Source organism: Rhodoferax sp. ZS1R8, assembly GCF_056521325.1.
In genome coordinates this window covers 1-57235 of the sequence record NZ_JBWMBA010000001.1, presented here as the reverse complement: position 1 = coordinate 57235, position 57235 = coordinate 1, and the positions used below count along the sequence as shown (strand labels likewise).

Annotated in this window: 51 protein-coding genes, 1 pseudogene, 1 riboswitch and 1 other annotated feature (1 of these 54 cut by a window edge); of the genes and pseudogenes, 43 read left to right on the top strand and 9 right to left on the bottom strand. The window is 61.3% G+C overall.

Features of this window, described 5'->3' with window-relative positions; all coding sequences use genetic code 11:
* On the top strand, positions 1-1187 hold the 3' portion of the coding sequence (locus AC097P_RS00260) for a DegQ family serine endoprotease (protein ID WP_479609439.1). Its footprint begins 277 nt before the window's first position; only the last 1187 of its 1464 coding nucleotides appear in the window; its start codon lies off the left edge, out of view; the stop codon is at positions 1185-1187.
* Positions 1188-1263: 76 nt separating this feature from the next.
* Complete coding sequence (locus tag AC097P_RS00255) at positions 1264-1773, top strand: hypothetical protein (protein WP_479608377.1); 510 nt, start codon at positions 1264-1266, stop codon at positions 1771-1773.
* Positions 1774-1790: 17 nt separating this feature from the next.
* Here AC097P_RS00255 and AC097P_RS00250 read toward each other — a convergent pair whose 3' ends face one another.
* Positions 1791-2855: an MBL fold metallo-hydrolase gene (locus tag AC097P_RS00250; protein WP_479608376.1), complete on the bottom strand. Its 1065-nt coding sequence runs from the start codon at positions 2853-2855 to the stop codon at positions 1791-1793.
* A gap of 110 nt (positions 2856-2965) precedes the next feature.
* Between AC097P_RS00250 and AC097P_RS00245 the strand changes: the two genes are divergently transcribed.
* From AC097P_RS00245 to AC097P_RS00165, 17 genes are all read left to right on the top strand, one after another.
* Complete coding sequence (locus AC097P_RS00245; RefSeq protein WP_479608375.1) at positions 2966-3391, top strand: MerR family transcriptional regulator; 426 nt, start codon at positions 2966-2968, stop codon at positions 3389-3391.
* A 46-nt stretch (positions 3392-3437) separates the two neighbouring features.
* On the top strand, positions 3438-4619 hold the full coding sequence (locus AC097P_RS00240; protein WP_479608374.1) for an isovaleryl-CoA dehydrogenase: 1182 nt from the start codon (positions 3438-3440) through the stop codon (positions 4617-4619).
* A gap of 76 nt (positions 4620-4695) precedes the next feature.
* Entirely contained in the window at positions 4696-6720 is a 2025-nt protein-coding gene (locus tag AC097P_RS00235; protein ID WP_479608373.1) for an LTA synthase family protein, read from the top strand.
* A gap of 5 nt (positions 6721-6725) precedes the next feature.
* Positions 6726-7388: a carbonate dehydratase gene (gene can / locus AC097P_RS00230; RefSeq protein WP_479608372.1), complete on the top strand. Its 663-nt coding sequence runs from the start codon at positions 6726-6728 to the stop codon at positions 7386-7388.
* 70 nt (positions 7389-7458) lie between these two features.
* A complete protein-coding gene (gene aceK / locus AC097P_RS00225) occupies positions 7459-9354 on the top strand; it encodes a bifunctional isocitrate dehydrogenase kinase/phosphatase (RefSeq protein WP_479608371.1) in 1896 nt (631 codons plus the stop codon).
* Positions 9351-9749 (top strand): DUF6713 family protein, encoded by a 399-nt coding sequence (locus AC097P_RS00220; protein ID WP_479608370.1) that lies wholly within the window; start codon positions 9351-9353, stop codon positions 9747-9749. The genes aceK and AC097P_RS00220 overlap by 4 nt, the downstream gene beginning before the upstream one ends.
* 49 nt (positions 9750-9798) lie before the next feature.
* A complete protein-coding gene (locus tag AC097P_RS00215) occupies positions 9799-10161 on the top strand; it encodes a hypothetical protein (RefSeq protein WP_479608369.1) in 363 nt (120 codons plus the stop codon).
* Positions 10162-10293: 132 nt separating this feature from the next.
* Positions 10294-10563 (top strand): type II toxin-antitoxin system Phd/YefM family antitoxin, encoded by a 270-nt coding sequence (locus AC097P_RS00210; RefSeq protein WP_479608368.1) that lies wholly within the window; start codon positions 10294-10296, stop codon positions 10561-10563.
* On the top strand, positions 10563-10877 hold the full coding sequence (locus AC097P_RS00205; RefSeq protein WP_479608367.1) for a CcdB family protein: 315 nt from the start codon (positions 10563-10565) through the stop codon (positions 10875-10877). The genes AC097P_RS00210 and AC097P_RS00205 overlap by 1 nt, the downstream gene beginning before the upstream one ends.
* On the top strand, positions 10877-11458 hold the full coding sequence (locus AC097P_RS00200) for a hypothetical protein (protein ID WP_479608366.1): 582 nt from the start codon (positions 10877-10879) through the stop codon (positions 11456-11458). The genes AC097P_RS00205 and AC097P_RS00200 overlap by 1 nt, the downstream gene beginning before the upstream one ends.
* Positions 11459-11489: 31 nt before the next feature.
* Positions 11490-11590: riboswitch (TPP riboswitch) on the top strand.
* Positions 11591-11679: 89 nt separating this feature from the next.
* Positions 11680-13554: a phosphomethylpyrimidine synthase ThiC gene (thiC, locus tag AC097P_RS00195; protein ID WP_479608365.1), complete on the top strand. Its 1875-nt coding sequence runs from the start codon at positions 11680-11682 to the stop codon at positions 13552-13554.
* A 30-nt stretch (positions 13555-13584) separates the two neighbouring features.
* Positions 13585-14646 carry an FAD-dependent oxidoreductase gene (locus tag AC097P_RS00190; RefSeq protein WP_479608364.1) on the top strand — a complete coding sequence of 354 codons (1062 nt, stop codon included), beginning with the start codon at positions 13585-13587 and terminating at the stop codon, positions 14644-14646.
* Positions 14643-14870, top strand: a complete 228-nt coding sequence (thiS, locus tag AC097P_RS00185; protein ID WP_479608363.1) for a sulfur carrier protein ThiS — start codon at positions 14643-14645, stop codon at positions 14868-14870. The genes AC097P_RS00190 and thiS overlap by 4 nt, the downstream gene beginning before the upstream one ends.
* A gap of 3 nt (positions 14871-14873) precedes the next feature.
* Positions 14874-15785, top strand: coding sequence for a thiazole synthase (locus tag AC097P_RS00180; protein WP_479608362.1), 912 nt, complete (start codon positions 14874-14876; stop codon positions 15783-15785).
* Between the two features lie 8 nt (positions 15786-15793).
* Entirely contained in the window at positions 15794-17374 is a 1581-nt protein-coding gene (locus tag AC097P_RS00175) for a bifunctional hydroxymethylpyrimidine kinase/phosphomethylpyrimidine kinase (RefSeq protein ID WP_479608361.1), read from the top strand.
* Positions 17375-17472: 98 nt separating this feature from the next.
* On the top strand, positions 17473-18237 hold the full coding sequence (locus tag AC097P_RS00170) for an SDR family oxidoreductase (protein ID WP_479608360.1): 765 nt from the start codon (positions 17473-17475) through the stop codon (positions 18235-18237).
* Positions 18238-18263: 26 nt separating this feature from the next.
* On the top strand, positions 18264-19214 hold the full coding sequence (locus AC097P_RS00165) for a LysR family transcriptional regulator (protein ID WP_479608359.1): 951 nt from the start codon (positions 18264-18266) through the stop codon (positions 19212-19214).
* A gap of 12 nt (positions 19215-19226) precedes the next feature.
* On the opposite strand, the gene AC097P_RS00160 is transcribed toward AC097P_RS00165, so the two are convergent.
* The 3 genes from AC097P_RS00160 to AC097P_RS00150 form a co-directional block, all read right to left on the bottom strand.
* Positions 19227-19685, bottom strand: a complete 459-nt coding sequence (locus AC097P_RS00160; RefSeq protein ID WP_479608358.1) for a DUF2214 family protein — start codon at positions 19683-19685, stop codon at positions 19227-19229.
* Between the two features lie 5 nt (positions 19686-19690).
* Positions 19691-20401 (bottom strand): hypothetical protein, encoded by a 711-nt coding sequence (locus AC097P_RS00155; protein ID WP_479608357.1) that lies wholly within the window; start codon positions 20399-20401, stop codon positions 19691-19693.
* Between the two features lie 214 nt (positions 20402-20615).
* On the bottom strand, positions 20616-21332 hold the full coding sequence (locus AC097P_RS00150; RefSeq protein WP_479608356.1) for a lysophospholipid acyltransferase family protein: 717 nt from the start codon (positions 21330-21332) through the stop codon (positions 20616-20618).
* 197 nt (positions 21333-21529) lie between these two features.
* Between AC097P_RS00150 and AC097P_RS00145 the strand changes: the two genes are divergently transcribed.
* The 3 genes from AC097P_RS00145 to AC097P_RS00135 are packed head-to-tail and all read left to right on the top strand — an operon-like array spanning position 21530 to position 24596.
* Positions 21530-22711 (top strand): acetyl-CoA C-acyltransferase, encoded by a 1182-nt coding sequence (locus AC097P_RS00145; RefSeq protein ID WP_479608355.1) that lies wholly within the window; start codon positions 21530-21532, stop codon positions 22709-22711.
* A gap of 52 nt (positions 22712-22763) precedes the next feature.
* On the top strand, positions 22764-23429 hold the full coding sequence (locus AC097P_RS00140) for an SDR family oxidoreductase (protein WP_479608354.1): 666 nt from the start codon (positions 22764-22766) through the stop codon (positions 23427-23429).
* Between the two features lie 33 nt (positions 23430-23462).
* Positions 23463-24596, top strand: coding sequence for an acyl-CoA dehydrogenase family protein (locus tag AC097P_RS00135; RefSeq protein WP_479608353.1), 1134 nt, complete (start codon positions 23463-23465; stop codon positions 24594-24596).
* Between the two features lie 5 nt (positions 24597-24601).
* Here the strand turns inward: AC097P_RS00135 and AC097P_RS00130 are convergent, their stop codons facing one another.
* On the bottom strand, positions 24602-25321 hold the full coding sequence (locus AC097P_RS00130; RefSeq protein ID WP_479608352.1) for an energy transducer TonB: 720 nt from the start codon (positions 25319-25321) through the stop codon (positions 24602-24604).
* A 121-nt stretch (positions 25322-25442) separates the two neighbouring features.
* Between AC097P_RS00130 and AC097P_RS00125 the strand changes: the two genes are divergently transcribed.
* Positions 25443-25865: a rhodanese-like domain-containing protein gene (locus AC097P_RS00125; protein ID WP_479608351.1), complete on the top strand. Its 423-nt coding sequence runs from the start codon at positions 25443-25445 to the stop codon at positions 25863-25865.
* On the opposite strand, the gene AC097P_RS00120 is transcribed toward AC097P_RS00125, so the two are convergent.
* Complete coding sequence (locus tag AC097P_RS00120) at positions 25855-26484, bottom strand: TetR/AcrR family transcriptional regulator (RefSeq protein ID WP_479608350.1); 630 nt, start codon at positions 26482-26484, stop codon at positions 25855-25857. The genes AC097P_RS00125 and AC097P_RS00120 overlap by 11 nt on opposite strands.
* A gap of 163 nt (positions 26485-26647) precedes the next feature.
* Here AC097P_RS00120 and AC097P_RS00115 point away from each other — a divergent pair, with 163 nt between their 5' ends.
* Positions 26648-28375: an acyl-CoA dehydrogenase family protein gene (locus tag AC097P_RS00115; RefSeq protein ID WP_479608349.1), complete on the top strand. Its 1728-nt coding sequence runs from the start codon at positions 26648-26650 to the stop codon at positions 28373-28375.
* Positions 28376-28432: 57 nt separating this feature from the next.
* On the opposite strand, the gene AC097P_RS00110 is transcribed toward AC097P_RS00115, so the two are convergent.
* The gene (locus tag AC097P_RS00110; RefSeq protein ID WP_479608348.1) at positions 28433-29101 is read right to left on the bottom strand and encodes a glutathione S-transferase family protein; all 669 of its coding nucleotides are present in this window, start codon (positions 29099-29101) and stop codon (positions 28433-28435) included.
* 199 nt (positions 29102-29300) lie between these two features.
* Here AC097P_RS00110 and AC097P_RS00105 point away from each other — a divergent pair, with 199 nt between their 5' ends.
* From AC097P_RS00105 to AC097P_RS00090, 4 genes are read left to right on the top strand one after another with little or no spacing between them, the layout of a single operon-like run.
* Positions 29301-30149: an ABC transporter ATP-binding protein gene (locus AC097P_RS00105; RefSeq protein WP_479608347.1), complete on the top strand. Its 849-nt coding sequence runs from the start codon at positions 29301-29303 to the stop codon at positions 30147-30149.
* Positions 30149-32572, top strand: coding sequence for an ABC transporter permease (locus AC097P_RS00100; protein WP_479608346.1), 2424 nt, complete (start codon positions 30149-30151; stop codon positions 32570-32572). Before AC097P_RS00105 ends, AC097P_RS00100 begins: the two co-directional genes overlap by 1 nt.
* Positions 32573-32590: 18 nt before the next feature.
* Positions 32591-33343 (top strand): response regulator, encoded by a 753-nt coding sequence (locus AC097P_RS00095; protein ID WP_479608345.1) that lies wholly within the window; start codon positions 32591-32593, stop codon positions 33341-33343.
* The gene (locus AC097P_RS00090; protein ID WP_479608344.1) at positions 33340-34686 is read left to right on the top strand and encodes a sensor histidine kinase; all 1347 of its coding nucleotides are present in this window, start codon (positions 33340-33342) and stop codon (positions 34684-34686) included. The genes AC097P_RS00095 and AC097P_RS00090 overlap by 4 nt, the downstream gene beginning before the upstream one ends.
* Positions 34687-34757: 71 nt before the next feature.
* Here AC097P_RS00090 and AC097P_RS00085 read toward each other — a convergent pair whose 3' ends face one another.
* Positions 34758-35888 (bottom strand): AraC family transcriptional regulator, encoded by a 1131-nt coding sequence (locus tag AC097P_RS00085; RefSeq protein WP_479608343.1) that lies wholly within the window; start codon positions 35886-35888, stop codon positions 34758-34760.
* A gap of 154 nt (positions 35889-36042) precedes the next feature.
* Here AC097P_RS00085 and AC097P_RS00080 point away from each other — a divergent pair, with 154 nt between their 5' ends.
* The 11 genes from AC097P_RS00080 (at position 36043) to AC097P_RS00030 (ending at position 46434) form a co-directional block, all read left to right on the top strand.
* Positions 36043-37665 carry a carboxyl transferase domain-containing protein gene (locus tag AC097P_RS00080; protein ID WP_479608342.1) on the top strand — a complete coding sequence of 541 codons (1623 nt, stop codon included), beginning with the start codon at positions 36043-36045 and terminating at the stop codon, positions 37663-37665.
* Positions 37666-37667: 2 nt separating this feature from the next.
* Positions 37668-38360: a DUF4126 domain-containing protein gene (locus AC097P_RS00075; protein WP_479608341.1), complete on the top strand. Its 693-nt coding sequence runs from the start codon at positions 37668-37670 to the stop codon at positions 38358-38360.
* On the top strand, positions 38360-40393 hold the full coding sequence (locus AC097P_RS00070) for an acetyl/propionyl/methylcrotonyl-CoA carboxylase subunit alpha (RefSeq protein ID WP_479608340.1): 2034 nt from the start codon (positions 38360-38362) through the stop codon (positions 40391-40393). The genes AC097P_RS00075 and AC097P_RS00070 overlap by 1 nt, the downstream gene beginning before the upstream one ends.
* Entirely contained in the window at positions 40390-41310 is a 921-nt protein-coding gene (locus AC097P_RS00065; protein ID WP_479608339.1) for a 2-hydroxyacid dehydrogenase, read from the top strand. The genes AC097P_RS00070 and AC097P_RS00065 overlap by 4 nt, the downstream gene beginning before the upstream one ends.
* 49 nt (positions 41311-41359) lie before the next feature.
* Positions 41360-42268 (top strand): hydroxymethylglutaryl-CoA lyase, encoded by a 909-nt coding sequence (locus tag AC097P_RS00060; protein ID WP_479608338.1) that lies wholly within the window; start codon positions 41360-41362, stop codon positions 42266-42268.
* A gap of 8 nt (positions 42269-42276) precedes the next feature.
* Positions 42277-42786 carry a YbaK/EbsC family protein gene (locus tag AC097P_RS00055; RefSeq protein WP_479608337.1) on the top strand — a complete coding sequence of 170 codons (510 nt, stop codon included), beginning with the start codon at positions 42277-42279 and terminating at the stop codon, positions 42784-42786.
* Complete coding sequence (locus AC097P_RS00050; protein WP_479608336.1) at positions 42783-43031, top strand: DUF1289 domain-containing protein; 249 nt, start codon at positions 42783-42785, stop codon at positions 43029-43031. The genes AC097P_RS00055 and AC097P_RS00050 overlap by 4 nt, the downstream gene beginning before the upstream one ends.
* Before the next feature lie 20 nt (positions 43032-43051).
* Entirely contained in the window at positions 43052-43690 is a 639-nt protein-coding gene (locus AC097P_RS00045) for a 2-hydroxychromene-2-carboxylate isomerase (protein ID WP_479608335.1), read from the top strand.
* 275 nt (positions 43691-43965) lie between these two features.
* Positions 43966-45636, top strand: coding sequence for an MFS transporter (locus tag AC097P_RS00040; RefSeq protein ID WP_479608334.1), 1671 nt, complete (start codon positions 43966-43968; stop codon positions 45634-45636).
* A gap of 65 nt (positions 45637-45701) precedes the next feature.
* Positions 45702-45869: a hypothetical protein gene (locus AC097P_RS00035; protein ID WP_479608333.1), complete on the top strand. Its 168-nt coding sequence runs from the start codon at positions 45702-45704 to the stop codon at positions 45867-45869.
* Positions 45870-45954: 85 nt separating this feature from the next.
* Positions 45955-46434, top strand: a complete 480-nt coding sequence (locus tag AC097P_RS00030; protein WP_479608332.1) for a hypothetical protein — start codon at positions 45955-45957, stop codon at positions 46432-46434.
* Between the two features lie 111 nt (positions 46435-46545).
* Here the strand turns inward: AC097P_RS00030 and AC097P_RS00025 are convergent, their stop codons facing one another.
* Positions 46546-47658, bottom strand: coding sequence for an ABC transporter substrate-binding protein (locus AC097P_RS00025; RefSeq protein ID WP_479608331.1), 1113 nt, complete (start codon positions 47656-47658; stop codon positions 46546-46548).
* A gap of 424 nt (positions 47659-48082) precedes the next feature.
* Here AC097P_RS00025 and AC097P_RS00020 point away from each other — a divergent pair, with 424 nt between their 5' ends.
* From AC097P_RS00020 to AC097P_RS00005, 4 genes and pseudogenes are all read left to right on the top strand, one after another.
* Complete coding sequence (locus AC097P_RS00020; protein ID WP_479609438.1) at positions 48083-54418, top strand: excinuclease ABC subunit UvrA; 6336 nt, start codon at positions 48083-48085, stop codon at positions 54416-54418.
* Positions 54419-54506: 88 nt separating this feature from the next.
* Positions 54507-54860 carry a nucleotide pyrophosphohydrolase gene (locus tag AC097P_RS00015; protein ID WP_479608330.1) on the top strand — a complete coding sequence of 118 codons (354 nt, stop codon included), beginning with the start codon at positions 54507-54509 and terminating at the stop codon, positions 54858-54860.
* Between the two features lie 153 nt (positions 54861-55013).
* Positions 55014-56531 (top strand): hypothetical protein, encoded by a 1518-nt coding sequence (locus AC097P_RS00010; RefSeq protein WP_479608329.1) that lies wholly within the window; start codon positions 55014-55016, stop codon positions 56529-56531.
* A 30-nt stretch (positions 56532-56561) separates the two neighbouring features.
* A pseudogene (locus tag AC097P_RS00005) lies at positions 56562-57235 on the top strand (IS3 family transposase); the annotation flags it as partial.
* Positions 56843-56959, top strand: a sequence feature (AL1L pseudoknot). It overlaps the preceding pseudogene by 117 nt.

The following is a 57235-nucleotide window of genomic DNA, read 5'->3' as shown; positions in this document are numbered from 1 at the left end:
ATCCGAATGATCCGTTCCAGGAGTTCTTCAAGCGCTTTCAGGGTCCACGCGGGCGCGGAGACATCCCAACGCACGGACAGGGCTCGGGCTTTATCGTGCGGTCCGACGGCGTGGTGCTGACGAATGCGCACGTGGTGTCGGACGCGGACGAGGTGATGGTCAAGCTCAGTGACAAGCGGGAGTTCAAGGCCAAGGTCATAGGCATCGACAAGCTCTCCGATGTTGCTGTGCTGAAGATCGATGCCAAGGACCTGCCCGTCGTCAAGATCGGGGACCCCAAGCAGAGCCGGGTTGGTGAATGGGTGGTGGCGATAGGCTCGCCCTTCGGTTTTGAGAACACCATCACCGCAGGCATCGTGTCCGCCAAGTCGCGTACTTTGCCGGACGACGGTTATGTGCCCTTCTTGCAGACCGATGTGGCCATCAACCCCGGCAACTCGGGCGGCCCGCTGTTCAATATGCGTGGCGAAGTGATTGGCATCAACTCGCAGATCTACAGCCGCAGCGGCGGCTACCAGGGCCTGTCATTTGCCATACCCATTGATGTGGCGATGAAGGTCGAACGGCAGCTGCTGGACCATGGAAAGGTCAGCCGTGGGCGCTTGGGTATCTCCATCCAGGAGGTCACGCCCGATCTGGCCGAATCGTTTGGGCTGGACAAGCCCCAGGGCGCCCTGGTCAGCTCGGTGGAGAAAGACAGCCCTGCCGAGCGGGCGGGTATCGAGCCCGGTGATGTAATCACCCAGTTTGACGGCACGACGATCAGCCGCTCGGGCGAGCTGCCGCCCCTGGTGTCGGATGTGTCGCCCGGTTCCCGCGTCACGGCCCAGGTCTGGCGCCGCGGCAAACCCCGGCAAGTGTCCATCGCCGTGGGCGAGATCGGTGGCGCAACCGCCCAGGCAAAGGCCACGGACGAGGACAAGGGCAAGCTGGGCCTTGCAGTGCGGCCGTTGACGCCAGCCGAGCGGCGTGAAACCAAGGTGCCGTCGGGCCTGGTCGTGGAAAGCGTCGCAACCGGCCCTGCCCAGAGCGCTGGTCTGCAGCCCGGCGACGTCATCCTGTCCGTGGACGGAGAAATGGTGTCCGACGCAGAGAAGCTGCGGGTACAGGCTGCCAAGTCCGGTAAACATGCGCTGCGCGTACTGCGCGGCGATAACACGTTGTTGGTACCCATCAGCCTGGGTTAGGCGAACAGCCACCCGGTTGAGGCGCCGTGCGCTGCATCTGCGGCGCACGGCATGCACGATGGAGGAGAAGCAAACCATGCATTCAGGAGTGCACGGCAAAAACCAGAACCCCATTTCCTACCCTACAGACTTGCGTCGCCCCGCCGGCCCTGGGGCGGCGCGCACCCCTTGGCAGGACCCCACAGCCCGATCGCTGCCGCAACTGGTAGGCGCTGTGTTTTGTGCAGCACCTGAGCAACTTCGGGTGCAGATGCTGGAGCATCTGCTGCGCCCCTTGGGCCTGCTGTCTCTCGCGGCGGTTGCCCAGGGCAGATTTGCGAAGATCCGCTTACGCCATGGGCGGCCAGACGCCGCGATCCGCCCGGACGATGTGTCGGGTATCACCATGGCCGACATCACCAGCCTGGTGGAGCATGTGCTGCAGGTGGATGACCGCGTCGTCTACGGACTGGCGTCGGTGGTGCAAGCTGAGCCGGCCCTGCGTGGCGTCGATGCAGCGGGCGCGTTGATCCAGCGCCTGCGCGAGCGCCCGGCTACGGGCTGGGGTGCCGATGGGGTGCAGCCAGCTGTGCCTGTGTGGCACTGAAGCACGCAGGGCCTTGGTTAGGCCGCCGCAGTGGGCGCAAAGCGGTAGACGCCTTGCACATCCTGCGTGCGCTGCAATTTGCCGTCAAACCACAGCGCATGCAGATGCGCCACGGCTTCGCCCATCGCAAACGTGGTCTGGTGCATGTCCAACTCGCGTTTGAACATCACCGGCAGTATGTCAAAGGCACTGCAGGCGCGCGCGGTGCACGCGTCCATCACCTCGGCCAGGCGGTCGCGGTGGTGGTCGTGCAGTTGCTGGATGCGGGTGTGCATGCCGGTGAAAGGCTTGCCGTGTGACGGCAGCACCAGCGTGTCTTCAGGCAGCGCGCGGAATTTGTCGATGGAATCCAGAAACTGAACCAACGCATTGGCTTCGGGCTCCTGCTCGTAGACGCTGACATTGGTCGATATGCGGGGCAGCATCATGTCGCCGCCGATCAGCACATTCAGCTCCGAGCAGTACAGCGCAATATGTTCCGGCGCATGGCCATAGCCGCTGATACAGCGCCACGCGCGCCCACCAATGTTCAGCACCATTCCGTCCATCAGCCGCCGGTACTGGGGTGGCACGGAGGGCACCAGGGACGGAAAGTAGCCGGTGCGGCCCTTGATCTGCTCCACGGCTTCGGGGCTGTTCAGCCCGTGGGACGCGAAATACTCCGCCGCACGGTCACCACCAAAGCCGGTCGGCCCCATGCAACCCATGCGCGCCACTTGGTAGTCGGTGGCGCTGATCCACAAACGGACGTTCCATTTTTCGCACAGCCAAGCGGCCAGGCCAATGTGGTCGGGGTGCATGTGTGTGACGATGACTCGCAGGATGGGCAGGCCTTGCAGTTCGTTGGCAAATATCGATTCCCACTGGGCCTTGGCCTCGTCGCGGTGGATACAGCAATCAACGATGCTCCAACCCTCCACACCGTCTATGCAATCGCGCAGCAGCCACAAATTGATGTGGTTCAGCGCAAAGGGCAAGGTCATGCGTATCCACTTCACGCCAGGTGCCACTTCCAGCGTGCCGCCCACGGGCGCCAGCGCCTCGCCCAACGGGTAGTGGAGCTGCATTTCCAGTTCGTTCATGTGGAGGGTGCCTTTTTATTACATAATTGACGTTTACGTAAACGTCAACAAAACGGGCATTCTAGGCGGCGTCTTTTGACGGCACTGTCGCCCTTGTTCACTCAGGATCCATGAGCACAACCTACAGCATTGGCGATCTGGCGCGCGAGTTCGATCTGACCACCCGCGCCATCCGGTTTTACGAAGATCTGGGCCTGCTGGAGCCCAAGCGGGTTGGGCCCGGTGGCCGTTCGCGCGTCTACAGCGGGCGTGACCGCACGCGGCTCAAGCTGACGCTGCGCGCCAAGCGCCTGGGCCTGTCGCTGACGGAGGCCAAGGACATCATCCAGATGTACGACAGCCCGCGCGACACCGGTGCGCAACTGCAGAAGTTCCTGGACGTGCTGGCCGCCCACCGCTTGCAGCTGGAATCGCAGATGACCGACCTGCAGGCCAACCTGGACGAACTGAAGGTCCACGAAAAAGAAGCCCGCGCCCTGCTGGCCAAGGCTACCAAGCCTGCCGCCAAACCGACCGCCAAGAAGGTCAAGGTCTGACCCCCCATCGCTACCCAAACCATATAGAGCAACAGGAGACAACACCATGAACAACCTACCCGGCCTGAACTTCCAACTCGGCGAAGACATTGACGCGCTGCGCGATGCCGTGCGCGAATTTGCCCAAGCCGAGATCGCCCCCCGCGCGGCCGAGATCGATAAGACCGACCAGTTCCCGATGGACCTGTGGCGCAAGATGGGCGACCTGGGCGTCCTGGGCATCACCGTGGGTGAGGAGTACGGCGGCGCCAACATGGGCTACCTGGCCCACATGATTGCGATGGAAGAAATCTCCCGCGCGTCGGCCTCAGTGGGCTTGAGCTACGGCGCCCACAGCAACCTGTGCGTCAACCAAATCAAGCGCAACGGCACAGATGCACAGCGCGCCAAATACCTGCCGAAGCTGATCAGCGGCGAGCACGTGGGCGCTTTGGCCATGAGCGAGCCCGGCGCTGGATCCGACGTGCTGAGCATGAAGCTCAAGGCTGAAGACAAGGGTGGCTACTACCTGCTCAACGGCAACAAGATGTGGATCACCAATGGCCCCGACGCCGACACGCTGGTGGTCTACGCAAAATCAGAGCCCGAACTGGGTGCGCGCGGCGTCACCGCCTTCCTGATCGAGAAGGGCATGCCCGGTTTCAGCATCGCGCAGAAGCTGGACAAGCTGGGCATGCGCGGCAGCCACACCGGCGAGCTGGTGTTCAACAACGTCGAAGTTCCCCACGCCAACGTGCTGGGCAGCGTGAACGGTGGCGCCAAAGTGCTGATGAGCGGGCTGGACTACGAGCGCGCCGTGCTGACGGGTGGCCCGCTGGGCATCATGCAGTCGGTGATGGACAACGTCATCCCCTACATCCACGACCGCAAGCAGTTTGGCCAGAGCATTGGCGAATTCCAGTTGATCCAGGGCAAGGTCGCCGACATGTACACCGTGCTGCAGGCCGGCCGCGCCTTTGCCTACACCGTGGCCAAGAACCTGGATTTGCTGGGCGTGGAGCACGTACGCCAGGTCCGCAAGGACTGCGCCTCCGTCATTTTGTGGACTGCCGAGAAGGCAACCTGGATGGCCGGCGAGGGCGTGCAGATCTTTGGCGGCAATGGCTACATCAACGAATACCCACTGGGCCGCCTGTGGCGTGATGCCAAGCTGTACGAAATCGGTGCCGGCACATCGGAGATTCGCCGCATGCTGATTGGCCGAGAGCTGTTCGCTGAGACAATGTAGTCTGTAACCCACCACCGTCGCCCATTGCATGTGGCGGCCTGGGTGGAGCATAGCCCACATTGACCATCTCGCCTTGATGAATCCCAGCATCGCACGAACACTGAAAACTCTTCTGCATGGCACCCTGCGTGGCCTGCTGCGGGCATGGGTGTTGGTGTTGCCTTTGGTGCTGGTGCTGTCCGCGATCCGCATGGGGCAGCTGGCGTATTTTTGGCCTACGGGTTACCAGGCGAGCAACGCCGACCTTGTCACGGTACTTTTGCAGGGCTTTCGCTTTGATCTGAAGGTCAGCGCCGTCGCAGTCTTTTTGCTGCTGTTGGTGGCGTTGCCCTGGGTGTCCGCCAAGCTGAACGCGCGGGTTGCTGCGGGTGTTGCGTTCTTCTACGTGATGCTGTCCCTGGTCAACCTGCATTACTTTGGTTTCTACAAAACACCGATCGATTCATTGGTGTTTGGCCTGGTGGAAGACGACACCACCGCCGTACTGCAGACCATCTGGCATGACTTTCCGGTGGTGTGGACGCTGCTTCTGGCGGTGCTGTTGACCGTTGTTGCCGTGGTGCTCCGCCGCTGGTTGGTGGCGCGGATCAAGCCTGATACCGCACTGCAAGCCCGTTCCGCCGCCGTCCAGATGTTGCTGGTGGCTGTGCTGTTTGTCGCGCTGGCCTTCGCTGGCAAGGGCACGTTGCGCCAGATGGCCTTGCAGCGCCAGCACCTGACCGTCACCACCTCCCAATTCCTGAACGACATGGTGCCCAACGGCCCCATCGCCCTGAAATACGCGTGGGACAGCCGGGGCGAATCACAAAACCTGCAGAACCCGCTGGCCGGGCTCAAGGCCATGGGATTTGATTCACCACTGGCCGCTGCCCAGGTGCTGGGCATGCCGCATAACAGCGAAGCGGAAGTCAGAGCCGCACTCACCGCCCACGAAGCACTGCCTGCGGATAGCCCGAAGAAAAACCTCATCTTCTTCCTGATGGAGTCTTGGAGCGCCGAGCCGCTGCTCTACCAATCCCCCAAGTTCGACGTGCTGGGCCGTATGGCGCCCACGCTGGACAAAGCCTGCCATTTCAGCAATTTCGATTCGGCCCAGCCCGGCACACACCCCTCGCTGGAGGCCATTCTGTTCTCTACCCCGATCACGCCTTTGACGATGGGCGATGTCGGGCGCAAGCCGATTCCCTGGGCTATTCCCAAAGTGGTCAGGGATGCTGGCTACCAGACCCTGTTTGTCACATCGGCACGCTCTGGCTGGCGCGACCTGAACCGCGTCTTGGCCGTGCAGGGTTTTGACGAAGTGGTGGATGCCAACACCCTGAAGGAACAGTACCCCGACGCCAACCTGGGCATCTGGGGTGTGTGGGACAGCTATGTCTTTAAGTACCTGGCCAAACGCCTGGCCGCCCAGCCCGCCGACAAACCCATCTTTGTGTTCGTGCTGACCAGCACCAACCACCCCCCCTACGACCTGCCGGCTGACTACCAGCGTGTGCCGCGCGACATGGCGTTGTGGAAAGGCGAGACCACGTCCGACACGCTGCTTCTGAACCTGGATACCTACCACTACGCCACCGACCTGCTGGGCGGCTTCGTGCAGGATGTGCAAAAAGGGCCGCTCAAAGGCAACACCATCGTCGCGGCCACGGGTGACCACAATGTGCGCTCGTTTGGCCTGTATGCCGACCCCTCCCGCCGCTACCTGCAGCGCCAGGTGCCCTTTGTGATCTGGGGCGAAGGGCTGGCCTGCGGCCCGCAGCAGGCTTTACCGGCCAGCCACCGGGATATGTTCAATACCCTGCTGCCCCTGGTCGGCGTCGATGGCCCTTACGTCAATGCCGGGCGCAACCTGCTGCGCGCACCACAGGGCTCGAACCCGCTGGAGGCTCCGCGCGCCATGTTCTTCACCGGCGAGGTGCGCAATGCCCAGGGCCTGTGGCAGTTGGGGAACAAGAATTCTTTCGCTTGCAGCGCGGCACCTGCGGCGGCCGATGCCGCATCGGTGGCTCACTGCCAGTTCAACGCGTTAGATGACCAACAGGAGCGGGCCCGCTACGGCCTGCTGGACTGGAACGTTCGCAATTCACTCAACAGGAAATAAGCTCGATGGCAGACAAACTCACCGACCTCTTTGCCCACAACCGCGCGTGGGCCGCCCGCATGGAGGCCGAGCGCCCTGGCTTTTTCACCAGCCTCAAATCCCAGCAAAAGCCCAAGTACATGTGGATAGGGTGCTCCGACAGCCGTGTGCCCGCCAACCAGATCACGGGTCTGGAGCCGGGTGAGGTCTTCGTGCACCGCAACGTGGCCAATGTGGTCGTGCATTCCGACCTGAACGCGCTGTCCACGATCCAGTTCGCCATCGACCTGCTCAAGGTGGAGCACATCATGGTGGTCGGCCACTACGGCTGCGCCGGCGTGCGCGCCGCGCTGGAGGGCGCACGGGTCGGCCTGGCGGACAACTGGCTGCGCCACATCCAGGATGTGCGCGACCGCCACCGCCATTTGCTAGAGGCACTGCCCGAGCATGGCCGAGCGGACGCGCTATGCGAACTCAATGTCATCGAGCAGGTCGTCAATGTGGCACAGAGCACCGTAGTGCAGGACGCTTGGGCGCGCGGCCAGGGTGTGACCCTGCACGGCTGGGTCTACGGCCTGCAGGACGGCCTGTTGCAAGACCTGCACATGACGGTGAGCGGTACGGACGACCTGGACGCGCTGTACCGCCAGGCACTGTCGGGCGTGCGCCTGATCGCCCGCCACGAGTAGGCATGTGCAAAGGAAACTAGGCTCTAGCCCCCGTGCGCCTTGCTCATACAGCTATTAAAAAGTGAGCAATATGTTTCCTGCGCGCCTGGACTCTTCCATTGCTTATGACATCGCCAAGGCGATGATGGACGGCTTCAACCGCCACTACCAGCTGTTCCGCACCGAGTCGGCCCGCGCCAAGCACCGCTTTGAGACCGCCGACTGGCACGGCCAGCAGCGGGCGCAGCGTGAACGTATCGAGTTCTACGATCTGCGGGTCACAGAATGCTCCCGGCGGCTGGAGCGGGAGTTCAAGGCTGGGGACCAGCCCATGGACATCTGGCAGCAGATCAAGCTGCACTACATCGGCCTCTTGGTCAACCACCACCAGCCCGAGTTGGCAGAGACCTTCTTCAACTCGGTTACCACCAAGATCCTGCACCGCAGTTATTTCCAAAACGATTTCATCTTCGTGCGCCCGGCCGTCAGCACCGAGTACATCGAAAACGATGAGTCGGAAAAGCGCCCCACCTACCGGTCTTACTACCCCACCCGTGACACCATGACCAGCGTGCTGGTGGCCATGGTCCAAGACTTTGACCTGCAGCGCCCCTTTGACAATCTGGAGCACTACTGCGGCCTGGTGCAGCAGGCCATGATGGAGCGCCTGGCGGACGCCAAGCTGCGCGCCAACTTCCAGATCCAGGTGCTGACCGGGCTGTTCTTTCGCAACAAGGGTTGTTACATCGTTGGGAAACTGATCAACGGCTTCAACGAGTTTCCGTTTGCGCTACCCATATTGCACACGAAGAAGCCCGCTGCTGCTCGCACGGCAGACGACCGCAATGCAGCTGGTGACGCCGCTGAAGATACCCATGCACAGCGCTCCAAACTGGTCATAGATGCGGCACTGTTTGGCGAGGACGACCTCCTGATGCTGTTCAGCTTTGCGCGTGCCTACTTCATGGTGGACATGGAGATCCCATCCGCCTATGTGCAGTTTTTGCGCAGCATGATGCCGCGCAAACCGCGCAACGAAATCTACAACGCACTGGGCCTGGCCAAGCAGGGCAAGACCCTGTTCTACCGCGACCTGCTGGCCCATCAACGCCACAGCACTGACAAGTTCCGCATCGCGCCCGGCATCAAGGGCATGGTCATGCTGGTGTTTGACCTGCCATCGTTTCCTTACGTGTTCAAGGTCATTAAAGACTATTACCCGCCCCAAAAGGACACGACCCGCGAGCAGATCAAGGGCAAATATTTACTGGTCAAGCAGCACGACCGCGTGGGCCGCATGGCCGATACGCTGGAATACAGCGAGGTCGGGTTTCCGCGCGACCGGTTTAGCGACGAGCTGATTGCCGAGATCCAGAAATTTGCGCCCAGCCAGCTGGAGATCAGCGACCGAGATGGTGATGGCACGGTGGAGGTCATCATCAAGCACGTCTACATCGAGCGGCGCATGATTCCACTGAACATCTACCTGCAAGAGGCGTTTGATGCGGGTGGCGCGGATGCCAACAACCAAAGCCCGGCCGCAGTCCGCGCGCGTGAGCAGATTGAACGCGGTGTCGTCGAGTACGGCAACGCCATCAAGGATCTGGTTGCCGCGAACATTTTTCCCGGCGACATGCTGTGGAAGAACTTTGGCATCACCCGCCACGGCAAGGTCGTGTTTTACGACTATGACGAGATTGAATACATCACCGACTGCAACTTCCGCAATGTGCCCGAGCCGCGCAACGAAGAGGACGAGATGTCCGGCGAGGTCTGGTACAGCGTAGGCCCCAAGGATGTGTTCCCCGAAACCTTTGGCCCCTTCTTGCTGGGTAACCCCGCTGTGCGCAGCATCTTCATGAAACACCACGCCGACTTGCTGGAAGCCTCGTTCTGGCAGGCCCACAAGGACCGCATCCAGGCGGGGCACGTGCACGATGTCTTTCCGTATGACAAGGAGAAGCGGTTCAGGCCGCCAATACCGTGACCTACACCACCCGCCTGCAATGGATCTTCCTGGCCAATGCCACGGTGCTGATCACACACCAGATAGACGCCGCGTTCTGGCATGAGTGGGAGCTGTTTCTGATCCCCGGAGGCAACCAGATAAATTTGCTGCTGAATATTCCCATCATTGCGCTGGTGCTCTATGCGAATAGTCGGGTGGTGGTTAATATACGCACAGGGATGTTCTTCTACAAGTTGTTGGCAGCTCTGGGTTTTCTGACCTGCGCCACCCACGCCGGATTTATTCTGGCGGGGAGTGAGGCGTTTGTGCAACCGATGTCGATTGCGCTGTTGGTTGCTACGTTTGTTCTTTCGCTCTGGCAGTTGTTGGCTTTGCGACGGATTGCGAAACCACTTGCACCCGTTCATCCATGACGATTAGTTACCCACGAGTTTGCGAAAACTACTTCACCACTTTACCGCCATGAAAATTAAACGGTCCTGGAAATCCTATCTCGGCGCGGGCGCGCTAGCAGTCGTGCTTCTCGTCATTTTGAACCCGGAGATTCGCGCGCTGCTCCTGCTTGCGGATGCAGTGGGTCTTGAAGTCCTATTCTTCATGGTGATTGCGCAGTTTCGCAACTATTGGCCTATGGTGCGGGTCGTCGTTGAGCCCGCCGTCACAGCGTTCTGCAAGCTGTCGTCTGGCGTTGGCGTATTGTCAATCCGGGCTCTTCAGTTGACGTTGCCAATTCGCCCGTTTACTGGTCTGTTAGGGCCTGTTTTCATCGCGTTGTCGTATGGCGTGCGGTGCCCCACTGGCAAACTGAATTCAGAGCGAAGCTGACGCATCTCTCAATCGTCACCCAGGTTTTTGGCTGGCCACGGACGCCACGAATTGACATGAATTGCGGTTGGGCGACGCTTGTTGCATTGTTAATGGCTAAAATGGCTAACCGCTGTTTCTGGAGTTGATGCCATGCAAGTTACCGCAACCGAAGCCAAAAATCGTTTTGGCTACATCTGCGCCCAGGCCAAGACCGAGCCGGTCTTCGTGGAGAAAGATGGGCGGATCGACAGCGTCATCTTATCGGTTCAGCAATTTGAAGCGCTGAAGTCTGCCGAAAAAAACAAGACACTGAGTGCTCGGCAAAAGGCCTTCAACCAAACCCACAAAGCATGGATTGAAGAGCAGAACGTTCGCTTTGAGAAAAACGGGTTGTGGTGTGACGATCTGCGCGTCTGGTAATGCAGTACGACGTCTACCCCAACCCCAGTCCCCGCATGCGGGACAGTTACCCGTTTGTGGTCGATATCCAAAGCGACCTACTCAAGGCGCTGGCTACCCGCATGGTGGTGCCATTGGCGACGACATCGCTCCCCGCAACCAGTTTGCCGCGCCGCCTGTGCCCAGTGCTGGTTGTTAAAGGTCAAAGCCTGATGATGGTGCCTTTCGAGGCTGCTCCGCTGGACAAGCGGCATCTCAAAAGCAAGGTTGTTTCAGTGCGGGAACATGCGAATGACATTGTTGCGGCGATGGACGCAGTCATGAGCGGTGTTTGATGGAAGAAGATGTACAGGTTTTCTCGCTGGGTTTTCCTGGTTTCGCAATTGAGTTTGACGTCAATAAAAAGGAATCGAGCGCATTCACGCACCGATTCGGCGCACATAGCGAAGCCTATGTCTTCGCAGTTGCAGACATCTGGGTGCAGGTCGAAAAAGTCCGGTATCTCCTTGTTCCCGGGCGGCATCCGTGTAACCTGATTGAGCTTTTGAAGGGCGTTGAAATCCGTATTCGCAATCCGGAGATGCTGGAAGGCTTGGAGACATTCCTCCTTCGTGGACATTGGGGAGAATGGATGCATGGGTACTGGGAGCGACTGATGACCGACTCCCCGACCGCAGATGATGAAACACTGTATGACCGGCTCATTTCATTGTCTCTATTGGACGGCAAAGGCGGACATGTTGTCGCGTATCGCTACAACGGCTTGCCAACGATAGAAATCGCAACCAGGCGATTGTCAAAAGAAACTCCTGTCTATGTTTGGTCCGCATTCACCCCTGAACGGTTGGCGCGGGAGGTGCACGAACTTCGGGAGGCCATCTCGATGCACGTTAGGGACACAATGCGAGAGGCATAACAAAGTGCTCGTATTCGCTCTGTCGTACACTCCGCCCTGCCCGGGGTGCGCAGTGGTTGCGCTGAGATGGATTCCAAACCCGTGAACTTGATCTGGTTCATACCAGCGTAAGAAGTGCAGAGTAGCCAATGGCCGAGCGCCGTTCGGGCTGCATCTTTTCAGGGTTTGCGGGGCTGGTGTTTTCTTGTTGTCTTCGGGTGAATACCTCAGGAGACATTCCAGTGAACGCACCCGACAAATTAGCCCAGTTCATCAGCCTCACCCGCGAGCCGCTTCCTGCTTCCACCAAACGCTATCTGCCCGGCAGCCGCCCGGATATCCGCGTGCCGATGCGCGAAATCATGCAGAGCAATGGCGAGGCGGTCACGGTGTACGACACTTCCGGTCCGTATACCGACCCCGCGGCCAACATTGATGTGCGCCAAGGCTTGCCGCTGGTACGCCAGAGCTGGATTGAGGGTCGGGGTGATACCGAGTTGTATGAAGGCCGCAAGCCCTTTGCATTGGACGATGGTCTGAAGAATGGCGAGACCGACGCGCTGGCCGCGTTGCGCGCCCAGGCTGCTGGCCTGCAGCGCCAGCCGCGCCGCGCCCGCAGCGGCGCCAATGTGTCCCAGATGCACTATGCGCGCAAAGGCATCATCACCCCCGAGATGGAATACGTGGCCATCCGCGAGAACCAGAAGCTCGAATGGATGGAGCAGTACCTGGGCAATGCCGAGCGCGAGGCGCGTTTGGCGGGCAATAGCTTTGGCGCCAGCATCCCCAAAATCATGACGCCCGAGTTTGTGCGCAGCGAGGTGGCACGTGGCCGCGCCATCATCCCGGCAAACATCAACCACACCGAGTTGGAGCCGATGGCCATTGGCCGCAATTTTCTGGTCAAGATCAACGCCAATATCGGCAACTCGGCCGTCACGTCCAGCATTGAAGAAGAGGTTGAAAAACTGGTCTGGTCCATCCGCTGGGGCGCAGACACGGTCATGGATTTGTCCACCGGCAAAAACATCCACACCACACGCGACTGGATTGTGCGCAACTCGCCCGTGCCCATCGGCACCGTACCGATCTACCAGGCGCTGGAGAAGGTCGGCGGCGTGGCCGAAGACCTGACGTGGGAAATCTTCCGCGACACGCTGATCGAGCAGGCCGAGCAAGGCGTGGACTACTTCACCGTGCACGCCGGTGTGCGCCTGGCCTTTATCCACCTGACCGCCAACCGCGTGACCGGCATCGTGTCGCGTGGTGGCTCCATCATGGCCAAGTGGTGCATTGCCCACCACAAAGAGAATTTCATCTACACGCACTTCGATGAGATGACGGAGATACTGAAGGCCTACGACGTCAGCTACTCGCTGGGCGATGGCCTGCGTCCCGGCAGCGGCGCCGATGCGAACGACGAGGCCCAGTTTGCCGAGCTGCGCACGCTGGGTGAGCTGACCAAGAAGGCCTGGCAGCAGGACGTTCAGGTCATGATCGAAGGACCGGGCCACGTACCCATACACATGGTGCAAGCGAACATGACCGAGCAGCTGAAGCACTGCGACGAGGCGCCTTTTTACACGCTCGGGCCACTGACCACCGACATCGCACCGGGCTACGACCACATCACCAGCGGTATTGGCGCGGCGATGATTGGCTGGTTTGGCACGGCGATGCTGTGCTACGTGACGCCCAAGGAACACCTGGGCCTGCCGGACCGCGAAGACGTGAAGGTCGGCATCATCACCTACAAGATTGCCGCCCACGTGGCCGATGTGGCCAAGGGCCACCCGGGCGTGCGGGCGCGGGATGATGCCTTGTCCAAAGCGCGGTTTGAATTCCGCTGGATGGACCAGTTCAACCTGTCGCTGGACCCGGACACCGCGCGCAACTTCCATGACGAGACGTTGCCCAAAGACTCGTCCAAGGTTGCCCATTTCTGCTCGATGTGCGGCCCCAAGTTCTGCTCGATGAAAATCACGCAGGAAGTGCGCGAATACGCAAAAAATAAAGGCGTTACCGACGAGCAGGCATTGAACGACGGCATGCAATCCATGTCAGACACTTTCAAAAAGTCCGGCAGCGAGATCTATATCCCCATCAGCAAGGGCTGACCCACCGGGCGAAGCGAACGGAGAACCAAAATGCATATTGGTATTGCGGGTGCGGGTTTGTTGGGGCGCTTGTTGGCGCTGGAGCTCAGCCGAGCGGGGCACCGCGTGGACGTGTTCGACCCGGCCAAGGGCCCCGGCCCCAAAACCGAGTCGGACAGCGCTGCCGCAGCTTGGACGGCGGCCGGCATGCTCAGCCCCGTGGCCGAGCTGGAGTGTGCGGATGAGCGGGTGTTTGCGTGGGGCCTGCGATCCTGTTACCTGTGGCCGTCCATCGTGCATGGCCTGGGCGAGCCGGTGGACCTGAGCCTGCACGGCAGTCTGCTGCTGGCCCACCGCGGCGATGCCGGTGCGGCGCAGCGTGTGGTCAGCTTGTTGCAGTCGAAAGCTGGGGCGCCCTACCAACCCGAGTTGTTGGATGCCGGGCGACTGGCGGAGCTGGAGCCATCCATCCACGGCCCGGCTTTGAGTTGGCTGCTGCCTTGCGAGGGCCATATCCACACCGTGCAAGCCATGCAAGCCCTAGCCGCGCAGTGCACGCGCCAGGGCACGCACTGGCACTGGAAGACTGTGGTGGAAGCGGTGTTGCCGGGCGAGCTGCAATTGCGGCCGCTCAAAGGGGCCACGCACGGCTGCGAGAGCCTGCGCTTTGACCACGTGTTTGATGTGCGGGGCATAGGCGCCCGCCCGCAGTTGCCGGTGCGCGGCGTGCGGGGTGAGGTGTTCTGGCTGCATGCGCCGGGCGTCAAGCTCGGCCGCGCGGTGCGCCTGATGCATCCGCGGCACACCGTCTACATCGTGCCCCGCCCCGACGACATGCTGGTGGTGGGGGCCAGCGAGATCGAAAGTGAAGACCGCTCGCCGGTGTCGCTGCGCAGCACGCTGGAGTTGTTGAGCGCTGCACACAGCGTGATCCCTGAACTGGCCGAGGCACGCGTCGTGCACTCCGAGACCAACCTGCGCCCCGCCTTGCCGGACAACCTGCCGCTGCTGTCGCGCGGGAAGGGCATTACCCGCATCAACGGCCTGTACCGCCACGGCTGGCTGGTGGCGCCGGCGATGGTAGAAGAGGCGCTGGCGGGGGGCTTGCTGTGAGTGCGAACCTTGTCGAGGCCGGGCCCATTGGCGTGGTCGTAAACGGCATTGCGCAGACCACCACCGCACGCACGCTGGCGCAGTGGTTGGATTTGCAGGGTCTCAGTCCGCACGCCGTGGCGACCGCATTGAACAGCCAGTTTGTGCCGCGTACGGGGCGGGCCGCGCAGGTCCTGAGCGAAGGGGATGCCATCGTCACCTTCCAACCCATTGAAGGAGGGTGATACATGGTCGATTATCAAAGAGACCCGGCGGGAGTGGGTTCTGCGCAGGTAAAGGAGGAGTTGGCAAAGCGGGCGGGGCCAACAGAAGTGGGGGAGCAGAGCCCGCTGCCGCCGGGGCGCTCGGACGCAGGTGAGTGGCACATCGGCGGCCGCACGCTGCAGAGCCGGTTCCTGCTGGGCACGGCGGGCTACCCATCGCCGGCGGTGTTGCAGCAAGCCATAGCCGCATCCGGGGCGCAGGTCGTGACGGTCGGTCTGCGCCGCCAACTCGCCGCGGGTGCCCAGGCCGCAGCCGAGGGTGACTTCTTCAGCATTATCAAAGCCACCGGCGCGCACCTGCTGCCCAATACCGCTGGGTGCCGCACCGCGCGCGAGGCCATCACGCTGGCGCAGATGGCGCGCGAGTTGTTTGACGCGCATTGGATCAAGCTCGAAGTGGTGGGCGACGAACACACGCTGCAGCCCGACCCATTCGAGCTGGTGGACGCCGCCCGCCAACTGGTCAAGGACGGCTTTGAAGTCTTCCCCTACTGCACCGACGACCTGGTCAGCTGCCAGCGCCTGCTCGATGTGGGCTGCAACATCCTGATGCCATGGGGCGCTCCCATTGGGTCAGGCCAGGGCTTGGTCAATCCCGGCGCGCTGCGCACGCTGCGTGCGCGCCTGCCTGGCGTGCCGCTGATCGTGGACGCTGGCATTGGGTCCCCGGCGGACGCGGTGCAAGCCATGGAGCTGGGGCTGGATGGTGTGCTGCTCAACACGGCCGTGGCCAAGGCGCTGAACCCGGTGCGCATGGCGCGCGCCTTTGGGCTGGGCATACGCGCCGGACGGCTGGCTTATGAGGCGGGCGTCATGGCCAAGCAGGACATGGCCGTGGCGTCCACGCCGGTGGCGGGCCACCCCATACTGCTGTGAATCGTGCTATGAATTCAATAGCTGGCTACGCTTATCCCACGAGGGCTACAGCCCCATTTGGCTTAGAAGAATGTGGTGGGACCGACACCGTTCGGCCGATTGTCTGGAGCATCGCCGGATCTGACAGCGGCGGTGGCGCCGGCGTGCAGGCCGACCTCAAGGCTCTAGCCGCTTTCGGTGGTGTGCACGGCTGCACGGCGGTGGCGGCCATCACCGCCCAAAACTCGGTTGCGGTGACGCGTGTGGAGCCCGTCCGCGCGGAGTTGCTGGACGCCCAGCTGGCCGCACTGGCCCAGGACATGCTGCCCCAGGCGATCAAGACGGGTTTGTTGGGCAGCGTGGAAAACATTCGCGTCGTCTGCCGTTGGGTGGACCGCCTGCGTGCGCAGGGCCAGACGGTGCAACTGGTCGTGGACCCGGTACTGGGCGCGAGCACCGGCGTTGGTTTTGCCGACGATGCCGTCGTGCAGGCCTATATCCACGAACTGCTGCCGCGCGCCACGCTGGTCACGCCCAACCGGGCGGAAGCCGAACGCCTGGGGTTGGCGGTGGGGCAGGCCCAGGGCGCGCCGTCTGTGGTTATCACCGGCGGCGATGCGGCGCAGCCGAACGCAACGGCCAGCGACTGGTTCAGCAGCCCCCAGGCTACCGGCTGGCTCAGCCTGCCGCGGGTGGACACGGCGCACCAGCACGGCACCGGCTGCACCTTTGCAGCTAGTGCGGCCGCTGCATTGGCCAGCGGCTATTGCGTGGCGGATGCGGTTGTGCTGGCGAAGATGGCTACCACCCATGCGCTGCGCCATGCCTATGCGGCGGGTGCGGGTGCGGGGCCCGTGCATGCACAGGCGGACTTTGCGCAGCACATCCACAACCTGCCTGCGTTGTCGTTGTTGGACGGTGCAACTCCGCCTGCGTTCCGCCCGCTGCGAGACCCTGCCCTTGGCGTTTACGCCGTAGTCGACAGTGCCGCTTGGGTGCGCCGCGTGCTGGCGGCCGGCATACGCACGGTGCAGCTGCGCATCAAGGACCCGCAAGAGCCGACGCTGGAAGCGCAGATCAAGGAATCCATTGCTGCAGCAAACGCTACACCGGGTGCCCAACTCTTTATCAACGACCACTGGGCTCTAGCGCTGCGACTGGGTGCATACGGCGTGCACCTGGGCCAGGAGGATCTGGACACGGTCGACCTGGACGCACTGCGCCAGGCCGGTGTGCGGCTGGGTCTCAGCACCCACAGCTACTGGGAGGTCGCCCGTGCATGGAGTCTGCGCCCGTCCTACATCGCCTGTGGCCCCATCTTCGCCACACAGTCCAAGGACATGCCGTGGATCCCGCAGGGGCTGGACAACCTGCGCTACTGGGCGGGGCTGTTGCCAGTGCCCGTGGTCGGCATTGCGGGGATTGATGCGCGCAATATCGCCGATGTCGCGGCGCAGGGTGTGGCCAGTGCGGCTGTCATCACCGCCATCACGCGCGCGACGGACCCGGAGTTTGCGTGCCGCCAACTGATGGCGGAGTTTGCGCGCGGCCAGGGGTTGCCGCGTGACGGCTTGCCCACGCGGGCGAGGAGCACGCTGCATTCGCCCTAGTTGAGTGAATAAATTGCAGGTCCGGATACGACCAGACAGGGCCGTGGTTTCGATTGAAACTGCGCAGCTTCTTTCACTACCTATCCGGAATGCAACACATGAACTCTTTGAACAACAAGGTCGCTATCGTCACCGGCGCCAGCTCGGGCATAGGGCGCGCCACGGCGCTGCTGTTTGCGCAGATGGGCGCAGCCGTTGTGGTCGGTGCGCGCCGTGGCGATGAGCTGGACACACTCGTCAACGATATCGAAAAGTCCGGCGGGCGTGCCACCGCAGTGGTCGGTGACGTCACCGATGAACCGTTTGCCGTCGCGATGGTTCGCACCGCAACCGACCGCTTTGGTGGCCTCGACATTGCATTCAACAACGCGGGAACACTCGGGGCCATGGGGCCCACGCCAGAGTTATCTGCCGCGGATTGGAAGTACGCGCTGGATGTCAATTTGACCAGTGCGTTCCTGGGTGCCAAACACCAGATCCCCGCCATGCTGATCCGCGGCGGTGGGTCGGTGATTTTTACGTCGACCTTTGTCGGTTATACGGTGGGTTTCCCCGGCATGGCCGCCTATGCCGCAAGCAAGGCCGGCCTGGTGGGTCTGACGCAAACCCTCGCCGCGGAGTTTGGTCCCCAGTCGGTGCGCGTGAACGCCATCTTGCCCGGCGGTACGGATACACCCATGGGCAAGTCCATGACCAGTACGCCCGAAGCACTGGCCTATATCCAGAGCCTGTATGCATTGAAGCGCATTGCCAGGCCGGAAGAAATTGCGCAATCGGTTTTGTACCTGGCGTCTGATGCGTCGTCGTTTATGACGGGTACGGCTTTGTTGGTGGATGGCGGGGTCTCTATCAACCGCAGTTGAAGGGGCGGATATGGAAGAATGCCTGCATGGATCAACTCCGTGCCCTCCGTGTCTTCGCCCACGTCATCGCCGAAGGCAGCTTTGCGGGGGCGGCCAGGGTATTGGACCTGGCCCCGGCAGTGGTCACGCGCACCGTGTCTGACCTCGAAGACCATTTGGGGGTACGGCTACTGAACCGGACGACCCGAAAGCTGGCGTTGACCGAGGTGGGCGAGGACTACCTGGAGCGTACCAAGCGGATATTGGCGGAACTGGACGATGCGGATGCGGTGGCGGGCGCGGTCAACAAGGCCCCTCGGGGCACCCTGCGCATCCTGTGCCCACCGGCGTTTGCAACCCACCAGTTGGTCCGCCATCTGCCAGTCTTTCGACAACGTTTCCCGGGCATTCAACTGGAACTGTTGGCGGCGGGGCCGGTTGGCGCCGCCGATGAAAACTTCGATGTGTCCATACTGTCCATTGGACAGCAGCCCTTGCAGGGAGACTTCGTGGTTCGCCCACTCGCTGCGTCCACCTTCGTTCTGTGCGCGTCTCCCGCCTATCTGAAACGGTGCGGGCAACCCCAGCAACCGGAAGACTTGTTGCAACACGATGGCTTGCTTCCTGACGTGGCCGCGGTTCGGCGTGAATTGACGTTGTTTCGGGAAGCGGGTAGCGCTGCCGGCGCAACGCGGCGCATACTCAAAGTGAGCCTGCACCCACCCGTTCTATCGACTGCGCAACTCGAAGTCCTCTACGCCGCGGCTGTGAACGGCATGGGGATTGCCGGCCTGCCAACATTCATGGTGGCAGATGCGTTGCGCGATGGTCGCTTGGTGCGTGTATTGCCGGATTGGCACGGCGGAGCCTTGCAGCTGTACGCGGCCATGCCCACGCGCAAACATGTGCCTGCACGTACACGGGCCTTCATCGATTTCTTGGTGGAGACGTTTGGAGGAAACCACGACGACCTCTGGCTCGCGAGCATCACGCAGTAGGCTGTTGCTGCGTCAATTCGCGTTACCCCAGACTCCGCCGCGCGCAGCCAAGTTTGCGCAGATGGCCATCGCCGCAAGGCAGGCCAGTTGCAGATAGGCTACCGTACACATCGCCTTCAGTTTTTGGATGCTCACGGTGGGCAGTTGCCCATGCTTGAGTGGAACCCGCCAACGCCGAACCTCTAGCGTCGGAACGAGCGACAGCATGCTGGCAAGCCCATAAAAGCCCAGCTTGGCGAGGAAGGGGCCGTTGTCAAAGTAGTAGGCTGATCCCTTCTCTAGATAGAAGACCCGCACCAATCCAACCAGCAGCACCAGCGTCGCGGCGATGCCATTGAGCATGTCCACGTTCCGCAAGCGCCTAGCGGCAGGTACGGTGAATGGCTGCCTGAGTTGGTAGAGGGAAACAAGCGTGCAGACCAACAGCGTCAGAACGGCTGCGTGGTGCAGGGCAGCGAACAGTGTTGTCATGGTGATCAGCGGTATGCAGAGGACATGGACGCGTACTCCACGCGGGCGTCCAGGACCTTGAGCTTGCCGGACACGTTCTCCATAGGGGGCACGCGGCCTTCGTACCGAATTGGCGTCCGGGTGCTGGCGTCAAATACAACCCGCAGCGGGGATATGGCCATGCGGATCAAGAAGCTGCTGGGCGTGATGGTGAAGGCGGCTTGGCCATTGACCACCTTGTCCAACTTCAGATCGAACCCATAGGTGGTCTTGTCCTTGAGTACCAGCATGCGCACAGGCAGGGATGTGCCGGCCACCAGTGGATCCCAGTTCCTCAGAATGAACCCAAACAGAGACGGCCCGCAGACGACCGGGTCGGAAACATCTTCAGACGCCGTGCTGTGCTTGCCGTTGTCGTTCAGCGCGTACTCCAGGTGGCGGCCGCCGTTGCTGATCTGGACCGATCCGCTAAAGCTGGATTGCTGGTTGGTCGCCTCAAACCGCTGCGTTTCGTATTGGGGTGACAGCAGCGCCGACTCGACGATGATCACGCGCCCAGCAGGGTCGCTGGTGATGTGGCTTGCGGTCAACCCGTTGGGCGCGGTCAGCACACGGCGCTCGTAGCGGTAGAGGGGAGCCTCTGCGGGTGTGCGCTGTGTATATGTCTCACCGCGGTAGATCAAAGCCCCAGCAGATTCAGGAAACGCTTGTATCGCCTCCAGTTTGGAGAATGCCACTTGTGTCCCCTGGGCAGAGGCTGGGGCTGCGGCTAACAGGCATGCTGTTAAAGCGAGGTGGCGTGTGGGTCGAATAGACAGAAAGGGCATGTGTGCGGTCCAGGTTGGGGAAGTGCTGCAGTCCATGCGATGACTGTAAGCAGACCCCCGCACCAGAAATAGCCGCAAACTGCGAAGACACCCTTGCTGGATTGCGAACAATCCTGAAGCCTATTTACGCTGGCGTCGCGTCCAGTGCGTCAATACAGTCCACCATTTGTTCCCTGCACCGTTCCATCAGCGCAGGCATGTCATCTAGCGTCATGTCCGCCGTGCTGATAGGCGGCAAGGCACGGATGACCAGCTTGCCGCTATGCCAGCGGTTCAACCGCATCGTGCGTTTGTAGTTGCTGCAGCAGATGGGCACGATGGGCACACCCGCCGCAATGGCCATTTGGAAGGCACCCTTCTTGAACGGCAGCAAGCCCTTACCCAGGTTGCGTGTACCTTCGACGAAAACCCAGATGGAGGTGTCCTGGTGCTGCAGTGTGTCGGTGGTTTTCAGCATCGCGGCCTTGGCTTTGGCGGCGTTGCCGCGTTCGATCAGCACATTGCCGGCCAGCCAGTAGATCTGGCCAAAGATCGGAATCCAGCGCAGACTGGTCTTGCCGATGGTCACCGTGCGCCGCGGCACGACGCTGCCCAGAATGAACAGGTCGAAATTGGACTGGTGGTTGACGACGATGACGCAGGGGCTGGTCAGCTTCTTCAGTTCGTCCACTTGCAGCTCGGTCTGCAAACCCAAAAGGCGCAGTGCCGGCAGCGAGTAGACACGCCCGCACAGGCGGCTGTTGTCGGGGTCAAACGGGCGCCGTAGCACGATGAACATATTGACCGCGCCGGCGACGAGGAAATGGACGCCCAGCAAAAAAAGACGCAAAGTGAGAAGCATTGGCAGTGGCTGCGAACAGAAATCAGATTGCGCAGGCAGGGCTTGCGCGTGGCAAATTGCCGGTGGGCGAGTGTAGTGGAGGGCAGATTCTGTCACAATTGACGTTTACGTAAACGTCAACTCTTACGCCCCTTAATCAGTTGCGAGACAGAGCTAAAGGTCTCTCTCGCAACGTCTACGCAACCAGGAGAACCAGCATGTCGGATTCCATCGTTATCGTCGGCGCAGCGCGCACCCCCATGGGCGCATTCCAGGGTGATTTTTCCAGCCTCGCGGCACACGACCTGGGTGGCGCAGCCATCAAGGCGGCCGTAGAGCGCGCCGGCATTTCGCCAGAGCTGGTGACCGAAGTCTTGTTTGGTAACTGCCTGATGGCAGGCCAGGGCCAGGCGCCGGCGCGCCAGGCCGGTTTCAAGGGCGGCTTGCCCAAGAGCGCAGGCGCGGTCACCCTCAGCAAGATGTGCGGCTCGGCCATGCGTGCGGCCATGTTTGCCAATGACATGCTGATCGCTGGCAGCCACGAGGTGCTGGTGGCCGGTGGCATGGAGAGCATGACCAATGCGCCTTACCTGTTGCTGAAGGGCCGTGGCGGCTACCGCATCGGCCACGACCGCATGTACGACCACATGATGCTGGACGGCCTTGAAGACGCGTACGAGGCTGGGCGCTCCATGGGCACCTTTGGCGAAGACTGCGCCGCCAAGTACAGCTTCACCCGCGCCGAGCAGGACGCCTTCGCCACCGCCAGCGTGCAGCGCGCCAAGGCCGCCACCGAGTCCGGCGCGTTCGCGGCCGAGATCACACCCGTCACGGTCAAGGGCCGTGGTGGCGATGTCGTCGTGTCGATTGACGAAGGCCCGGGCAAGGTCAAGCTGGACAAGATCCCCACGCTCAAGCCCGCCTTCAAGAAAGACGGCACCATCACCGCCGCCAGCAGCTCGTCGATCAACGACGGTGCCGCCGCGCTGGTGATGATGAAGGCCTCCACCGCCGCCAAACTGGGCTGCAAGCCGCTGGCCCGCATCGTGGCCCACGCCACCCACGCGCAAGAGCCCGAGTGGTTTGCGACGGCCCCGGTAGGCGCAACGCAAAAGGTGTTGACCAAAGCTGGCTGGGAAGTGGGCGATGTGGACCTGTGGGAAGTGAACGAAGCCTTTGCCGTCGTGCCCATGGCGCTGATGAAAGAGCTGAACGTGCCGCACGACAAGGTCAATGTGAACGGCGGCGCTTGCGCGCTGGGCCACCCGATCGGCGCGTCTGGTGCGCGCATCATGGTCACGCTGATGTACGCTTTGCAGGCACGCGGACTGAAGAAGGGCCTGGCCACGCTGTGTATTGGTGGCGGTGAGGCGACTGCCGTAGCGCTGGAGATGCTATAAATTCAGTAGCTGCTTACGCGCATCCCACGAGGGCTGGAGGCCTATTTAGCATATGAACATCCTTGTAATCGGCGCATCCCGCGGCATTGGCCTGGAGTTTGTGCAACAGTACCGTGCAGCCGGTGACCGCGTCATCGCCACCGCCCGGGACGACGCGGGGCTGGAGCGCCTGAAGGCGCTGGGCGCGGTCGCGCTCAAGCTGGACGTGGCCGACTCCGCCAGCGTCAGCGGCCTGGCCTGGCAGCTCGATGGCGAGAAAATCGACGTGGCGTTGTATGTGGCCGGCGTGCTGACCCGTGCCGATGCCCGTACGCCGCCCACGCAACCGGACTTTGACCTCGTCATGCGCACCAATGTGCTGGGTGCGATGCAAACCATCCCGCAGGTGGCGCCGTTGGTCGAAGCCGCGCAAGGCCGGTTTGGATTTATCAGCAGTGACATGGGACACATCGCTGGTGTGGAGTCCAGCTACTGCTGGGCTTACCGGGTGAGCAAGGCGGCGCTGAACATGGCGGTGGCCTCGGCACGGCATGATTACCCCCAAGCCATATTCGCGTCGTTAATTCCGGGTTGGGTGCAGACCGACATGGGCGGCAGCGGCGCCACGTCGACGGCGCAAGCCAGCGTGGCGGCGATGCGGCGCACGATCGCCCAACTGAAGCCAGCAGACAGCGGCCGCTTCTTTGGCACAGACGGCAAGCCCTTGGCCGGCTGGTAGACCACGACAAAAAAATTCAGGAGACGTTTTGAAATGTTGTTGACCCAAGACCAAGAGATGGTGCGCGATGCCGTGCGTGAATTTGCGCAAGCCGAGCTGTGGCCTAACGCTGCCAAGTGGGACAAGGAGCACCACTTTCCCAAAGAGGCGCACAAGGGCCTGGCCGCACTCGGCGCCTACGGCATCTGCGTGCCCGAGGCCTATGGCGGCGCCAATCTGGATTACGTGACGCTGGCCTTGGTGCTGGAAGAGATTGCGGCGGGTGACGGCGGCACCAGCACCGTGATCTCAGTCACCAACTGCCCGGTCAATGCCATCCTGATGCGCTACGCCACTGAGGCGCAGAAGCAGAAGTGGCTGGTGCCGCTGGCCCATGGCCGGATGCTGGGCGCCTTCTGTCTGACCGAACCGCATGTGGGCAGCGATGCCTCTTCACTGCGGACCACAGCCGTACGCGAGGGCGACGAGTACGTCATCAACGGCGTCAAGCAGTTCATTACCAGCGGTAAGAACGGTGATGTGGCCATCGTCATCGCCGTCACCGACAAGGGCGCCGGCAAGAGGGGCATGAGCGCCTTCCTGGTCCCGACCAATGCACCGGGTTATGTGGTGGCACGCATCGAAGACAAGCTGGGCCAGCATTCCAGCGATACGGCACAGATCAATTTCGACAATTGCCGCATCCCGGCAGAGAACCTGATCGGCAAAGAGGGTGAGGGTTACGGCATCGCGCTGGGCGGGTTGGAAGGCGGGCGCATCGGCATAGCCGCGCAGAGCGTGGGTATGGCGCGCAGCGCATTGGAAGTTGCCGTCGCCTATGCCAAGGACCGCCAAAGTTTTGGCACCGCGATCTTCAACCACCAGGCCGTGGGGTTTAGATTGGCGGACTGCGCGACGCAGATCGAAGCGGCACGCCAGTTGATCTGGCATGCGGCCGCACTGCGCGACGCAGGCCGGCCGTGCCTGAAAGAAGCCGCCATGGCAAAACTGTTTGCCAGCGAAATGGCCGAGAAGGTGTGCAGCGCCGCGATCCAGACGCTGGGCGGTTACGGCTACGTAAGTGACTTTCCGCTGGAGCGCATCTACCGCGACGTGCGCGTCTGCCAGATTTACGAAGGCACGAGTGACGTGCAGAAAATCATTATTCAGCGTGCCTTGGCTGGCTAACGGAATCAGCGCGGGTTAAATCCAATCTCTACCCGCACCGTGCGCGCAGCCTTGATGGGTGCGAAGCGCCATTGCGACACGGCATCCGTAGCGGGCTTGCCGAATCGGCGGTGGGAAGCGGTCACTACCGATGCCTCTGAGACCTTGCCATCCGGTTGAATGGTAAGGGCCACGATGACCCTGCCGCTTTCCGGCGCACCTTGCAAGCCGCGCGGATAGACGGGGTCGACCTGTGATACCAGCTGCAACTCCACATCTTCCTCCTCTTCTGCCGCGGCCAGTGCGGTCGCTGGGGCGGGAGTTGGAGCGGGAGTGGCTGCCGGTGGGGGCACACTGGTGGCCTGCACCGGTGCGGTGTTGGTACTGGCATTGGCGGCGGATGCTGGCGTGGCGTCCGGCTGAGCCAACGTCGGGGCGGCTGGTGTTGCTACAGTTTGCGTATCGGGCCTGCGTACCGGGGCTGGCGCTGCAGCTGCGTCAACTTTAGGGCGGGCTGGGGCACTATCCGATTTGCGCGGCGCATCGGAAAACTGCTTGATAAAACGGTATACATTGTCCGATTGGCGCTGTGACCGCTCCATCGCCGAAGGCTCGGAGGCTGCCTTGGCGGGCGGCAACGGGGGTAGCGAGGGCAGCTGCGCATGGGCAGCCACGCTAAAGATTGCGCCAATAGATGCACTGAAGGCCAGGTACAAGCCCCTGGCGAATGGGGATGGATGGAACAACACGTATCCTGTTCTGGAATAAAGCGGTCTGTGCGCAGTGCTCAACACTGCGCGAAGTAGTATCCGGGCAAAGCCCCGTCACAACAATGGGGCTTACCCCGAGCACAGGAGAGCAATAAACATGCCCATCACCACATCATCCCGCGCACTGGTTGACCAAGCCATGGAGCAAATCCGCACGTACACCGTGGATCAGGTGCTTGCGCGCATGGGTGAGGGCAAGACCCAGTTGGTGGATATCCGCGATGTGCGAGAACTGGTGGACGGCACGGTGGTGGGGGCTTTTCACGCTCCGCGCGGCATGCTGGAGTTCTGGGTGGACCCGGATTCTCCGTATTACAAGCCCTTCTTTGGTGATGAGGGCACTGAATACATCCTGTTCTGTGGCGCTGGATGGCGCAGCGCCTTGACCACCCAAACCCTGCAAGACATGGGCATGACCAATGTGGCGCACATCGCCGGGGGCTACGCGCAGTGGGTCAAGCAAGGTGGCCCGACCGAGACGCTGGAAGAGCAAAAAGCGCGCCGCTCGGCTAAAAACTGAGCTTGGGCGCTACGACTGCGCGCAGACAAAAGGCCTGAATTGCGGCAATCAGGGATTCGGTTTCCATCGGGGGCTGGTCTGCCGCCGGCCACGACAGGGGTCCCACCAGCGATTCGGCAATTACCCCGACCAACGCGGCCGCGCTGACGCTGGGATACTGGGCTGCAAATTCCCCACTTTGTATGCCCTGGTCCACCAGTTGTTCAAACATATCGGCATAGGCCAAGCGGTAACGCAGGCGTTGGGCGTCGACGAGTACATCCACCGGCTCGGCAATCAGCGCAAATGCCAGGCGCGGGTTGCGCAGGGCGCGCAGTGCAAAGGTCTCTATGGCCACCAGCAGCCGCTCGCTGGGCGAACCATCCCCTTGCAGCGTGGTCTCGCGTACCCAGGCCACTTCTTTTTCGGTGGCCTCGCGAAATACTTCGGAGCACAGTTGGTCTTTGGACTCAAAGTGCTTGTACACCGCACCCGTGGCAATGCCCGCTTTGGCGGCCACGGCCACCATGGTCAGGGCGGCAAAACCACCGTCGCTGAGGATGGTGAGGGAGGCGTCCAGCAGGCGCTGGCGGATTTCGGCTTTACGGGCCAGTGTTTTTTCGGTGGGCCGGTAAGCCATGGTAGAGCGCGCGCAGAACCGCAGTTTTTAAACAGGCGCCACTGTAGCGCAACCCGCCGGACCCGCCGCGACCCGGTCGGCATGCATAATTTGAATTTGAATTCACGACTTCTAGTTACCATATTCCAGTTTCGCACCAACACTGTGCGCACCGGGAGACCAGATGTTGCAAACCACCACCGAAGCCACCGCTAAAAAAACTGCCAGTGCGTTTTTGCATATGGCAGAAACCCATGTTGTAGAAAACCAGCCACCCCCGCTGCGAGACTACAACCTGTACCAGCAGGATGTGGCGCTCTGCGAAGCAGTGGCGCGCGAGGGCGGTGCCTGGGCGGAACCCGAACTGGCGGCCTTCGGCGCGCTGACGGGCAGCCGGGAGCTGATTGAGCTGGGCTTCCAGGCCAACGAAAACAAGCCGGTGCTCTACACGCACGACAACTACGGTCACCGCATCGATGAGGTGCGCTTCCACCCCGCCTACCACCGGCTGATGCAAATTTCTACCGAACACGGCCTGCACGCCGCCCACTGGCGCAATCCCCAACCCGGCGCGCACGTGGCGCGCGCGGCGATGTCGTACCTGATGGGTCAGGTGGACGCGGCCCACGGTTGCCCTATCACAATGACATCGGCCGTGGTGCCGGCCCTGCAGCAGCAGCCCGACCTGACCGCCCAATGGCTACCCAAGATCACTGCGCTGCAATACGACCACCGCAACATCCCGATGGAGCAAAAATCCGCCATCACCGTGGGCATGGCAATGACCGAAAAGCAGGGCGGCTCGGATGTGCGGGCCAACACGCTGCGCGCCCATGCGTTGGGCGCTAGCGGCCCCGGCCAGGCCTACGAACTGGTGGGCCACAAATACTTCGTATCCGCCCCTATGAGCGATGCCTTCTTGGTACTTTCCCAGGCGCCTGATGGCCTGTCCTGCTTCTGGTTGCCGCGCTGGCGGCCGGATGGCAGCAAAAATGCCATGCAGATCCAGCGGCTCAAAAACAAGATGGGCAACGTGGCCAATGCGTCCTGCGAGACCGAACTGCGCGGCGCTTACGCCCAGATGGTGGGAGGTGAAGGCCGGGGTGTGCCCACCATTTTGAAGATGGTCACGATGACACGGTTTGACTGCATGGTCGGCTCCAGCGCCGGCATGCGCCAGGCCGTGGCCCAGGCTCTGCACCATTGCCAGCACCGCTGGGCCTTTGGCAAGCTGTTGGCCGAACAACCGCTGATGCAAAACGTGCTGGCCGATCTGGTCATCGAGAGTGAGGCCGCACTGGCCATGACCATGCGCATTGCCGGGGCGCTGGACATCGGCGAGGCAAGCGCGCACGAAAAAATGCTGGTGCGCGTAGGCACCGCAGTCGGCAAATACTGGATCTGCAAACGCACGCCGGCACACGCCTACGAAGCCATGGAGTGTATAGGCGGCAGCGGTGTGATGGAAGACTGCATCATGCCCCGCCTGTTCCGTGAATCACCGGTCAACTCCATCTGGGAGGGCAGTGGCAATGTGCAGTGTCTGGATATGCTGCGCGCCATGGGGCGCAACACTGGTTCAGTCGACGCATATATGGATGAGGTGCAAACCGCTGCCGGCACCGACCGCCGGCTGGACCAGTATGTGGCGCGACTGGGCGCCGAGTTGCTGGACCCATCGGCTATCGAATACCGGGCGCGGGGCGTGGTGGAAAAAATGGCGCTGGCCTTGCAGGGCTCGCTGCTGGTGCGCTATGGCAACCACGCCGTGGCCGATGCGTTTTGCGCGTCGCGCTTGGGCGAGCACTACAGCGGCCTGACCTTTGGTGCGCTGCCGCGGGGGCTGGATTGCGCGGGGATTATTGAGCGGGCAACGCCGCGGGTTGAAACAATCGACTTGCTATCCATGTGATAGCTGTATCGTCATACTTGTCGGGGGCTAGGGGCGATTTTGCGTTAAGGATTCCCGTCAGGGTCGGATATCAGGCGCGGGCATTGTGGGTACACCCTGGTCTATGGCCGCCTGGTGCTGCACGGCCAGTGCACGCTGGAACCCTGGGCGCGTCTGCAGGCGCGCCCAGTAGGCGGCAACGGCCGGCGTGAACTGGGCGTCCAGGCCCAAGTGGCTGGCCAGCATCAGCGCATAACCCATGGCCACGTCGGCGGCGGTAAACCGGCCGGGACAGAGAAAGTCCTGCTGCTGGGCCAGGACGTCTACCGTTCGCAACCGCGCCAGGAACCATCGGCTGTAGTCGTCTGCCACTTGGGGCTGTTTGCGCTCTGCGGGCCCGAAGTGTGTATAGCGCAGCACCAGGGTTTGCGGAAAGGTCAGTGTGGCGTCGCTCATGTGTAGCCAGTTCAGGTAGGCGCCATAAGCAGGGTCACCCACCGCCACATTTAAATTGCCCGGGCTGCGCCGTGCGGCCAGGTACTCGCACATGCCTGCGGACTCTGTCATGCGGGTTTCGCCATCCACCAGTAGCGGCACCGTACCCAGCGGATTCTCTTGCAGGAACTGCCTGGACAACGCGCGGGGCGGGAAGGGCAGTATCTTCAGTTGATACGGCAGCCCCAGTTTTTCCAGCAGCCACAAAGGGCGGAAGGAGCGGGCACTGACGCAGTGGTAGAGGGTGATCATGGCTGTCCTATTCAGTTGCGTTTCTTGAATGCGCGCAGGTCAAACATGCCGGCGGGCCATCCATCCCCGGGACAGTCTCTGCAGTCTACAAACAGCGGGGATGCAGCGTGTGCCATGAAGGGGGCAAATCACGCCAAAGGCCGGGTGCGGGAAGAGTTTTGTTGCTGGATTGTTTCCGCCCCACGATAGAAATACTCCGATGCAAAAAGGCTGGGGCATCGACACAAGCCAGAAAACCTGCCCGGTTGCAATCAAGGCATTGGATGCCCGATACCGGGGAGTCCACTTTTTAGGAAAGAATCCCATGACGATACAAAAACTGGTCAGGCCGTTGATTGCTTTGCACGACGTTGCCAAGAGTTACCCCACACCCTCAGGTTCGTTTGAGGCGCTCAGGTGCGTTTCGCTGGAGATTCGACAGGGAGAGTTTGTTACTGTGGTCGGCAAGTCCGGGAGCGGTAAGTCGACGTTGCTCAATCTGATCGCCGGGATCGATCGGGCCTCGTCCGGGACCGTGACGGTGGCCGGGAAGGTCTTGCAGGGCTTGAGCGAACAACAACTGGCCACTTGGCGCGGAGGCGCCGTAGGGGTTGTGTTCCAGTTTTTCCAACTGCTACCTACTTTGACGGTGCTTGAGAACGTCATGCTGGCGATGGACTTTTGTCAAAAGTTCCCGGCCCGTGAGCGCCGCACCCGTGCCCTGAAGCTACTGGCCCAAGTGGGGGTCCAAGAGCAATGCAACAAGCTGCCCGCCACCCTTTCAGGCGGTCAGCAACAACGCGTTGCCATCGCCCGCGCCTTGGCGAATGCTCCGGCCGTGGTCGTTGCCGATGAGCCCACGGGCAATCTCGACTCCGTGACTGCTGCCACCGTGCTGCAGATCTTGCGCGACATGGCTTGTGCAGGAACCACCATAGTTGTGGCAACCCACGACGAGGACATCGCGCGCTTGAGCGATCGCACCATTCACGTCGCTGACGGTTCATTGTCCTCAGCTCCCCACTCCACAAATGTCGGCGCGGCCGCGCGCACCCAGAGGACCCACTAATGTCTACCTTTTGGCGTAAAGCAATTGCCGACTTCTGGTTGGAGCGCACCCGCACGGTGCTGGTGGTGCTGGCCATCGCCCTTGGCGTGAGCGGCTTTACCGCGGTACTGGCTAGTTATGCCATCCTGACCCGCGAACTCAACGACGATTACCTGGCCACCAATCCGGCATCCGCGACACTGTTTCTCGATCAGGTGGACGACGCTACCGTCTCAGCGGTGCTCAAAAATCGCGCGGTGGGTGCGGCCGAAGCGCGCCGGGTTGTGATGGGAAAGATCAAGTCCGGCCCCGCCGAGTGGAAAAGCCTGGCACTGTTCGTGGTCAAGGACTACCGAGACATGCGGGTCAGCACTATTGCACCAGAGCAAGGTGCGTGGCCACCCTCTCTCGGCGAAATTTTGATTGAACGCGATGCCTTTCAAGTGGCGAAAACCACACTGGGTGCGCGCGTCGTGGTTAAAAACAGCCAAGGTCGGGAGCACACGCTACTGGTCAGCGGCCGGGTCCATGACGTAGGCCAAGCGCAAGCCCGCATGGACAACATCGTCTACGGCTATATCAGCCAGCAGACCTTGGTCGAGCTCGGGGAGCAGCCTTTCTTGAACCAATTGAAGATCGTTGTCGCCCAGGATGGACTAAACGCTACCCACACTTCCGAGGTGGTGGCCCAGGTGCAAAAGACTTTGGTCGAGCGCGGGCATTCGGTCAGCAAGGTAGACCAGCCGGAGCCGGGTGAGCACCCCCACACCAAAATCATGGGCACCTTGCTGCTGGTGATGGCTGGCTTTGGGGTACTGGTGTTGCTGCTCAGTGGCGTGCTGGTGGTGAACTTGTTGATGGCCTTGATGGCTGGGCAAATTCGTCAAATAGGAGTCATGAAAGCCTTGGGGGGCGCGCGCTGGCAAATTGCGCGTATCTATTTCAGCCAAGCCCTGTTTTTAGGATTAGCGGCGCTGCTGATCGCGGTGCCCGCGGGCATAGCTGCAGGGCGTGAACTGTGTCGCTATTTGGGGGTCTTCCTCAACTTTGACATCAACAGCTTTGCCGTTCCGCTCTGGCTCTACGCCCTGATCGCGCTGGTCGGCGTGCTCGTGCCGCTGCTGGCCGCGGCCCACCCCATCTGGAAAGCCTGCGGCATCTCGGTGCACGCTGCGTTGAGCGATTTTGGGGTGACCCAGCAACCGTTTGGCGCCAGCATTCTCGACCACCTATTGCTGAACGTAAGTGGCGGCGCCCGCCCGCTGTTGCTAGCTTTGCGCAACGCCTTTCGTCGGCGTACGCGGCTGGTGTTGACCTTGGTCACCCTGGCGGTGTCTGGCATCTTTTTCATGGCGGCGCTCAACGTACGCGCCTCCATGATCGATACGCTGGATCGTCTGTTTGCCACGCGCCAGTTCGATCTCACGGTCAGCTTGGTTGGTATGACGTCGGACGCGGTCATTGACCGCGCGGTGCAGGCCACGGGCGGTATAGCCAAAGCCGAATATTGGATCAAGACCGACGGTGCCATCGTGGTTTCCGGCAAGGCGCCTGGCATCACGGTTGATGCTAATGGTGACGGCGACAGCGCACACTTTACGGTGGTAGCGCTGCCTGCGCAAACCCCGCTGCTCAAACCCATCCTGGTGGAAGGTCGCAACCTGTTGCCCGGGGAAACCAATGCCGTGGTGCTGAACCATGTACTGGCCGACAAATCGCCCAGCACCAAGGTTGGGAGCACGGTGCGCTTGCAATTGGGGTCAAGGGAAATCGGCACTGTGCAGGCCGACTTTCAGGTAGTGGGCATTGCCCGGGAAGCCTTTAGCCCAGCCACCGCCTATATCCCCAAGGCGTTTTACGACACCACCCATGCAGGGGTGAGCAACTCGGTCAGCATGGTGCTGCGGCACAAGGATGGTGTCTCTATCAAAGGAGTCAAGGCAGACATCGACCGGCAGCTGGAGCGGCAAGGCGTGGCAGCCCGGGGCAGCTACACCAAGGGCGAAGGCCGGTTTGTGATTGACGAGCACATGCAAATGATTTACGTGTTCCTGATCCTCGTGTCCTGCGTCATTGGCGGCGTCGGTGGCCTGGGGTTGATGACCACCATGAGCCTGAATGTGTTGGAGCGCAGGCGCGAAATGGGGGTGCTCCGTGCCATCGGCGCCACTCCGCGGGCGGTCTGGCTGATCGTTGTCAGCGAGGCCGTGTTCATCGGGTTGATCAGCTTTATGCTGGCGCTGGGGGCTGCCTGGCCCATCAGCAAGGGTATTGGTGACCTGTTGGTCGGACTGATGCTGCGCAGCACACTGGACTTTCGGTTTGACCCGAGCGGAGTCTGGATCTGGCTGTTCGTTTCTCTGGGGCTGGCGGTTACCGCGAGCTTGGTGCCGGCATGGCAAGCATCGCGAAGTTCGGTCCGTGAAGCGATTGCCTGTGAATAAAGCCGTATAAACCCGGGTATGCAACAAGCCGATCACATTTTGGTTGTCGATGATGACGAAGATCTCCGCGACCTGTTACGCCAGTACTTGGAAAAGAGCGGTTTCAAACTCAGTACTGCGGCAAATGGCCGTCAGATGCGGGCGGTGCTGGCGGCCGAACGCATCGACTTGATCGTGCTGGACTTGATGATGCCGGGCGAGGACGGGCTGAGCCTGTGTCGCGAATTGAGTGTTGGGGCTTCCAATCCGGTACCTATCTTGCTGTTGACCGCCCGCAACGAAGAGGCGGACCGCATTTTGGGTCTGGAGATGGGGGCCGATGACTACCTGACCAAACCCTTTGCGTCGCGTGAACTGCTGGCTCGCATACGGGCCGTGTTGCGGCGAGCCCGCATGATTCCGAAGAACATGCAGATCAAGGAAACCCAACACTTGCTAGGGTTTGGGCCGTGGACCCTCGACACCCATGCCCGCCACTTGCTCGATGGCAGTGGCGCCGTGGTTTCGCTCAGTGGCGCTGAGTACCGCCTGCTGAGGGTGTTTTTGGAGCACCCTCAGCGGGTGCTGACCCGTGATCAACTGATGAGCCTGACCCAAGGCCGGGAAGCCGATAGTTTTGACCGCTCGATCGACATCTTGGTCAGCCGCTTGCGCAAGCGGCTGCGCGACGATTCAGGCGACGAGGTTGCGGAGGCCGACTACATCAAAACTGTGCGCAGCGAAGGTTACATCTTTGTGTGGCCGGTGGTCTCGCGCGGAGGCACTGCTTGAGGGCGATCGTCCAACATTTGCAACGCTACTGGCCTGGTTCGATGTTTGCGCGCCTGGCCCTGAGCCTGTCGGCCGCATTGCTGGCAGCACACTTACTGGGTGGTGCCTTTGCCTACCTGGAAGTGTTTGATTTTCAGGTGGCAAGGATCAACTACTACCTGGCAAAAGATACGGCTCTCTTGGTCTCTGCACTGGAAGCTGGCGACGCTACCAAACGGAAGGACTGGTTGGATCGAATGCAGCGCAAGGATTACCGTTTTTCGTTGGGAGACGCCGCCATAGTCGAATCGGTAGCCGATGCCAAGCTGCGCCGCACCCAGCGCAGCCAGCAACTGCTGGCCGACCTGGGCCTTGAACTCGGGTCGGGCTATCCTGTCACCGTCTACACTGGCCATGCCGCCGACGAAGACCTGCGCTTGCAACTGTTCTTGAAGGACGGCACACCACTGACCATCCAGATTTTCAAGATACGTTTTCCTGTGTCGGTATGGGAGGGCGCGCTGTTTACCAGTCAGGTTTTGGTGATGCTGGCTTTTATCTGGCTTGGTGTGCGCCAAGCCACCCGTCCACTGGAACGGCTGGCCGAGGCCGCCGAGCGGCTGGGCTCATCGCTAAAAGGTGAGCCGATTGCAGAGGATGGGCCCAACGAAGTAGCGCGTGCCGCCGCAGCATTCAATGCGATGCAGCGTCGCATCACCGATCACCTGGCCGAGCGGGTGCAACTTCTGGCGGCCATCTCGCATGATCTGCAAACCCCTATTACACGGATGCGGCTGCGCGCCGACCTGCTGGACGACATCGGGCTACGCGATAAGCTGCAACGTGACCTGGACTCCATGCAGGTTCTGGTCGAGGAGGGTATCTCCTATGCCCGCAGTGCGCAGAGCGCGACAGAGGCGGTGTGCAGGGTGGACCTTGGGGCCTTGCTCGACAGTGTGGTTGGCGACTATATGGACGCTGGACACGCGGTTCAGTTGGTATGCGAACTGAGTCAAGTGCTGGCAACGCGTCCTCTCACCCTGCGCCGAATGGTCGTCAACCTGGTGGATAACGCCCTCAAGTTTGGTGAGCAAGTCGAGATATGTGTTACCCGGCCGTCTAGCAATCAGTTGTCCATCGCGGTGCGCGACCGCGGCCCGGGCATCCCCCCCCAAGAACTGGAGGCAGTGCTCCAGCCGTTCTATCGGGTAGAGAGCTCCCGCAACCGCAGCACCGGGGGCACCGGTTTGGGCTTGGCGATAGCACAGCAGCTTTCAAGTGCCCTGGGCGCAAGCTTGTTGCTATCCAATCGCGACGGCGGCGGACTGGAGGCACAAATTGTGTTGCCGATCCAGTGTTCGTAACTGTAAAGCGACGGTGCTCAACCGAGAGCTGATGCATGCGGATCGCGGGGAGCTCGAACCCAGGGTTGAAGTCATGTCAATGGCCTGGCGGACGGTGGCACCGAATGCTTGCGAAACTCTGCCGGCGACAGTCCGGTCCAGCCCTTGAACGCGCGGATAAAACTCTTCTCATTGCGAAACCCCGCCGCCTCGGCCACCTGTTTGATCGGCCGCTCAGTGCGGTGCAGCAGTTCGATGGCGCGGCCTTGGCGTACCTCATCTTTCAGGCCTTGCAAGGTCGCGCCTTCTTCCTTGAGCTGCCGGTGCAGCGTACGCGGCGACACGTTGAGCAGCGTGGCTAGCGCCTCGGCGCTGTGGGTCTGCTGCGCGTGGCTGGCGAGGGTTTGGCGCACGCGCTGCACCAGCAGGCGGTCTCGGCGGTACTGCAGCACGGTCAGGGGCAGGGCGTGTTGCAGCATTTGTTGCAGGGCCTTTTCGTCGCGACGCAGGGGTAGCTTCAGGTATTGGGCGTCAAAGCAGATGCTGGCCGGGCCTGTGCCAAAGTTCGTGGGGCCGCAGAACAGGACAGCGTAGGCGCTTGCGTGAGCCGGCGCTGCAAACGGGAATTGCGCTCCAAGTAGCGCAATGCGCGAGTCGACTAGCCAGCAAGCCAGGCCATGGATGTTGCGCAGTACGGAGACCAGGCAGAACTCGCGCATGTGGGGTGGCAGGCTACTTGCTCGCGCCGGGTAGCGCGGTGGCGGGGGCTTTTGCTCCGTGTCCCCCGCCCGCGTTGCGGGCTCCTCCTTTACCTGCGCAGAAGCCCCCGCCACCGCGCTACCCTCTGTGGGGTGTTCGGGGCGCTCTATGATGCGGATCGTCGCTACGTCGCCCGTCACACTTAGCTCCAACACGAAGTCTGGCGCTATCAACCCGTGGTGGCGACACCAGCGAGCGAGCGCCAGCTGCAGCGTGGGGGCGCTGATGGAGGCCCGCGCCAGCATGCCGTAGCTGCCCCACGGCAGGCGGCGGCTGAACCAGCCCAGCGCTTCGTCGTCCAGCTCCTGCATCGCGGTGCCGGACAGGGTCTCCATCTGCCAGGCGGTGATACGGGCATCCGGCTTGTTGACTTGCTCTGGCGCAATCTGTGCCCGACTCAGCGCTTGGGCGGGGTCCTTGTCATAGCGCTGGTAGGCGGCCACAATGGCACGCACGAAAGCCATGGGTGTTGCGGCAACAGGCGAGGATGCGACCATAGGCCAATAGTGTGCAGCAGTTTTGACCTGTGGCGCAATTTGCAACCTTTATGGCCTGCACGCCCCGGCCCGCCCGGCTGAAAATGCAAGCTGAATTCTGAAACTTTCTACTGGAACTCCCATGCCCATTCTGGAGACCCAACTCAACGCCCGCTCGGCCGATTTTGTGGCCAACGCCAACGCCATGCGCGCGCTGGTGGCCGATCTGAACGCCCAGACCGACAAGGCCGCCATGGGTGGAGGGGACGCCGCCCGCGCCAAACACACGGCCCGCGGCAAGCTGCTGCCGCGCGACCGCGTGCACAACCTGCTGGATGCTGGCACGCCGTTTCTGGAACTGTCGCCGCTGGCCGCCATGGGCATGTATCCGGACCGCGATGGCACCGACAGCGCACCCTGCGCCGGTGTCATCGCAGGCATCGGCCGCGTGTCGGGTGTGGACTGCATGATTGTGTGCAACGACGCCACGGTCAAAGGCGGCACCTACTACCCCGTCACTGTCAAAAAGCATTTGCGCGCGCAAGAGATTGCGCAACAAAACCGCCTGCCCTGCATTTATCTGGTGGACTCGGGCGGCGCCAACCTGCCGAACCAGGACGAGGTCTTCCCTGACCGCGACCACTTTGGCCGCATCTTCTTCAACCAGGCGAACATGAGCGCCGAGGGCATTGCGCAGATCGCCGTGGTCATGGGCTCCTGCACGGCCGGTGGTGCTTATGTTCCCGCCATGAGCGACGAGACCATCATCGTCAAGAACCAGGGCACGATCTTTCTGGGCGGCCCTCCGCTGGTGAAGGCGGCTACGGGCGAGGTGGTTACGGCCGAGGACCTGGGCGGTGGCGATGTGCACACCCGCCTCTCCGGCGTGGCGGACCACCTGGCGCAGAACGACCTGCATGCGTTATCCATCGCCCGCACCGCGGTTGCCAACCTTAACCAAAAGAAGCCGCTAGCCCCCGCGCTTAAAGCACCTGTTGCTCCTAAATTTGCAGCAGAAGAGTTGTATGGTGTGATTCCCACCGACACCCGCAAGCCGTTTGACGTGCGCGAAATCATCGCCCGCATCGTCGACGGCAGCGAGTTCCACGAGTTCAAACCACGCTTCGGCACCACGCTGGTGACAGGCTTTGCGCATATCGAAGGCATGCCGGTCGGCATCATCGCCAACAACGGTATTTTGTTCAGCGAGTCGGCGCTCAAGGGCGCGCACTTTATTGAGCTGTGCTGCCAGCGCAAGATTCCGCTGATCTTCTTGCAGAACATCACCGGCTTCATGGTGGGCCGCAAATACGAAAACGAAGGTATCGCCCGCAATGGCGCCAAGATGGTGACGGCCGTGGCCACGGCCAACGTGCCCAAGTTCACCATCATCATCGGCGGCAGCTTTGGCGCCGGCAATTACGGCATGTGTGGCCGCGCCTACAGCCCGCGCTTTTTGTGGATGTGGCCAAACGCGCGCATCAGCGTCATGGGTGGTGAGCAGGCGGCCAGCGTGTTGGCTACCGTCAAGCGCGACGGCATAGAAGGCAAGGGCGGCGCATGGACCAAGGACGAGGAAGAAGCTTTCAAGGCGCCGATCCGCCAGCAGTATGAAGTGCAGGGCCACCCTTACTACGCCACAGCCCGCTTGTGGGACGACGGCATCATCGACCCGGCCGATACGCGCCGCGTGCTGGCATTGGGCTTGTCGGCGACGCTGAACGCGCCGATTCCGGATGTGAAGTTTGGCGTGTTCCGGATGTGATGATGGACGCGCTATGGTCCTCTCTGGTTCAGTGGCTGCACACCGTCGGATGGTTGCCGGGCAGTGCAGTACACGTTAGCGACAAGTTGGATTTACCCAGTCTTTTGGCATTGGCGGCGGTGCTGGGTTGGGCCAGTGGTTTTCGGCTGTATGCGGTGGTGTTCATCACTGGTATGGCGGGCGTTATGGGTTGGGTTGCGTTGCCCCATGGGCTGTACATGCTGCAGCACCCGGCCATGTTGGTGGCCAGCGGATTCATGCTGTTCGTCGAGTTCTTTGCCGACAAAATTCCCGGGGTCGATTCGCTATGGGACATCGTGCACAGCGTGATCCGCATTCCGGCCGGTGCTGCATTGGCGGCTGGCGCCCTGGGTGCTGACAGTGGCACGATGACCCTGGTGGCAGCGCTGATGGGCGGCACGTTGGCCGCTACCAGTCAGGCGGCCAAAACGACCACGCGTGCGGCCATCAACACATCCCCCGAGCCTTTTTCTAACGTAGCGGCCAGCTTGTTCGAGGATGGGTTGGTTGTCGGCGCCGTATGGCTGGCCACGACCCATCCTTTGGTGTTTGGTCTGGTGCTGTGCGTGGTTGTGGTGCTGATGTGGATCGTCACCTTGGTGCTCATCAAGTTTCTCAAGGCGGTGTTCTACCGCGTGTCCCGTCTCTTTTCCGGTGTTCCAAAGGCTGTCTAATGTTTAACAAAATCCTGATTGCTAATCGAGGCGAGATCGCCTGCCGCGTAGCCGCCACCGCACGCCGTCTGGCCATCCAAACCGTCGCGGTCTATTCCGATGCCGACGCTGGTGCCAAACATGTGGCCGCCTGCGACGAAGCCATTTACATCGGCGGCAGTGCGCCCAAGGACAGCTACTTGCGCTGGGAAAAGATCATTGCGGCTGCAAAGGCCACCGGCGCACAAGCCATCCACCCCGGCTATGGTTTCCTGAGCGAAAACGAAGAGTTTGCGCAGGCCTGTGCCGACGCGGGGCTGGTGTTCATTGGTCCCCCGTCGTCCGCCATCAAGGCCATGGGGCTCAAGGCCGAGTCCAAGCAGTTGATGGAAAAGGCCGGCGTGCCGCTGGTGCCTGGCTACCACGGTGCTGACCAAGACCCTGCGCTGCTACAGCGCGAGGCCGACCGCATTGGCTACCCCGTGCTGATCAAGGCAAGCGCAGGCGGAGGCGGCAAGGGCATGCGTGCGGTGGACAAGGCGGAAGACTTTGCCGCGGCTCTGGCGTCGTGCAAGCGCGAAGCCATCAACAGCTTTGGCGATGACGCGGTATTGGTCGAGAAGTACGTGCTGCGCCCGCGCCATATCGAGATTCAGGTGTTTGGCGACACGCATGGCAATTACGTTTATTTGTTCGAGCGCGACTGCTCCGTGCAGCGCCGCCACCAGAAAGTGCTGGAAGAAGCCCCCGCGCCCGGCATGACACCCGAGCTGCGTGCAAGCATGGGCAAGGCCGCGGTGGAAGCGGCGCGTGCGGTGAAGTATGTGGGTGCCGGCACCGTGGAATTCATCGTCGAGCAGCCTGGTGGCTATGCGCACCCCGAGCAGATGAAGTTCTACTTCATGGAGATGAACACGCGGCTGCAGGTGGAACACCCTGTGACCGAGGCCATCACCGGCCAGGATCTGGTGGAGTGGCAATTGCGCGTGGCGTCGGGCGAGCCTTTGCCTTTGCAGCAGGACAAATTGCGCATCCACGGCCATGCCATCGAGGCGCGTATCTGCGCCGAAAACCCCGACAACAATTTCTTGCCCGCCACCGGCACGCTGCATGTGTATGGCCTACCCCACTGCGTCACATTTGAGCGTGCCGACAACGCGGTGCGGGTGGACTCCGGTGTGCGTCAGGGTGACAGCATCAGCCCGTTTTACGACTCCATGGTTGCCAAGCTCATCGTGCACGGTGCGACGCGCGAGCAGGCACTGGCCCGCATGGACACGGCGTTGGCCCAAACCCATATCGTCGGACTGACGACCAACGTGCAGTTCCTGCGCCATGTGACGACCAGCGTTTCGTTTGCACAGGCCCAGCTGGACACGGCGCTGATCCCGCGAGAATCGGCTGTGCTGTTCAAGCAGGAGAAGGTGGGTCTGCAAATGGCCACTGCCGCCATGGTGGCGCAGACCCTTGTCAGTGAGCAGTCCTCCGCCACGAAGGCCGATGCCGGTGGCTGGATAGACCCCTGGGCGCAGCGCGATGGCTGGCGCTCACACGGGGCGTCCCACCGGGACTTCATGCTGGAGTTCCACGGGGAGCCTCACACGGCACGCTTCACCCGCCTGCACGGTGGCGGCCTGCAGTTGTCCGTGGATGGCAACACCGCGGCCCTGCACTACACGCCGCTGGCCGGCGGCGCACTGGATGTGCGCTATGGTGACCTGCGTTCCACGGTTAGCCTTTACAAGAATGGCGAGGTAGCCCACGTATTCACTGCCCAAGGCGCTACACAAATCGTAGCAATCGACGCACTGGCGCATGCCGGTGAAACGCATGCCGAGGTCGGCCGCCTGACCGCACCGATGCCCGGCAAGGTCGTGTCCTTCGCCGTCAAGGCGGGTGACGTGGTCAAGAAGGGTCAGGCCCTGGCCGTCATGGAAGCCATGAAGATGGAGCACACGATCGCCGCCCCGGCCGATGGCACGGTGGCCGAACTGCTGTTTGCGCCGGGTGACCAGGTTACCGAAGGCGCAGAGCTGCTCAAGCTGACGACATGAAAATCACTTTTTGTTGCACCGATACCGCGTCCGAGCCCTGGCTGCTAGGTCTGCGCGCGGCCTTGCCCGAGGCCGAAGTCACATTGTGGTCTGCGGGCGCGCCCCAGGCGGACTACGCCGTGGTGTGGGCACCGCCCCAGCAGTTTTTTGACGAACAGTCGCAACTCAAGGCCGTGTTCAATATCGGTGCCGGGGTCGATGCCTTGCTCAAGCTGCAGCTGCCACCCCAGGCGCTGATCGTGCGGCTGGACGATGCTGGCATGTCGGTGCAGATGGCGGAGTATGTGTGCCACGCTGTCATCCGCCACTTCCGCGAGTTCGATGCTTACGAGGCGGATACGCGCGCTGGCAAGTGGTCGTTTCGCAAGCCGCGTGCGCGGGCGGAATTTCCCGTCGGCATCATGGGGCTGGGTGTGCTGGGCGAGCGGGTGGCCCGGGCGCTGGCGCAGTTCGAATTTCCAGTCAATGGTTGGAGCCGTTCACCCAAGGTGTTGGATGGTGTGCGCTGCTTTTCGGGTGCGGATGGCTTCACGCAGTTCCTGGCGGCCAGCCGTGTGCTGGTATGCCTGTTGCCACTGACGCCCGATACGCGTGATGTGATGAGCCGCGACACGCTGTCGCAACTACAAGCCGGCGGCTATGTCATCAATGTGGCCCGCGGCGCCCATCTGGTGGAAGCTGACTTGTTGGCGCTGTTGGACAGCGGCGATCTCGCCGGTGCCACGCTCGATGTTTTCCGCGCTGAGCCCCTGCCAGCCGACCACCCGTTCTGGAAGCACCCCCGCATCACCGTCACGCCGCACACCTCAGCCCGCACGCTGCGCAGCGAAAGCATTGCGCAAATTGCCGGCAAGATGGCGGCCCTGCAACGCGGAGAGCCTGTAGCGGGTGTGGTTGAGCCAAGCAGGGGATACTAGGACCTGATCGGGCCCTAAGCGCCGCATCGTCACCCGAGAGAGAATTGTTATGGATTTGCCCACACGCGTCAAAATAGTAGACGTCGGCCCGCGCGACGGCCTGCAGAACGAGAAACAACCGGTGCCCGCCGCAGTCAAGATCGAGCTGGTACACCGGCTGCAGGATGCCGGCCTGACCGAGATCGAAGTCACCAGCTTTGTCAGCCCGAAATGGGTTCCGCAGATGGCGGACAACGCCGAAGTGATGGCCGGCATGCGGCGCAAAGCCGGTGTGCGCTATTCGGTTTTGACACCCAATTTGCAGGGATTTGAAGCCGCGGTCAAGTCTGGTCCCGATGAGATCGTCGTGTTCGGCGCGGCCAGCGAGGCCTTCAGCCAGAAAAACATCAACTGCTCCATTGCCGAAAGCATTGAACGCTTCCGCCCCGTGGTGCAGGCCGCACTGGAGAAAGGCTTGACCGTGCGTGGCGCCATCTCATGCGCCGTGGGTTGCCCTTACGAGGGGGAGATTGCCCCAGAGCGCGTCGAGATGGTGGCGCGGCTGATGCACGGCATCGGCGTGCAGCATGTGGGCGTGGCCGACACCATTGGCGTGGGCACGCCGCACAAGGTGCAAAAGGCGCTGGAGGCGACGCTGAAGGTCTACGGTGTAGACCACATCTCTGGCCACTTCCACGACACCTACGGCATGGCGCTGGCCAATACGCTGGCCAGTCTGCAAATGGGCATCTGGAACTACGACACCTCGGTCGCGGGCCTGGGTGGCTGCCCCTATGCCAAAGGTGCGACTGGCAATGTGGCGTCGGAAGACGTGGTTTACCTGCTGCACGGCATGGGTATCGAGACCGGTATTGACTTGGACAAGCTGGTGGACGCTGGCAAATTCATCAGCGACTTCCTGCAACGCAAACCAAATTCGCGGGCCGCTACTGCGTTGTTGAACAAGCGTTTGGGTTAAGGGCAGGCATGCACAACACCAAAGACAACCAGCCCGCGTGGCCCGAAGGGGTGCAACGCGTTGCGACCGCCTTGAAAGCCAAGAACCACCCGCACAGCCCGGTGATGCTGGACGATGCCGCCCGCACTGCCCAGCAGGCCGCAGATGCGTTGGGCATCGCCGTCGGCCAGATCGCCAAGAGCATCATCTTCCGCCGCAAGGAAGACGATGTGGCGGTGCTGGTCATCACGTCGGGCGACCGGCGCGTGGACGAGAAGAAAGTCGAGGCGCTGGTGGGCCGCATAGGCCGAGCCGATGCGGACTTCGTCAAGGCCAAGACCGGCTTCAGCATCGGCGGCGTGTCTCCGCTGGCCCATGTGCAACCGCCGGTGACGTTGGTTGACCAGGAGCTGTTCCGTTTCGAAGAAATCTGGGCCGCTGCCGGCCACCCCCACGGCGTGTTCAAGTTGCACCCGCGCGACCTAGCGTTGCTGGCGGGCGCGCCCACCGCAGATGTGACACAGGCGGTCCCCGCATGACGGTCGAGCGGGACGCTACGCAATCCCTTGCCACCCGCGCAGCGCTGGTGGAGGCCATGGTTGACGATATACCGTCACCTTGTGTCTCCGTGTGTCGCATGGACCTGAGGTGTGAGTACTGCGAAGGCTGCCTGCGCAGCATTGACGAGATCCGGGTCTGGCGCGCCAGTACGGATCTGGAAAAGAAAGCTATCTGGGCGCGCATTGCCGGGCGGGCAACAGTCTTCAGCCCAGCGAACCCGTAGCCTTGTAACCGGCGAACACTATGAAACACATCCGCTTCTACCTGGACTTCATTTCTCCCTACGCCTTCCTTGCGTTTGAGGAGCTGCCCCAGGCGCTGATGGGCGTCAGCTATTCGGTGACCTACAAGCCGCTGCTGTTCGCGGCCCTTCTCAAGCACCATGGCCAGTTGGGTCCGGCTGAGATTCCGGCCAAGCGCGACTGGACCTACCGCCAGGTGCAATGGCTGGCCCACAGTAAAGGCCGCGCGCTGGACATGCCGGCGGCCCATCCGTTCAACCCGCTGGGTTTGCTGCGTCTGGCGCTGGCCACCGATGCCCAAGGCCAGCCCAACCGCTATGTCTGCGAGACCGTGTTCAAGCACGTGTGGGTAGGCGGTGCCGACGCGGCCAACACCGAGCGCCTGGCTGTGCTCTCACAACACCTGGCGCCCGAGCGTGATGCGTCAGACGCCACCGTCAAGGCGCAATTGCGTGCCCATGCCGAGGAAGCCATCGCGCTGGGTGTCTTCGGTGTGCCTGCGTTCGAGGTAGATGGCAAGGTCTTCTGGGGGCTGGACGCCCTGCCCATGCTGCGGGCTTACCTGCAGGGCGATACCTGGTTTGACGGCCCGTGCTGGGCATCGTCGCAAACCGTGCCCACCGGCGCCACCCGAACCTGACCGAGCGGTCTGAATGCCCCTGCACTGCGCCGGGAAATACGGGTACTTACCCTAGGTTGCATAGCCACTCGGCGCACGGTTTTCACGCTATTTGCCTTCGAAATTCCACAACAAGAAATTTTTGTCGCGGGTAAGTGCTTATTCTGTAAGTTTTCATTCAGTTCTCCGTAAGTTGCTGTTGGAAAGGAGTCAGAACTGGGTCAGAACGCGGTCGCATAGTCCGATCACCCAACCGCGTCGCCGGGACGCATTCAACTTCAATTGGAGACAAAACCATGGCAACAGTAGCCCCACGGCCTATGTCCGCGGAAGAGAAGAAAGTTATCTTCGCTTCCTCGCTAGGCACCGTTTTTGAGTGGTACGACTTCTACCTCTACGGTTCGTTGGCAGCGGTCATCGCCAAACAGTTCTTTGGTGGTCTGGACCCTACGTCGGCTTACATTTTTGCGCTGCTGGCATTTGCCGCCGGCTTCCTGGTGCGGCCGTTTGGCGCGCTGGTATTCGGCCGCTTGGGTGACATGATCGGACGCAAGTACACCTTCCTGGTGACCATTCTGATCATGGGTTTGTCTACGTTCATTGTGGGCGTGCTGCCCAACTACGCAACCATCGGCCTGGCTGCGCCCATCATCCTGGTTGCTCTTCGGATGCTGCAAGGTCTGGCGTTAGGTGGCGAGTACGGTGGTGCTGCAACCTATGTGGCCGAGCACGCGCCCCATGGCAAACGTGGCGCCTATACCGCGTGGATCCAGACTACGGCGACCCTGGGCTTGTTCCTGTCGCTGATCGTGATTCTGGTGACGCGCGAGTTTACCGGTGCCGATTTTGAAGTCTGGGGCTGGCGCGTTCCGTTCCTGGTGTCCATTCTGTTGCTGGGCGTGTCGGTTTACATCCGCTTGAGCATGAACGAGTCGCCTGCCTTCACGAAGATGAAGGCAGAAGGCAAGACCTCCAAGTCACCGCTGTCCGAATCATTTGGCCAGTGGAAAAACTTGAAGATCGTGATTCTGGCACTGGTAGGGCTGACCGCTGGTCAAGCTGTGGTCTGGTACTCCGGTCAGTTTTATGCGTTGTTCTTCCTGACCTCCATCGCAAAAGTCGACCCCAAGACGGCCAACCTGTTGATCGCGGCTGCGCTGGTCATCGGCACACCGTTCTTCATCGTGTTTGGTTCACTGTCGGACAAGATCGGCCGCAAGCCCATCATCATGGCCGGCTGCCTGCTGGCCGCTTTGACCTACTTCACAGCGTTCCCAATGTTGCTGAGCTACGCCAACCCCAAACTGGTGGCCGCACAAAAAGCACTGCCTGTGGTGGTGACGGCCGACTTCGCACGATGCTCTTTCCAGGGCAGCCCGATCGCACGCCCTATCGACTTCACCAGTTCCTGCGACATCGCCAAGCGTACGCTAACGGAAAACTATGTCCCCTACCAGAACGTGGCAGCCCCCGCGGGCGCCGAGGCAACGATCAAGATCGGCGAAACGGTGATTCCGTCGCTCGTGGCTACGTTGAACGACAAACGCGACGCCTTCTCCCCCGAGAGCGCCAAAGCGATTGCCGATTTCAAGAAAGCAGTCGTGGAGGCCGCCAAGGCCGGTGGCCTGACCACCAAGGCGGACGATGCCAACATGAACAAGCCCATGGTGCTGGCTGTGCTGGTTTACCTGGTGCTTTTGGTCACCATGGTGTATGGCCCGATTGCCGCCATGTTGGTCGAAATGTTCCCCACCCGCATCCGCTACACATCAATGAGCCTGCCTTACCACATTGGTAATGGCTGGTTCGGCGGCCTGCTGCCCACCACTGCCTTTGCGATGGTCGCCGCAACCGGCGATATCTTCTACGGCCTGTGGTACCCCGTCATCGTAGCGGCCGGCACTTTCGTCATTGGCATGATCTTCATCAAAGAAACCAAAGACGTTGACATCTACGCTAACGACTAAACGCTAGTAACGCTTACGACCCCGGGCCGTTGTGGCTCGGGGTCTTTTTTTTAAGGAAAAGAATCATGTGGAAACTGGTGGTGGGTTTTATAGTTTTTGCTGCGTTGGCTTTATATGTACTGAGCCGCGGTGGCGACATCGACATGAGTGGTGAAAAGCACGGCACCGATACCGCGCCTGCGCATCCGGTGGCGGCTGCCGCATCCGCCACTGCTTCGGTGCCCAAACCCTGACTGCCAGGCGCCGCGGGTCGGCATATATGATCCTAATGGGGCGCTTGGCCTTGCCAAGTGGATATCCCCGAGCTAGGATGGATCGATGAAACTTATAAAAACGGAGACGGGACAGCAGGCGTTCAAAGCGCGGTCGCCACTGTTTTCAGCACGGCAGCGTACCGCCTTCATCATGTTTGATGGCCAAAAGACGGTGGAGCAGGTGTTGGCAGCGGCGGCCAGCCTTGGCTTGACCGCAGAAGATGTGGAACACATGGTGGAGCACGGCATGCTTGCGCCGGCTCTTGGCGAAGAGGCGACACCTGTAAACCCTGTTGCAGAAAAATTGCAGGCGGCGCAAGCTGCACTCACTGCATTCAATGCGCGCTCTATCCAGGACCGCTACACCCAGGCTAAACCCCTTGCCACCCAGCTGACTGCCGGTCTGGGCTTGCGTGGATTCCGTCTGAACCTGGCCGTGGAAGCTGCAGGCGGCTACGACGAACTGCTGGCGCTGTTCCCCAAGATCCAGGATGCCGTGGGCGCCAAGGCCGCCGAAGACCTCGAACGCGCTTTGATGGGATAAGCCACTGGGCGTCGAGGGCCGCAGCAATTCGCCGCCGGGCCGCCCCAAGGCGAATTAGCCCCCTCGGGGGGCAGCGACCCGCGCAGCGGCGGAGCGTGGGGGCGACACGCTTTAGCGCATGAACTTGCCGTCCGATCCAATGATGGATAGGTCGGCAAAGTCCAGACCGCTGTGGTCCGTGGCGCTGTAGCTCACCTCTAGCCCACCCAAGTCAAATTTCTGCAGGCTTTCCAGCGCATCGCGCAGCCCGCTGGGTGTAGGTTTAGGTCCAGCCCGGCGCAGGCCTTCCACCAGAACCTTAGCCGCAGCAAAACCCTCTAGCATCGCGGGAGATACGCCGGCCAGCCCCTTGGCACGGGCCAAGTCCTGGGCTTCCTTTACCAGTCGGTAATTCAGAGCCCGCTCATTGGGAAAAACCTGGGTCACGATCACCCCGCGCGCATGTTCGCCCAGTAACTTGATAAACCCTTCGGAAGCATTGTTGGACAGCGTCACCACCTGCACGGTCAGACCCGCTGCGCGTAGCGCCTTCACCCCGCTGGCCACGCTGCCCGAGGAGCCGACGTAGAGCACGGCCTGGGCATTGCTGGCTTTGACTTTTGTTGCCAGGTCAGCAAAGTCCGGCTTCTCGCGTGGAAATTTTTGTAACAAAGATGGTGTGAGGCCGGCGGATGCAAAACCTTTTTCCGCGCCCACGGCGGCGTCGGCGCCAAAGGAGTCATCGGTCTGCAGCACGGCGATGCGGGTCATCCCCAGGCTGGCCAAATGTTTGATAGCACGGATGGCCTCGCGCTGGTAGGTGGCGCGCACATTGAACACCCAGGGGTTAACTGAATCATGCAGTGCCATGGCGCCTGTGCTGGGGCCGACCAACGGCACATGCAGCTCGGCCAGCACTGGCAGCAGCGCTTGCGCGTGGGGCGTGCCACGGTTCAGGAACAGTGCCAGCACATGCTGTTCGGTGATCAGCGCCCGGCCCACCGCGGCGGTGGTCGAGGGGTCGAATTTGTCATCCATCGTGACCAATTCGACCTGCTGGCCGTGTATACCGCCTTGTCGGTTGATGGTATCGAGGTAGAGCCTGGCGCCTTCGGTGTTCTCCTTGACGCCGGCGGCGGCCGAACCGGTAAAGCCCGAGGGCTGGCCTATGCGCAATTGGGCGTGGCTTGTGGCCGCCAGCGCGCCCAGCAAGACCGCGCCGCACACCGTGTGGGCAAATTTCATGGCATGTCTCCTCGCTTTTTTGTGCCTGCATTGTCCCGAGCGGCGCTTAAGCGGGCCAGCTGTGGAATTCCACATCCGGGTTTGCCCTGAAGACTGTTGCCCCCACGCTCCGCCACGCGCGGATCGCTGCCTCACGGGAAAACTGTAAAACCTTGCGGCGAAGGTCCGTGGAGTAAGTCCCTAGAATGATTGGCCTCATCCAGAAAGACACCGCTACATGACCCAGGGAACCATCCGCATCCGCGGCGCACGCCAGCACAATCTGAAGAACCTGGACTTGGATATCCGCACCGGCGAACTCACCGTGGTGACGGGCCCCAGCGGCTCAGGCAAATCCAGCTTGGTGTTCGACACGTTGTACGCCGAAGGCCAGCGCCGCTATGTGGAAACTTTCTCGGCTTACGCCCGACAGTTTTTGGACCGCATGGACAAACCGGCGGTGGACAAGGTGGAAGGTGTACCACCAGCCATCGCCATTGATCAGACCAACCCCGTGCGCTCCAGCCGCTCCACCGTGGGCACGATGACGGAGTTGAACGACCATGTGAAGCTGCTGTATTCCCGCGCCGGCAATCTGTTCGACAAGCAGACCGCGCTGCCGGTGCAGCACGACACACCGGAGACCATTTATGCCGAGCTGGTGCGTCGCGCGGCGGTGCACACTCCGGTAGCGGATCCCAGGCTGGTGCTGACGTTTCCGGTGGAGCTGCCGGCCAGCACCACCCCGGAGGAGTTGACGCAATGGCTGTCGGCCAGTGGCTTCACGCGTATCCATGCCGAGCGCGAGGTGGCAGTGCCACAAACTGCCGAGGGCGCCGATGCGTCCAAGAAAAAGCCCAAGACGAAAGCGGATGCTGCCGCCATATCCTCCACCCGCAAGGTGCTTGACGTGGTTGCCGACCGCTTCCGCATCGCCAGTGTGGAGAAGGTCCGCGTGCTGGAAGCCATCGAAGTGGCCTTGAAGCGTGGCAGCGGTCGGCTCAATGTTTATGTGGTCAACGAGGCTGCAGCCCCTGCCGATATAGCGCAAGCAGCTACAGAATCGATAGCGGATGCTGAACCCGTCGTATGGCGCTTCTCTACCGGCTTGCACTGTCCGCAGAGCGATATTCGCTATACCGACCCCATTGCGTCGATGTTTTCGTTCAACTCGGCCGTCGGCGCCTGCGAGGCCTGTCGCGGCTTTGGACGTGTGGTGGGTGTGGACCTGGGCCTGGTCATTCCCAACGACAAGCTCACGCTGCGCGCGGGCGCCGTCAAGCCCATGCAGACTCCCGCGTGGCAGGAGTGCCAGGACGACCTGATGCGCCACGCCGAGGCGGCCGGCATTCCGCGTGACACGCCCTGGTACAAGCTGACGCCTGAGCAGCAGGGCTGGGTGATCAACGGTTCTCCCAACTGGAACGGCAAGTGGAACCAGCACTGGTTTGGTATCAACCGTTTCTTTGCCTACCTGGAGACCAAGGCCTACAAGATGCACATCCGTGTGCTGCTGTCCAAATACCGTAGCTACACGCCGTGCGGAACCTGCGGCGGGGCGCGTTTGAAGACCGAAAGTCTGTTGTGGCGCATTGGGACCAAAGCGCAGGCGGATGCTGTGTTGGCTCCCTCCAAGCGCTTCATGCCACAAGGGGTCACCTGGACGCGTGCGCAACTGGAGGCGCTGCCGGGGTTGTGTCTGCATGACTTGATGCTGATGCCGATTGATCGGCTGCGGCGGTTTTTTGATTCGCTGCAAGCTATGTCGGATGCTGATTCAGCGCGCGCTGCGGGGGAGGCCGGTACGCCGGGCTCCGCATGGTGCGAGCACAAATTGTCGCCCGGCGGACCGGCTTCCCCCGCGGGCCAACACGAAGCAGATGGTGAGAAGACAGCAGATGGAGCACAGCGTCCAGCGGCATCGGGTATGGGGGCGGCGGAAGCCGATTTGTGCTTGCACCATGAGGCGCCCGCCGCTCCCATGCCCGATGCTGCGGGTCATGAACGCACAGAGCCCTCGTCCTCCGAAGCCGAACGCAAAACCCTGAAGCTGTTGCTGGAAGAAGTCTGCACCCGCCTGAAGTACCTGTGCGACGTAGGCATCGGTTACCTGACGCTGGACCGCCAAAGCCGCACATTGAGCGGCGGCGAAGTCCAACGCATCAACCTCACCACGGCCCTGGGCACCTCCCTGGTCAACACCCTGTTCGTACTGGACGAGCCCAGCATCGGCCTGCACCCGCGCGACATGCACCGCATCATTGTGGCCATGCAGCGCCTGCGCGATGCGGGCAACACGCTAGTAGTCGTTGAACATGACCCTGCCGTGATGCTGGCCGCGGACCGCATGATCGACATGGGCCCCGGCCCCGGCGAGAAGGGCGGCCAGATCGTGTTTGACGGCAGCACCGAAGACCTGCGTAGTGCCGACACGCTGACAGGTGCCTACCTGGGTGGCCGCAAGCAGGTCGGCATGGGCTTCAAGCGCATGGTGACCGAGAGCACGCCGCGCCTGGTTCTGGAAGGCGTGACCGAGCACAACCTGAAGAACATTTCGGTGGACATTCCGCTGCAACGCCTGGTGTGTGTGACCGGCGTCAGCGGCTCCGGCAAGTCCACACTGATACAGGATGTGCTGGCGCCAGCCCTGCTGCGCCATTTCGGCAAGGCGACTGAAACGCCGGGTGCCCATGCGCGCTTGTTGGGCGCTGAGCAGTTGAGCGAAGTGGTGTTTGTGGACCAATCACCCATCGGCAAGACCGCACGCTCCAACCCGGTGAGTTATGTGGGTGCGTGGGATGCGATCCGCGAGTTATTTGCCGGTGCGGACTTGTCGCGCGAGCGTGGCTACACCGCCAGCAAGTTCAGCTTCAACGGTGGTGATGGCCGCTGCCCGACCTGCGGTGGCTCGGGCTTTGAGCACATCGAGATGCAGTTCCTGAGCGACGTGTATTTGCGCTGCCCGGACTGTGATGGCAAGCGCTACCGGCCCGAGATTCTGGAAGTGACGATTGAGCGCAAAGGCCGGCGCGTCAATGTGTCCGATGTGCTGGATCTGACGGTCACCGAATCCGCAGACCTGTTCTCCAACGACCGCGACGTGATCCGCGCCTTGCAGCCGATTGTGGATGTGGGGCTGGAGTACGTGAAGCTGGGCCAGCCCGTGCCCACGCTGTCGGGCGGCGAGGCGCAACGTCTGAAGCTGGCCGGCTTCCTGGCCGAGGCCGCCAAGAGCAGCACGGCCAGCCGCCAGCAGGTGGCCAAGCGCGGCACGCTGTTCATGCTAGACGAGCCCACGACTGGTCTGCATTTCGACGACATCGCCAAGCTGATGCGTGCGCTGCGTAAGCTGCTGGATGCCGGGCATTCGCTGCTGGTCATTGAGCACAACCTGGATGTGATCCGGGCGTCGGATTGGTTGATTGACCTGGGGCCTGAAGGCGGCGACGCAGGGGGCGAATTGGTGGCCTTTGGTACGCCTGAAGATTTGTTGCTGCATGCGTCTTCACACACTGGCCAGGCACTGCGGGAGTATGCAGCGGCCATGGGCGTGGTGCATGTGGTGTCTGAGCCTCGTGTTAAGTACTTGGGTATTCCCGCTGCTAGTGTGGTGGTGCACGCGTCCGGGGATGGGGTCACGCCGGGCTCCTCATACGGCAAGCCCAAATCGTCACCCGGCGCAACCCCATCCCCGGCGGACAACGTTATTCGTATCGTTAATGCCAAGGAGCACAACCTTAAGTCTTTGTCTGTGGACATCCCACGCGGCAAGTTCAATGTTGTTACCGGGGTTTCTGGTTCAGGCAAGTCCACGCTTGCGTTTGACATCCTGTTCAACGAAGGCCAGCGGCGTTATCTGGAATCGCTGAACGCCTACGCCCGCAGCATTGTGCAACCCGCTGGCCGGCCAGAAGTGGACGCGGTCTACGGCATCCCACCCACCGTCGCGATTGAACAGCGGCTGTCACGCGGCGGCCGCAAGTCCACTGTGGGTACCACCACCGAGGTCTGGCACTTCCTGCGCCTGCTGTACGTCAAGCTGGGCACGCAACACTGCATCTTTGATGGTGCGGCAGTAGAACCGCAGTCCGCAGACAGCATCGCTGCACAGTTGTTGAAAAACTTCAGAGGCCAACACATCGGACTGCTTGCACCCTTGGTGTCCGGCCGCAAAGGTGTCTACACCGAACTGGCCGACTGGGCGCGACCACGCGGCTTCACGCATCTGCGGGTGGATGGCAACTTTTTGCCCACCACCAACTTCCCGCGCATAGACCGCTTCAAGGAACACAACATCGAGCTGCCCGTCGCCAGCCTGGACGTGAACCCGGCGCATGAAGCGCAATTGCGTGAGGCATTAGCCACGGCATTGGTGCATGGCAAGGGTGTGGTGCATGTGCTGTCGGGCATGGAGGGTCTGAAAGACGCGATGCTGGCTGGCACCCCGGCAGCCGGTATCGGCCAAGTGCAGGTGTTCTCCACCAAGCGCGCCTGCCCGGTGTGTTCCACGTCCTACGTTGAGCTGGACCCGCGCCTCTTCAGCTACAACAGCAAACACGGCTGGTGCCCAGATTGCGTGGGCACCGGCGTGGCGTTGACCAAGGACCAGCGCAAGGTGTTTGACGATTCGGTGAAGGACGACGATAACAAGGGCCGCGAGCAGACCTTTGCCGAGGCCGATATCGAAGACCTGCACGACGCCAACTGCCCCACCTGCCAGGCCACACGCCTGAACGCGACTGCACGGGCTGTGCTGTTCAATGGCGTGGGTATCACCGACATTGCGCGCTTGAGCGTGACCGATGTGCGCAAGTGGGTGCAGACGCTGCAGGTGATCGGTGGCATGACAACACGCGAGGGGGACATTGCGCGCGATCTGGTGCCGGAGATCAAGAGCCGTCTGGAGTTTTTGGAAGAAGTCGGCTTGGGGTATCTGACGCTGGACCGTGGTGCACCCACGCTCAGCGGTGGCGAGGCGCAGCGCATCCGTCTGGCCGCGCAACTGGGCAGCAATCTTCAGGGCGTCTGCTACGTGCTGGACGAACCCACGATTGGCTTGCATGCGCGGGACAACAAGATTCTGCTGGGTGCCCTGCGGTCGTTGAGCGACAAGGGCAACACGCTGGTGGTGGTGGAGCATGACGAGGACACCATCCGCCATGCGGACCACATCATTGACATCGGACCTAGCGCAGGCAAACGGGGAGGGCGTCTGGTTGCAGAAGGTTCCGTTGCGGATGTGCAGGCGGCTGCTGAGTCGCAGACGGGGCGGTACTTGCTGCATGCCATGAAGCATCCTTTGATGGTGCGGCGTTCGGTGATTTCGTTTGCAGAGTCGGAGGCGCTTGCTGTGGCGCTCGCTGCGGCCGAAGCCGGTACGCCGGGAGCCTCATACGGCTCGCCCAAATCGGCACCCGGCGCACCGACTCCGGCCGCGGGCACAGGAAGCGCGAAGGGGGCTAAATTGCCGAAAGGCAAGGCGGCCAAAGCGGCCGCAATTGCAGCGGCGCGTGTATCGACCAGTGTGGCAGCGAATGCGGAGTATTTGGAGCGTGAGCGTATCACCGCCAGTTACGCGGCAGCCAGTGCAGAGGTTCCCCATCGACCCGCAGCAGGAGGAGCCATGGGGGTGGGTGACGATTTGGCAGTTGCGCAGCAAATGCATGAGGAGCCTGCCCCCATGGCTCCCCCTGCGGAGCCAGCAGCAACTATGCCTCCAATCGATTGGCTGACAGTCAAGGGAGCCAACCTCCACAACCTGCAAAACGTCACCGCCCACATCCCCCTCAAACGCCTGGTCGTAGTCACCGGCGTTTCAGGCTCCGGCAAATCAACACTCGCGCGTGACGTCTTGCTGACCAACGTACAAGTAGCCGTCCAAAAACGCAGCACCAAGGCGGGTAGAGACGCCCTGGACGCCGGTGAAAAAATCCATTGGACCGGCTGCGAAGGCGTCACCGGATTCGAGACCATCGACCGCGTGTTGGAAGTGGACCAGACCCCTATCGGCAAAACCCCACGTAGTTGCCCCGCCACCTACATCGGCTTCTGGGACACCATCCGCAAACTTTTTGCCGACACGCTGGAAGCCAAGGCGCGCGGCTACGCTGCTAACCGCTTCAGCTTCAACACCGGCGAAGGCCGCTGCCCCGGTTGCGAAGGCCAGGGCATACGCACCATCGGCATGAGCTTCTTGCCGGATGTGAAGGTGCTGTGCGAAACCTGCAAGGGCGCCCGCTTCAATCCTGAAACCCAGGCTGTCACCTGGCGCGGCAAAAACATCGGCGACGTGCTGCAGATGGAAGTGGACGAAGCGGTGGAGTTTTTTGCCGCCATGCCCGTCATCGCCCACCCGCTGCAATTGCTGAAAGATGTGGGCCTGGGCTATCTGACGTTGGGCCAGCCATCCCCCACACTCAGCGGTGGCGAGGCGCAGCGTATCAAGCTGGTGACCGAGCTGAGCAAGGTGCGCGACGACATCGGCAAACGCGGCAACAAGGCGCCGCATACGCTGTACGTGCTGGATGAGCCGACGGTGGGCCTGCATATGGCGGATGTGGAAAAACTGATCCAGGTGCTGCACCGCCTTGTGAATGCCGGCCACAGCGTTGTCGTCATCGAACATGACCTGGATGTGATAGCCGAGGCGGACTGGGTGATTGACCTGGGGCCAGACGGCGGCAATGCCGGTGGGCAGGTGGTGGCGGCTGCCACGCCGGAGACGGTGGTAGCGCTGGGCACGCACACCGGCGTGGCGCTGGCTGCGGTACTGGCACGCTAAAAAGCCCTTCAAGAATGCTATGAAAACAGGAGCTGCTTGCGCGCGTCCCACGCGGGCTGTAGCATGATTTGACTTAAAGAGCTGCACCATGTCGAATAACCCGTTGCTGCCATTGGTTGAAGCCCTGCGTGCCTTTGCGCAGGCCCGAGAGTGGGAGCAGTTCCACACCCCCAAGAACCTGGCCTGCGCGCTGTCGGTGGAAGCTGCGGAGCTGCTGGAGCACTTCCAGTGGCTGACTGAAGCGCAAAGCCAAGCACTACCAGCGGGCAAAAAAGCCGAAGTGGCGGCCGAGGCGGCCGACGTCTTTCTCTACCTGCTGCAGTTGTGCGACAAGTTGGGCATTGATCTGATCGCCGCAGTGCAGGCAAAGATGCTGGTTAATGCAGAGAAGTATCCGGTGGATGCGGCGCGGGGCACGGCGGCCAAGTACACGGAGCTATAGATGGCATGGTTGGCGGCACAGGCGTCCCCCAAGAATGACCCACAAGGGGGAGCCATGACGCCAGAGCAGAAAGCCAGAGTCAACCTCCAGCGTGCGCAAGCGTTACGGCAGGCGACACTTCGGTCCGCATTCAATCGTGTTGAGGCGGCGTAGATGGCAAATGGAAACGTTTCAATTCGTGTTCGGCCACTGCGGGTAGCATTTTTGGTGGACCCACGGGACACCAAAGGCTTACGTCGAGCGATTGAATTGAGTACGTTTCAATGGGGTGGCACATACAACCCGATCATTCCAGTATTCCAGCGTATGCCGAAGATATGGGAATCCCATCGTGGTTTGCGAGTGCCGAGTTCTGAACAGGTGATTGAAGGGTATTTGACCGGATTCGACCCGGATATTGTCGTACCCGTCGGAACCTGTGGAAATCGAGAATTTAACGTTGGTCATCGCGAACTCGTGACGGCGCAAGACCTTATGGGAGACATGAGCGCATCCCATAGTCCAAAGTTTGGTATCGGTTATTTTGAGGTACTTTCAGATTTCATTGAGAAGGAACTGAAGTTCGTAAGAAATGACAAGCTCAGACTTGTATTGCCGAAACTGCCGAGTGAATATGGGCTTTTCCTTGCCAGTGTGTTTGGTGCATTGCCTCCCGAGGCAGGGGAGTTAGTTGACAGCTATTACGGCCAAGTACCGGGGCTGCGTCGCGATTCGGTGAAGCTGGCAAATTACACCGAACTTCTGGAACCACTTGAAATATTTCCTCGGCGGTTGAATACGTGGGGGTTGGAACATCGTCCTATTCAAGATTCGCTGCTGTTCGTTTGCGATGCGACGAGTTCCTTGGACGTTATTGACTATTGGAATTTGCGGGCTGCGGGGTACCAAGTTGTGCCGATACCTTTTCAATCAGCGGAGTCTCATGGTTGCAAGGAGTTGGCCCGTAACGTGATAAACGAAGGTTATCAGCCGCACCGTCATCAGCCAGACTGGTTTCACCGTGTTACGGTGCAGCGTTCACGTTCGGTGTCAGAGAAAATCGTTGAAGACTTTTGTTCGTCGCTTCCATTGCCGCTCGGGCAGGTCAGAAACGATCCAAAGTATTTAGTCCGACACTGGCATCCGAGAATTTGGGATGCATGGGCGCGGGAGAATACACAAGAGAAAGTTCAATCACCGTATTCGCACGAGATCGATCTGCCGATTACAGAGGGCGAAACGCGTATGGAGCTCCGGGCGCAACAGCCAAAAATTAAGCGATTTGGTGAGTACACCGGCGAGCCTAAGTTTGCCAACGATTTTTCATTTCGTTTCTATGGCTCTAATGAGCCAATGGCTGAAGTTCTTCCGTACGGTAGTAAAGACTTGTCAACGGCCATTGGACGAACAGGGTATTTCAATTGGCGATTCGCTGAGTCAGGGCCAGTTTTTTTGGCAACCATGTCTGAGGATTTGATCTTTCTTGAATTGCCCAAGGCCGAGTCAGTTATGACCGAATGGCTCAGGGAACGTGGCTGGAAAGTTGAGCTTTCAGCCTCAGGGCGTATGGCAACCCAGTTGGTTAAACAACTCGGTGGTGCTTGGGGCATTAGCTCTTTGGCAAAGATCGAAGTTATCAAACTCCTTAGTGACCTTGAAAAGGAAGGTGGTCTGAATCGCCCCGGATTTTGAGGAGGCTCCAACCTTTGAGAAGATGGAGTCATGAGCAAGAAATCAAATCGTTTTTCCCCCGAAGTACGCGAACGCGCTGTACGCATGGTGCAGGATCACCGAGGCGAGTATTCGTCTGTGTGGGCGGCCATTGAGTCCATTGCACCCAAGATTGGCTGTGTTCCCCAGACGCTGCATGAATGGGTTCGTAAACAGGAAATCGACACCGGGTTGCGTGATGGTGCTACCAGCGAGGAGCGTGACCGCATCAAAGCGTTGGAACGTGAGGTCAAGGAATTGCGCCGGGCCAACGAAATCCTGAAGCTGGCAAGCGCTTTTTTTGCCCAGGCGGAGCTCGACCGCCGACTCAAGTCTTGAATGACTTTGTGGACAAGCACCGCAACACCCACGGGGTCGAGCCGATCTGCAAGGTATTGCAGATTGCCCCGTCAGGATACCGCCGACATGCCGCGTGCCAACGCCAGCCGGAAATGCGCAGTACACGCGCCAAGACCGATGACACCTTGATGCCACAAATCCAGCAAGTCTGGCATTCCAACATGCAGGTCTACGGTGCCGACAAGGTATGGCATCAAATGAACCGCGACGGCGTCAAGGTAGCACGCTGCACTGTTGAGCGGCTGATGAAACGCCTTGGTCTGCAAGGGGCACGCCGAGGGAAGGTGGTACGCACCACAGTCGCCGACAAAACGGTGCCATGTCCA

What these genes read in the sequence shown, in the direction of transcription:
- AC097P_RS00255 (WP_479608377.1), top strand. Translation starts at nt 1,264, where the DNA reads ATGCATTCAGGAGTGCACGGCAAAAACCAGAACCCCATTTCCTACCCT.
- AC097P_RS00250 (WP_479608376.1), bottom strand. Translation starts at nt 2,855, where the DNA reads ATGAACGAACTGGAAATGCAGCTCCACTACCCGTTGGGCGAGGCGCTG.
- AC097P_RS00245 (WP_479608375.1), top strand. Translation starts at nt 2,966, where the DNA reads ATGAGCACAACCTACAGCATTGGCGATCTGGCGCGCGAGTTCGATCTG.
- AC097P_RS00240 (WP_479608374.1), top strand. Translation starts at nt 3,438, where the DNA reads ATGAACAACCTACCCGGCCTGAACTTCCAACTCGGCGAAGACATTGAC.
- AC097P_RS00235 (WP_479608373.1), top strand. Translation starts at nt 4,696, where the DNA reads ATGAATCCCAGCATCGCACGAACACTGAAAACTCTTCTGCATGGCACC.
- can (WP_479608372.1), top strand. Translation starts at nt 6,726, where the DNA reads ATGGCAGACAAACTCACCGACCTCTTTGCCCACAACCGCGCGTGGGCC.
- aceK (WP_479608371.1), top strand. Translation starts at nt 7,459, where the DNA reads ATGTTTCCTGCGCGCCTGGACTCTTCCATTGCTTATGACATCGCCAAG.
- AC097P_RS00215 (WP_479608369.1), top strand. Translation starts at nt 9,799, where the DNA reads ATGAAAATTAAACGGTCCTGGAAATCCTATCTCGGCGCGGGCGCGCTA.
- AC097P_RS00210 (WP_479608368.1), top strand. Translation starts at nt 10,294, where the DNA reads ATGCAAGTTACCGCAACCGAAGCCAAAAATCGTTTTGGCTACATCTGC.
- AC097P_RS00205 (WP_479608367.1), top strand. Translation starts at nt 10,563, where the DNA reads ATGCAGTACGACGTCTACCCCAACCCCAGTCCCCGCATGCGGGACAGT.
- AC097P_RS00200 (WP_479608366.1), top strand. Translation starts at nt 10,877, where the DNA reads ATGGAAGAAGATGTACAGGTTTTCTCGCTGGGTTTTCCTGGTTTCGCA.
- AC097P_RS00190 (WP_479608364.1), top strand. Translation starts at nt 13,585, where the DNA reads ATGCATATTGGTATTGCGGGTGCGGGTTTGTTGGGGCGCTTGTTGGCG.
- AC097P_RS00180 (WP_479608362.1), top strand. Translation starts at nt 14,874, where the DNA reads ATGGTCGATTATCAAAGAGACCCGGCGGGAGTGGGTTCTGCGCAGGTA.
- AC097P_RS00175 (WP_479608361.1), top strand. Translation starts at nt 15,794, where the DNA reads ATGAATTCAATAGCTGGCTACGCTTATCCCACGAGGGCTACAGCCCCA.
- AC097P_RS00170 (WP_479608360.1), top strand. Translation starts at nt 17,473, where the DNA reads ATGAACTCTTTGAACAACAAGGTCGCTATCGTCACCGGCGCCAGCTCG.
- AC097P_RS00165 (WP_479608359.1), top strand. Translation starts at nt 18,264, where the DNA reads ATGGATCAACTCCGTGCCCTCCGTGTCTTCGCCCACGTCATCGCCGAA.
- AC097P_RS00160 (WP_479608358.1), bottom strand. Translation starts at nt 19,685, where the DNA reads ATGACAACACTGTTCGCTGCCCTGCACCACGCAGCCGTTCTGACGCTG.
- AC097P_RS00150 (WP_479608356.1), bottom strand. Translation starts at nt 21,332, where the DNA reads ATGCTTCTCACTTTGCGTCTTTTTTTGCTGGGCGTCCATTTCCTCGTC.
- AC097P_RS00145 (WP_479608355.1), top strand. Translation starts at nt 21,530, where the DNA reads ATGTCGGATTCCATCGTTATCGTCGGCGCAGCGCGCACCCCCATGGGC.
- AC097P_RS00140 (WP_479608354.1), top strand. Translation starts at nt 22,764, where the DNA reads ATGAACATCCTTGTAATCGGCGCATCCCGCGGCATTGGCCTGGAGTTT.
- AC097P_RS00135 (WP_479608353.1), top strand. Translation starts at nt 23,463, where the DNA reads ATGTTGTTGACCCAAGACCAAGAGATGGTGCGCGATGCCGTGCGTGAA.
- AC097P_RS00125 (WP_479608351.1), top strand. Translation starts at nt 25,443, where the DNA reads ATGCCCATCACCACATCATCCCGCGCACTGGTTGACCAAGCCATGGAG.
- AC097P_RS00120 (WP_479608350.1), bottom strand. Translation starts at nt 26,484, where the DNA reads ATGGCTTACCGGCCCACCGAAAAAACACTGGCCCGTAAAGCCGAAATC.
- AC097P_RS00115 (WP_479608349.1), top strand. Translation starts at nt 26,648, where the DNA reads ATGTTGCAAACCACCACCGAAGCCACCGCTAAAAAAACTGCCAGTGCG.
- AC097P_RS00110 (WP_479608348.1), bottom strand. Translation starts at nt 29,101, where the DNA reads ATGATCACCCTCTACCACTGCGTCAGTGCCCGCTCCTTCCGCCCTTTG.
- AC097P_RS00105 (WP_479608347.1), top strand. Translation starts at nt 29,301, where the DNA reads ATGCAAAAAGGCTGGGGCATCGACACAAGCCAGAAAACCTGCCCGGTT.
- AC097P_RS00100 (WP_479608346.1), top strand. Translation starts at nt 30,149, where the DNA reads ATGTCTACCTTTTGGCGTAAAGCAATTGCCGACTTCTGGTTGGAGCGC.
- AC097P_RS00095 (WP_479608345.1), top strand. Translation starts at nt 32,591, where the DNA reads ATGCAACAAGCCGATCACATTTTGGTTGTCGATGATGACGAAGATCTC.
- AC097P_RS00085 (WP_479608343.1), bottom strand. Translation starts at nt 35,888, where the DNA reads ATGGCTTTCGTGCGTGCCATTGTGGCCGCCTACCAGCGCTATGACAAG.
- AC097P_RS00080 (WP_479608342.1), top strand. Translation starts at nt 36,043, where the DNA reads ATGCCCATTCTGGAGACCCAACTCAACGCCCGCTCGGCCGATTTTGTG.
- AC097P_RS00075 (WP_479608341.1), top strand. Translation starts at nt 37,668, where the DNA reads ATGGACGCGCTATGGTCCTCTCTGGTTCAGTGGCTGCACACCGTCGGA.
- AC097P_RS00070 (WP_479608340.1), top strand. Translation starts at nt 38,360, where the DNA reads ATGTTTAACAAAATCCTGATTGCTAATCGAGGCGAGATCGCCTGCCGC.
- AC097P_RS00065 (WP_479608339.1), top strand. Translation starts at nt 40,390, where the DNA reads ATGAAAATCACTTTTTGTTGCACCGATACCGCGTCCGAGCCCTGGCTG.
- AC097P_RS00060 (WP_479608338.1), top strand. Translation starts at nt 41,360, where the DNA reads ATGGATTTGCCCACACGCGTCAAAATAGTAGACGTCGGCCCGCGCGAC.
- AC097P_RS00055 (WP_479608337.1), top strand. Translation starts at nt 42,277, where the DNA reads ATGCACAACACCAAAGACAACCAGCCCGCGTGGCCCGAAGGGGTGCAA.
- AC097P_RS00050 (WP_479608336.1), top strand. Translation starts at nt 42,783, where the DNA reads ATGACGGTCGAGCGGGACGCTACGCAATCCCTTGCCACCCGCGCAGCG.
- AC097P_RS00045 (WP_479608335.1), top strand. Translation starts at nt 43,052, where the DNA reads ATGAAACACATCCGCTTCTACCTGGACTTCATTTCTCCCTACGCCTTC.
- AC097P_RS00040 (WP_479608334.1), top strand. Translation starts at nt 43,966, where the DNA reads ATGGCAACAGTAGCCCCACGGCCTATGTCCGCGGAAGAGAAGAAAGTT.
- AC097P_RS00035 (WP_479608333.1), top strand. Translation starts at nt 45,702, where the DNA reads ATGTGGAAACTGGTGGTGGGTTTTATAGTTTTTGCTGCGTTGGCTTTA.
- AC097P_RS00030 (WP_479608332.1), top strand. Translation starts at nt 45,955, where the DNA reads ATGAAACTTATAAAAACGGAGACGGGACAGCAGGCGTTCAAAGCGCGG.
- AC097P_RS00025 (WP_479608331.1), bottom strand. Translation starts at nt 47,658, where the DNA reads ATGAAATTTGCCCACACGGTGTGCGGCGCGGTCTTGCTGGGCGCGCTG.
- AC097P_RS00020 (WP_479609438.1), top strand. Translation starts at nt 48,083, where the DNA reads ATGGACAAACCGGCGGTGGACAAGGTGGAAGGTGTACCACCAGCCATC.
- AC097P_RS00015 (WP_479608330.1), top strand. Translation starts at nt 54,507, where the DNA reads ATGTCGAATAACCCGTTGCTGCCATTGGTTGAAGCCCTGCGTGCCTTT.
- AC097P_RS00010 (WP_479608329.1), top strand. Translation starts at nt 55,014, where the DNA reads ATGGCAAATGGAAACGTTTCAATTCGTGTTCGGCCACTGCGGGTAGCA.